The organism is Bradyrhizobium sp. Rc2d (assembly GCF_900099855.1).
GTDB lineage: Bacteria > Pseudomonadota > Alphaproteobacteria > Rhizobiales > Xanthobacteraceae > Bradyrhizobium.
Genome location: NZ_FNCU01000061.1, coordinates 1 through 48,847 on the forward strand (window position 1 = coordinate 1; position 48,847 = coordinate 48,847).

Annotated in this window: 48 protein-coding genes, 1 tRNA gene and 1 pseudogene; 20 read left to right on the forward strand and 30 right to left on the reverse strand. The window is 63.4% G+C overall.

The genetic code is table 11. The features are described from left to right. A pseudogene (locus BLV07_RS40460) lies at positions 1–229 on the reverse strand (IS110 family transposase); the annotation flags it as partial. A 1,120-nt stretch (positions 230–1,349) separates the two neighbouring features. On the opposite strand from BLV07_RS40460, the gene BLV07_RS40475 reads away from it, so the two are divergent. Together BLV07_RS40475 and BLV07_RS40480 are read left to right on the forward strand one after the other, a co-directional pair. Beyond that, positions 1,350–1,913, forward strand: a complete 564-nt coding sequence (locus BLV07_RS40475) for an SRPBCC family protein (protein WP_091897717.1) — start codon at positions 1,350–1,352, stop codon at positions 1,911–1,913. A gap of 2 nt (positions 1,914–1,915) precedes the next feature. Continuing rightward, the gene (locus tag BLV07_RS40480; RefSeq protein ID WP_091897720.1) at positions 1,916–2,884 is read left to right on the forward strand and encodes a YVTN family beta-propeller repeat protein; all 969 of its coding nucleotides are present in this window, start codon (positions 1,916–1,918) and stop codon (positions 2,882–2,884) included. 83 nt (positions 2,885–2,967) lie between these two features. Here BLV07_RS40480 and BLV07_RS40485 read toward each other — a convergent pair whose 3' ends face one another. The 5 genes from BLV07_RS40485 to BLV07_RS40505 all read right to left on the reverse strand — a co-directional run bounded on the left by BLV07_RS40485 (position 2,968) and on the right by BLV07_RS40505 (position 9,355). After that, positions 2,968–3,639, reverse strand: coding sequence for an HAD family hydrolase (locus tag BLV07_RS40485; protein ID WP_091897723.1), 672 nt, complete (start codon positions 3,637–3,639; stop codon positions 2,968–2,970). Between the two features lie 48 nt (positions 3,640–3,687). Beyond that, entirely contained in the window at positions 3,688–4,404 is a 717-nt protein-coding gene (locus tag BLV07_RS40490) for a hypothetical protein (RefSeq protein WP_091897726.1), read from the reverse strand. Between the two features lie 8 nt (positions 4,405–4,412). Beyond that, positions 4,413–7,394, reverse strand: a complete 2,982-nt coding sequence (uvrA, locus tag BLV07_RS40495; RefSeq protein WP_091897731.1) for an excinuclease ABC subunit UvrA — start codon at positions 7,392–7,394, stop codon at positions 4,413–4,415. A gap of 285 nt (positions 7,395–7,679) precedes the next feature. Next, entirely contained in the window at positions 7,680–8,351 is a 672-nt protein-coding gene (locus BLV07_RS40500; protein WP_091897853.1) for an outer membrane protein, read from the reverse strand. Positions 8,352–8,584: 233 nt separating this feature from the next. Beyond that, positions 8,585–9,355 (reverse strand): outer membrane protein, encoded by a 771-nt coding sequence (locus tag BLV07_RS40505; protein ID WP_091897734.1) that lies wholly within the window; start codon positions 9,353–9,355, stop codon positions 8,585–8,587. A gap of 450 nt (positions 9,356–9,805) precedes the next feature. Between BLV07_RS40505 and BLV07_RS40510 the strand changes: the two genes are divergently transcribed. Next, positions 9,806–10,300 (forward strand): single-stranded DNA-binding protein, encoded by a 495-nt coding sequence (locus BLV07_RS40510; protein WP_091897737.1) that lies wholly within the window; start codon positions 9,806–9,808, stop codon positions 10,298–10,300. 356 nt (positions 10,301–10,656) lie between these two features. Next, the gene (gyrA, locus tag BLV07_RS40515) at positions 10,657–13,401 is read left to right on the forward strand and encodes a DNA gyrase subunit A (RefSeq protein ID WP_091897740.1); all 2,745 of its coding nucleotides are present in this window, start codon (positions 10,657–10,659) and stop codon (positions 13,399–13,401) included. Positions 13,402–13,482: 81 nt separating this feature from the next. On the opposite strand, the gene BLV07_RS40520 is transcribed toward gyrA, so the two are convergent. The 6 genes from BLV07_RS40520 to BLV07_RS40545 form a co-directional block, all read right to left on the reverse strand. Further along, entirely contained in the window at positions 13,483–14,418 is a 936-nt protein-coding gene (locus BLV07_RS40520) for an alpha/beta hydrolase (protein WP_176946084.1), read from the reverse strand. Between the two features lie 31 nt (positions 14,419–14,449). Beyond that, the gene (locus BLV07_RS40525) at positions 14,450–15,184 is read right to left on the reverse strand and encodes an ABC transporter ATP-binding protein (RefSeq protein ID WP_091897746.1); all 735 of its coding nucleotides are present in this window, start codon (positions 15,182–15,184) and stop codon (positions 14,450–14,452) included. Continuing rightward, the gene (locus BLV07_RS40530) at positions 15,181–16,314 is read right to left on the reverse strand and encodes an ABC transporter permease (protein ID WP_091897749.1); all 1,134 of its coding nucleotides are present in this window, start codon (positions 16,312–16,314) and stop codon (positions 15,181–15,183) included. Before BLV07_RS40530 ends, BLV07_RS40525 begins: the two co-directional genes overlap by 4 nt. A 10-nt stretch (positions 16,315–16,324) precedes the next feature. Beyond that, complete coding sequence (locus BLV07_RS40535) at positions 16,325–17,674, reverse strand: acyltransferase family protein (RefSeq protein WP_091897752.1); 1,350 nt, start codon at positions 17,672–17,674, stop codon at positions 16,325–16,327. An 86-nt stretch (positions 17,675–17,760) separates the two neighbouring features. Continuing rightward, positions 17,761–19,614 (reverse strand): potassium transporter Kup, encoded by a 1,854-nt coding sequence (locus BLV07_RS40540; RefSeq protein WP_091897755.1) that lies wholly within the window; start codon positions 19,612–19,614, stop codon positions 17,761–17,763. 198 nt (positions 19,615–19,812) lie between these two features. Beyond that, positions 19,813–20,070, reverse strand: a complete 258-nt coding sequence (locus BLV07_RS40545; RefSeq protein ID WP_091897758.1) for a hypothetical protein — start codon at positions 20,068–20,070, stop codon at positions 19,813–19,815. Between the two features lie 247 nt (positions 20,071–20,317). Here BLV07_RS40545 and coaD point away from each other — a divergent pair, with 247 nt between their 5' ends. From coaD to queA, 5 genes are all read left to right on the forward strand, one after another. Beyond that, positions 20,318–20,812: a pantetheine-phosphate adenylyltransferase gene (gene coaD / locus BLV07_RS40550; protein ID WP_091897761.1), complete on the forward strand. Its 495-nt coding sequence runs from the start codon at positions 20,318–20,320 to the stop codon at positions 20,810–20,812. A 38-nt stretch (positions 20,813–20,850) separates the two neighbouring features. Next, a complete protein-coding gene (locus BLV07_RS40555) occupies positions 20,851–21,414 on the forward strand; it encodes a peptidylprolyl isomerase (RefSeq protein WP_091897764.1) in 564 nt (187 codons plus the stop codon). Between the two features lie 9 nt (positions 21,415–21,423). Further along, on the forward strand, positions 21,424–21,834 hold the full coding sequence (locus BLV07_RS40560) for a UCP034077 family protein (RefSeq protein ID WP_091897767.1): 411 nt from the start codon (positions 21,424–21,426) through the stop codon (positions 21,832–21,834). Then, positions 21,831–22,295 carry a peptidylprolyl isomerase gene (locus BLV07_RS40565; RefSeq protein WP_008563933.1) on the forward strand — a complete coding sequence of 155 codons (465 nt, stop codon included), beginning with the start codon at positions 21,831–21,833 and terminating at the stop codon, positions 22,293–22,295. Before BLV07_RS40560 ends, BLV07_RS40565 begins: the two co-directional genes overlap by 4 nt. 123 nt (positions 22,296–22,418) lie before the next feature. Beyond that, positions 22,419–23,492 carry a tRNA preQ1(34) S-adenosylmethionine ribosyltransferase-isomerase QueA gene (gene queA, locus BLV07_RS40570; RefSeq protein WP_091897770.1) on the forward strand — a complete coding sequence of 358 codons (1,074 nt, stop codon included), beginning with the start codon at positions 22,419–22,421 and terminating at the stop codon, positions 23,490–23,492. Positions 23,493–23,589: 97 nt separating this feature from the next. On the opposite strand, the gene BLV07_RS40575 is transcribed toward queA, so the two are convergent. The 4 genes from BLV07_RS40575 to BLV07_RS40590 all read right to left on the reverse strand — a co-directional run bounded on the left by BLV07_RS40575 (position 23,590) and on the right by BLV07_RS40590 (position 27,771). Then, a complete protein-coding gene (locus BLV07_RS40575) occupies positions 23,590–24,627 on the reverse strand; it encodes an aspartate-semialdehyde dehydrogenase (RefSeq protein WP_091897774.1) in 1,038 nt (345 codons plus the stop codon). A 226-nt stretch (positions 24,628–24,853) separates the two neighbouring features. Then, on the reverse strand, positions 24,854–25,456 hold the full coding sequence (locus tag BLV07_RS40580) for a PepSY domain-containing protein (protein ID WP_176946085.1): 603 nt from the start codon (positions 25,454–25,456) through the stop codon (positions 24,854–24,856). A 251-nt stretch (positions 25,457–25,707) separates the two neighbouring features. Beyond that, a complete protein-coding gene (locus BLV07_RS40585; RefSeq protein WP_091897781.1) occupies positions 25,708–26,451 on the reverse strand; it encodes a TetR/AcrR family transcriptional regulator in 744 nt (247 codons plus the stop codon). Between the two features lie 135 nt (positions 26,452–26,586). Then, positions 26,587–27,771: a patatin-like phospholipase family protein gene (locus tag BLV07_RS40590; RefSeq protein WP_091897784.1), complete on the reverse strand. Its 1,185-nt coding sequence runs from the start codon at positions 27,769–27,771 to the stop codon at positions 26,587–26,589. A gap of 217 nt (positions 27,772–27,988) precedes the next feature. Between BLV07_RS40590 and tgt the strand changes: the two genes are divergently transcribed. Then, positions 27,989–29,134, forward strand: coding sequence for a tRNA guanosine(34) transglycosylase Tgt (gene tgt, locus BLV07_RS40595; RefSeq protein WP_091897788.1), 1,146 nt, complete (start codon positions 27,989–27,991; stop codon positions 29,132–29,134). Position 29,135: 1 nt separating this feature from the next. On the opposite strand, the gene BLV07_RS40600 is transcribed toward tgt, so the two are convergent. Further along, positions 29,136–29,354 carry a hypothetical protein gene (locus BLV07_RS40600; RefSeq protein WP_091897791.1) on the reverse strand — a complete coding sequence of 73 codons (219 nt, stop codon included), beginning with the start codon at positions 29,352–29,354 and terminating at the stop codon, positions 29,136–29,138. Positions 29,355–29,574: 220 nt separating this feature from the next. On the opposite strand from BLV07_RS40600, the gene cysK reads away from it, so the two are divergent. After that, positions 29,575–30,552 carry a cysteine synthase A gene (gene cysK, locus BLV07_RS40605; protein WP_091897794.1) on the forward strand — a complete coding sequence of 326 codons (978 nt, stop codon included), beginning with the start codon at positions 29,575–29,577 and terminating at the stop codon, positions 30,550–30,552. Between the two features lie 3 nt (positions 30,553–30,555). Then, positions 30,556–30,798: a BrnA antitoxin family protein gene (locus BLV07_RS40610; protein WP_091897797.1), complete on the forward strand. Its 243-nt coding sequence runs from the start codon at positions 30,556–30,558 to the stop codon at positions 30,796–30,798. A 237-nt stretch (positions 30,799–31,035) separates the two neighbouring features. Here BLV07_RS40610 and BLV07_RS40615 read toward each other — a convergent pair whose 3' ends face one another. After that, positions 31,036–32,466 carry a caspase family protein gene (locus BLV07_RS40615; protein WP_091897800.1) on the reverse strand — a complete coding sequence of 477 codons (1,431 nt, stop codon included), beginning with the start codon at positions 32,464–32,466 and terminating at the stop codon, positions 31,036–31,038. A gap of 202 nt (positions 32,467–32,668) precedes the next feature. Further along, on the reverse strand, positions 32,669–33,544 hold the full coding sequence (locus BLV07_RS40620; protein ID WP_091897803.1) for a DMT family transporter: 876 nt from the start codon (positions 33,542–33,544) through the stop codon (positions 32,669–32,671). A 149-nt stretch (positions 33,545–33,693) separates the two neighbouring features. Between BLV07_RS40620 and BLV07_RS40625 the strand changes: the two genes are divergently transcribed. After that, positions 33,694–34,092: a RidA family protein gene (locus tag BLV07_RS40625; RefSeq protein ID WP_091897806.1), complete on the forward strand. Its 399-nt coding sequence runs from the start codon at positions 33,694–33,696 to the stop codon at positions 34,090–34,092. Positions 34,093–34,141: 49 nt separating this feature from the next. Here BLV07_RS40625 and BLV07_RS40630 read toward each other — a convergent pair whose 3' ends face one another. The 3 genes from BLV07_RS40630 to BLV07_RS40640 form a co-directional block, all read right to left on the reverse strand. Beyond that, positions 34,142–34,687, reverse strand: coding sequence for a hypothetical protein (locus BLV07_RS40630; RefSeq protein WP_176946086.1), 546 nt, complete (start codon positions 34,685–34,687; stop codon positions 34,142–34,144). Next, a complete protein-coding gene (locus tag BLV07_RS40635; RefSeq protein ID WP_091897812.1) occupies positions 34,632–34,982 on the reverse strand; it encodes a hypothetical protein in 351 nt (116 codons plus the stop codon). Before BLV07_RS40635 ends, BLV07_RS40630 begins: the two co-directional genes overlap by 56 nt. 172 nt (positions 34,983–35,154) lie before the next feature. Continuing rightward, positions 35,155–35,742, reverse strand: coding sequence for a formyltransferase family protein (locus tag BLV07_RS40640; RefSeq protein WP_091897816.1), 588 nt, complete (start codon positions 35,740–35,742; stop codon positions 35,155–35,157). Positions 35,743–35,992: 250 nt separating this feature from the next. Here BLV07_RS40640 and BLV07_RS40645 point away from each other — a divergent pair, with 250 nt between their 5' ends. Beyond that, on the forward strand, positions 35,993–36,226 hold the full coding sequence (locus BLV07_RS40645) for a hypothetical protein (protein WP_091897855.1): 234 nt from the start codon (positions 35,993–35,995) through the stop codon (positions 36,224–36,226). A 5-nt stretch (positions 36,227–36,231) separates the two neighbouring features. On the opposite strand, the gene BLV07_RS40650 is transcribed toward BLV07_RS40645, so the two are convergent. After that, positions 36,232–36,534 carry a hypothetical protein gene (locus tag BLV07_RS40650; protein WP_027575377.1) on the reverse strand — a complete coding sequence of 101 codons (303 nt, stop codon included), beginning with the start codon at positions 36,532–36,534 and terminating at the stop codon, positions 36,232–36,234. A 218-nt stretch (positions 36,535–36,752) separates the two neighbouring features. Here BLV07_RS40650 and BLV07_RS40655 point away from each other — a divergent pair, with 218 nt between their 5' ends. Continuing rightward, the gene (locus tag BLV07_RS40655) at positions 36,753–36,935 is read left to right on the forward strand and encodes a hypothetical protein (protein WP_244551390.1); all 183 of its coding nucleotides are present in this window, start codon (positions 36,753–36,755) and stop codon (positions 36,933–36,935) included. 85 nt (positions 36,936–37,020) lie between these two features. On the opposite strand, the gene BLV07_RS40660 is transcribed toward BLV07_RS40655, so the two are convergent. Next, positions 37,021–37,248: a hypothetical protein gene (locus BLV07_RS40660; RefSeq protein ID WP_091897822.1), complete on the reverse strand. Its 228-nt coding sequence runs from the start codon at positions 37,246–37,248 to the stop codon at positions 37,021–37,023. Positions 37,249–37,330: 82 nt separating this feature from the next. After that, the gene (locus tag BLV07_RS40665; protein ID WP_091897825.1) at positions 37,331–37,555 is read right to left on the reverse strand and encodes a hypothetical protein; all 225 of its coding nucleotides are present in this window, start codon (positions 37,553–37,555) and stop codon (positions 37,331–37,333) included. Positions 37,556–37,705: 150 nt separating this feature from the next. Here BLV07_RS40665 and BLV07_RS40670 point away from each other — a divergent pair, with 150 nt between their 5' ends. Together BLV07_RS40670 and BLV07_RS40675 are read left to right on the forward strand one after the other, a co-directional pair. Further along, positions 37,706–38,785, forward strand: coding sequence for an AI-2E family transporter (locus BLV07_RS40670; protein WP_091897828.1), 1,080 nt, complete (start codon positions 37,706–37,708; stop codon positions 38,783–38,785). Positions 38,786–38,931: 146 nt separating this feature from the next. Next, on the forward strand, positions 38,932–39,321 hold the full coding sequence (locus BLV07_RS40675) for an NUDIX hydrolase (protein WP_091897831.1): 390 nt from the start codon (positions 38,932–38,934) through the stop codon (positions 39,319–39,321). A gap of 1 nt (position 39,322) precedes the next feature. On the opposite strand, the gene BLV07_RS40680 is transcribed toward BLV07_RS40675, so the two are convergent. Beyond that, on the reverse strand, positions 39,323–39,607 hold the full coding sequence (locus tag BLV07_RS40680; RefSeq protein WP_091897834.1) for a hypothetical protein: 285 nt from the start codon (positions 39,605–39,607) through the stop codon (positions 39,323–39,325). A 144-nt stretch (positions 39,608–39,751) separates the two neighbouring features. Then, positions 39,752–39,991: a hypothetical protein gene (locus BLV07_RS40685; protein WP_091897837.1), complete on the reverse strand. Its 240-nt coding sequence runs from the start codon at positions 39,989–39,991 to the stop codon at positions 39,752–39,754. Between the two features lie 748 nt (positions 39,992–40,739). Here BLV07_RS40685 and BLV07_RS40690 point away from each other — a divergent pair. Then, positions 40,740–43,847: a DEAD/DEAH box helicase gene (locus tag BLV07_RS40690; RefSeq protein ID WP_176946089.1), complete on the forward strand. Its 3,108-nt coding sequence runs from the start codon at positions 40,740–40,742 to the stop codon at positions 43,845–43,847. A 921-nt stretch (positions 43,848–44,768) separates the two neighbouring features. On the opposite strand, the gene BLV07_RS48120 is transcribed toward BLV07_RS40690, so the two are convergent. Then, a tRNA-Trp gene (locus BLV07_RS48120) sits at positions 44,769–44,841 on the reverse strand. Positions 44,842–45,232: 391 nt separating this feature from the next. Between BLV07_RS48120 and BLV07_RS40700 the strand changes: the two genes are divergently transcribed. Further along, positions 45,233–45,901 (forward strand): kinetochore Spc7 family protein, encoded by a 669-nt coding sequence (locus BLV07_RS40700; RefSeq protein ID WP_176946087.1) that lies wholly within the window; start codon positions 45,233–45,235, stop codon positions 45,899–45,901. Between the two features lie 645 nt (positions 45,902–46,546). Here BLV07_RS40700 and BLV07_RS48125 read toward each other — a convergent pair. Continuing rightward, complete coding sequence (locus BLV07_RS48125; protein ID WP_176946088.1) at positions 46,547–46,705, reverse strand: hypothetical protein; 159 nt, start codon at positions 46,703–46,705, stop codon at positions 46,547–46,549. Positions 46,706–47,863: 1,158 nt separating this feature from the next. On the opposite strand from BLV07_RS48125, the gene BLV07_RS40705 reads away from it, so the two are divergent. Next, positions 47,864–48,139: a hypothetical protein gene (locus BLV07_RS40705; protein WP_091897849.1), complete on the forward strand. Its 276-nt coding sequence runs from the start codon at positions 47,864–47,866 to the stop codon at positions 48,137–48,139. Between the two features lie 156 nt (positions 48,140–48,295). Here the strand turns inward: BLV07_RS40705 and BLV07_RS40710 are convergent. After that, the coding region (locus BLV07_RS40710) for a hypothetical protein (protein ID WP_210187848.1) at positions 48,296–48,847 on the reverse strand (552 nt) is incomplete at its 5' end.

Genomic DNA, 48,847 nt, shown 5'->3' on the forward strand with positions numbered 1-48,847 from the left:
GCGGCATCAACCGCACCTCGTGGCCATACCGGCCGATCACGCGCGCCCAATGATGAGCGCTGCCGCAAGCCTCCATGCCCACCAGGCACGGCGGCAACTGTGCGAAAAACTTCTCGACCGAGGCTCGCTTGAGCTGGCGCCTCACCACCACAGCTCCCGACGCGTCAATCCCGTGGACTTGAAAAACGTTCTTCGCCAGATCAACCCCAATCGTGCTAATCTTCGTCATGGACGGCTCCCTTTGTCTGGTTCGACTCAACATCACCAGTCTGGCACACCGATGCCGTTCGGGGGCCGTCCATCCCATCATTGCGAGGAGCTCTTGCGACGAAGCAATCCAGAGTCTTTCCACGGTGGCAGACTGGATTGCTTCGCGGAGCCTGTCATCGGGCCGCGCTTCGCGCGGACCCGTTGGCTCGCAATGACGGAGTGGAAGGCAACAGCGCACCTACTCTCGTGTCCCGGACAAGCTGCAACGCGTGAGCGTTGCAGCGCAGAGCCGGGACCCAGGAGGCCGCGCGGTGCGCTGCTGCATGGGCCCCGGCTCTGCAGCGCATCGCCGAAGAGGCGCTGCGCTGCGTACGGGGCACGAGAGTCCATCTCGCATTGCTATCCAGATCGCACACACGGTTTCCCGTTCTCGCGGCACCTCGTGCCCGAGCTTTGCTTCAATCATCGCCCTCGAAGATGCCGAGGGCGCAGGGAAGGCCGGGCGCCGGCTGGCACCCGCGGTCCGCTGTGCGCAAATGCGCTGGAAACAAATGCACAGCGGCATACAGGGCAGCCTGGACATCCCGGCCTTCCCTGCGCAGTGGTTTTACGGCTTATGTCGTGATCTCCCCGGGGAGCGATGCACTATTGCCCCCGTCGCCTTGCGGATGGCTGATGTTGCGGGCCCGGTCGGGCCGCATGCATCACCGCAACACTTGGCGCACAGACCCCGGGCGCCAGGACCACACGATTTTGCCGTACGCAGGCTGCACCCGTCGTGTGCGCGCGGCGTTCGCTCACGGAGTGCCCCGCCCTGCAAACCACCTGCGCGCGGTGCTGCCCGCGTCCACCACCTCCCATCCCGCGTTCGTGACGATCGCGATCCGCCCCTCGGCCCGGGTTAGGGTAGGCGAAACATGCGACAATTCCGAATTCGAGTAAAGCGAATTGTTTTGATCTGGACGCATTGACCCTGGCCTCGTGTGTTTCGCCCGTCGGGCAACGCAAGGGATGGTGTGGATACGGGCACCGACCCTTGCCACAGCCGCGCCACGAACAGGTCTCCCCATGGTCCAAATATGCGCTACGATGATCTCAGCGCGCCTCAAGTCGCGCAGATTGATGAATGAGGAAACGGTATGAGGATGACGATGGGAACGGCGATCGCCGGGGTGGCGGCGCTGGCGGTGGTGGGGACGGCTCTGACGGCGGCTTTTGAGCCGGTCTGGGCCCATGGGCCGACCCGGCAGAAGGTGCGGGAATCGATCGAGATCAGCGCGCCGCCGGCCAAGGTCTGGGCTGCGATCGGCAATTTCCAGGACATGAGCTGGCTCCCGCCCGTCACCAAGACCGAGGGCCAGAAGGGCAACGAGATAGGCGCGACGCGGACGCTGACCCTGACGGGCGGACCGACGGTCGAGGAGGAGCTCTACAAATACGAGCCCGAGATGCTGAGCTATTCGTACCGGATCACCAAGGTCGACGTGAAGGTGTTGCCGGTGACTAATTATTCCTCGACCTTGACGGTGTCGCCCGCGCCTGATGGCAAAGCGAAGCTGGAATGGGCCGGCGCGTTCTATCGTGGTTACCCCAACAACGATCCGCCGCCGGAGCTGAGCGACGAGGCCGCGGTGAAGGCGGTGAGCGGGCTGTACAAGGCCGGGCTCGAGGCGCTCAAGAAGAAGATCGAGAGCGGTAGCTGATCGTGCGAGCGCTGGTCCTGGCGGCCTTGGCCGCCAGCCTTTGCGCTGCCAGCCTCGGTATAGCGGGGCCTGGCAGCGCGTCCGCCGAAGAGGCGTTCGTCACCAACCAGCTCAGTGACGATCTGATGGTCGTGGACCTCGCCACTGCGCGCAGCGTTGCGACCATCCCGATCGGTGGCAAGCCGGCGGGCGTCGCCGTCAGTGCGGACGGACGCTTTGCCTATGTGACGAGCCCCGACGCCAAGGCGGTGACGGTGGTGGACGCGGCCGCGCGGCAGGTTGCGGGGCGGATCGAGGTCGGTGGCGGGCCGCTCGGCATTGCCGTCGCGCCCGATGGTAAGACGGTTTATGTCGCCGACTGGTATGCCGCCGCGGTGCGGGCGATCGATACAGCCTCGCGCAGCGTCACGGCCAGCATCGCCGTCGGCGCTTCGCCATCGGGCCTTGCGGTGACGCCGGACGGCAAGCTGCTGCTCTCGGCCGACCGCGACGACGACAGCGTTTCGGTGGTGGACACCGCGACGCGTCAGCGCAAAGCAATGATCAAGGTGGGCACCCGTCCGTTCGGCGTCACCATCGATGCCGACGGCAAGCGTGCCTACACTGCCAATGTCGGCTCCGACGATATCTCCGTGATCGACATCGCTGAAGGCCGCGAGATCGGCCGCGTGCCGGTCGGGATGCGGCCCTACGCGGTGGCGCTGACGCAGGGGCGCGGCTTCGTCACCGACCAGTATGGCGGCACCGTCAGCGTGTTCGATCTGGCGACGCTGAAGCCAATCAAGCGCATCAATGTCGGCGATTATCCCGAGGGCATTGCCGCGACCGCCGACGGCAAGCGCATCATCGTCGCCTGCTGGGAGAGCAACGTGCTCGATATCATCGATGCCACTGATCTGAAAGTGATCGGCGAGGTCAAGACCGGCGATGGCCCGCGGGCGTTCGGGGCGTTCTTGCGGAGGACGGAGTAGGGCTCCTGTAGCCCGCATGGAGCGGAGCGCAATGCGGGGCCGGAAGTCCCAGATTACGCTTTCGTTCAATCCGGGCTACTAGGCTACGGCGCGCTCCCGGATATCGCTTCGCTCATTCCGGCTTCGGCATCGGGACATAGCATCGACGCAATCTCGTCCATCCGTTCGAACGTGTAATCCGGCCCCAGCGCCCGCAGCGCCGCCGGTGCCGCATAGCCCCAGCACACCGCGCCGCAGGCAATTCCCACGGCCCGCGCCGCCTCGATGTCGCGGACCTCGTCGCCGATCGCGATGACCTGGCGCGGCTCGACGCCGGCGCGTCTGACAACCCGGCGGAATTTCGCGGGCTTGCCGAACAGCGAGGCCGCACAGTCGAAATGCGAAAACAGCGCCGCGGCCTCGCCAAGCTTCTCACGCGCATTGGCCTCGCTGTCGGAGGTCACCAGTGCGAGCTGCACGCCGTTCCCGGCCAGCATCTGCAGCATCGCCTCGACGCCCTCAAACAGCGAAATCTCGCTAGCAGCCTCCGCTTTCAGCCGCCGCGCATACCGCGCGATTGCCGGCAGCTTCCACAAGGGCACCTCGAGCCGGGTGAGAATCTCGCGACTCGACGCATGGCGCAACTCTTCGATTTCCTCATCCGCGACGCGACGAAAGCCGAAGCGGTCGGCGACGTCGTTGATGGCGCGCAGGAACCACGGAAAGCTGTCGGCCAGCGTGCCGTCGAGGTCGAAGATGGCGAGGGAGTAAGGCATTCATCGGCTTGCTAAGTGAGCGGCTACCACTGAAAGAGCCGCAGGTCATCACCAATGAAAGCTGGCTGCGACAACCTTGAAAAACAGATCTGCACTCGGAATGAACAGCATGAGATATCCCACAAGAGAAAGAACCAAACAAATCGATAAGGAAATACGGCGCTTGATGTTGTTTCGGAGGAAGTTCTCCAGCAGCATTGATCTCAATAGTCCTTCATATCTTCTCTTCGCGCCAGTCCAATCTGCCGAAGCATCGTCTCGTTGGAGGCGGCCAGTTACCTTGCCAAATGCCAAGTCCAGAAATGCGTCGTACTCAGAATCGTAGTACTTCCCGTGCAGTGAATGGTGCCCTTCATGCCTGATTACACCATGAATGTCGATGTAAGCTGATGGTGTGAAGTGTTTCAGTGCATTCTCTACGTACTCAAACTGGTTTGTGCCAATCTTAAAGGTGAACGGGCGACGTACGCGATAACAGATATTGGCTGTTCCGAGCAGTATCAATCCGAAGTAAATGAGCTTTAGACGTTCCGTCGACGACAATCCAAACCGCAGAAGACTCTCACCAGCTAGTTGGTCGAACGACAGGTGCCGTGAGATGGAATCATTGAAGAGGATCAGATAGCCAACAATCGGAACAGCCATCGCACATTTTGCGACCCAGCCATCAAATAGAAATACATAGTCTGACCATCCGTAATTGTAGCGATAGATGCTCCACTTTAGTTTTGTGTAACCCGCAACTCGTCGGATCAGACGGGACATCAGGAAAGCTACTCCGCCGCCTCGCTCGCGCTCCTCCGCTTCGGCTTCCGCGCCTTCTTCAGCACCGGCTCCAGGAACTTGCCCGTGTAGCTCCGCGGCGCTTTCGCGATGTCTTCCGGTGGGCCCCAGGCGACGATCTCGCCGCCGCCGTCGCCGCCTTCGGGGCCGAGATCGATGACCCAGTCGGCGGTCTTGATGACTTCGAGATTGTGCTCGATGACGACGACCGTGTTGCCCTGCGCGACCAGTTCGTGCAGCACCTCCAGCAGCTTCTTGACGTCGTGGAAGTGCAGGCCGGTGGTCGGCTCGTCCAGGATGTAGAGCGTGCGGCCGGTGGCGCGCTTCGACAGCTCCTTTGCCAGCTTGACGCGCTGGGCTTCGCCGCCTGAGAGCGTCGTCGCCTGCTGGCCGACATGGATGTAGTCGAGGCCGACGCGGTGCAGCGTATTGAAAGTCTCGCGCACGCGCGGCACTGCCTTGAAGAACTCGGCGGCCTCCTCGACGGTCATGTCGAGCACGTCGGCGATGCTCTTGCCCTTGAACAGGACCTCCAGCGTCTCGCGGTTGTAGCGCTTGCCCTTGCAGACGTCGCAGGTGACGTAGACGTCGGGCAGGAAGTGCATTTCGATCTTGATGACGCCGTCGCCCTGGCAGGCCTCGCAGCGGCCGCCCTTGACGTTGAAGGAGAAGCGGCCGGGCTCGTAGCCGCGCGCCTTGGCCTCGGGCAGGCCGGCGAACCATTCGCGGATCGGCGTGAAGGCGCCGGTATAGGTCGCCGGATTAGAGCGCGGGGTGCGGCCGATCGGCGACTGGTCGATGTCGATGATCTTGTCGATATGCTCGAGGCCCTCGATGCGGTCGTGCGGCGCGGCGCCCTCGCTGGCATTGTTCAGCTTGCGGGCGATGGCGCGGTAGAGCGTGTCGATCAAGAGCGTCGACTTGCCACCGCCGGAGACGCCAGTGACGCAGGTGAACAGGCCGAGCGGAATCTCGGCGGTGACGTTCTTGAGATTATTGCCGCGCGCATTGACCACCTTGATGGTGCGGCGATGGTTCGGCGGGCGCCGCTCCGGCACCTCGACCTCAAGCTCGCCGGTCAGGTACTTGCCGGTCAGCGATTTCGGGTTGCGCATGATCTCGGCGGGCGTGCCTTCGGCGACGATGTAGCCGCCATGCATGCCAGCGCCGGGGCCAATGTCGAGCACGTAGTCGGCGAGGCGAATGGCGTCCTCGTCGTGCTCGACCACGACCACGGTATTACCGAGGTCGCGCAGGCGCTTCAGTGTATCGAGCAGGCGCGCATTGTCGCGCTGGTGCAGGCCGATCGAGGGCTCGTCGAGCACGTAGAGCACGCCTGTTAGCCCCGAGCCGATCTGCGAGGCCAAGCGGATGCGCTGGCTCTCGCCGCCGGACAGCGTGCCGGAGGAGCGGGACAAGGTGAGATAGTTGAGGCCGACGTCGAGCAGGAAGGTGAGGCGCTCGCGGATTTCTTTCAGGATGCGGCCGGCGATCTCGTTCTGCTGCGCGTTGAGCGCATCAGGCACGGTCTCAAACCACTCGCCCGCCTTCTTGACCGACAGCTCCGAGATCTCGCCGATATGCTTGCCGCCGATCTTGACGCAAAGCGCCTCGGGCTTGAGCCGAAACCCGCGGCAGCCCTCGCAGGGTACGTCGTGGAAATATTTCGCCAGCTCCTCGCGCGCCCATTCGCTCTCGGTCTCGCGGTAGCGGCGGTTGATGTTGGTGATGACGCCCTCGAACGGCTTCTTGGTGTCGTAGGAGCGCACGCCGTCCTGGTAGGAGAACTTGATCTCGTCCTCGCCGGAGCCGTAGAGGATCGCGTCCTTGGTCTTCTTGGCGAGGTCCTTCCACTTGGTGTCGAGCGTGAACTTGTAGTGCTTGCCGAGCGCGGTCAGCGTCTGCTCGTAATAGGGCGACGACGATTTGGCCCAGGGCGCGATCGCGCCCTTGCGCAAGGACAGCTCCTTGTCGGGGATGACGAGATCCTCGTCGACATGCTGCTCGACGCCGAGGCCGCCGCAGGCGGGACAGGCACCGTAGGGATTGTTGAACGAAAACAGTCTGGGCTCGATCTCGGGGATGGTGAAGCCGGAGACCGGGCAGGCGAACTTTTCCGAGAACAGGATGCGCTCGGGCCCGCTCTTGTCGTGGATTTTCGCGGTCTTCTTTTTCTCTTTCTCTTCCGCAGGCGCAGCTGCCGGCGCATCGGCGAACTCGACGACAGCAAGGCCTTCGGCGAGCTTCAGCGCGGTCTCAAAGCTCTCCGCAAGGCGCTGGCCAATGTCGGGGCGCACCACGATGCGGTCGACCACGACGTCGATATCGTGCGGGAATTTCTTGTCGAGCGTCGGCGTCTCCGCCAGCTCGTAGAAGGTGCCGTCGATCTTGACGCGCTGAAAGCCCTTCTTGAGCCATTCGGCGAGCTCTTTGCGGTACTCGCCCTTGCGGCCGCGCACGACCGGGGCGAGCAGATAGAGGCGGGTGCCTTCCGGCAGCGCCAGCACGCGGTCGACCATCTGCGAGACCGTCTGGCTCTCGATCGGCAGGCCCGTGGCCGGTGAATAGGGTACGCCGACGCGCGCCCAGAGCAGGCGCATATAGTCGTAGATCTCGGTGACGGTGCCGACGGTGGAGCGCGGGTTCTTCGAGGTCGTCTTCTGCTCGATCGAGATGGCCGGCGATAGCCCGTCGATCTGATCGACGTCGGGCTTCTGCATCATCTCCAGGAATTGGCGCGCATAGGCCGACAGCGATTCGACGTAGCGGCGCTGGCCCTCGGCGTAGATGGTGTCGAAGGCGAGTGAGGATTTGCCCGAGCCTGACAGGCCCGTGAACACCACCAGCTTGTCGCGGGGAATCTCGACGTCGATGTTCTTGAGGTTGTGCTCGCGCGCGCCACGGATCGTAATTGCGCGCAGGCTTGAGCCCGCGTTCTGTTGTTGGCGCTTGGCCTTGATCACTTCGTCCATCCCGGTGGTCCTCAAGGAATCCCAAAGACGCGCGATCGCGCCAATGCAAAAGGCGCGCTTCGCCCGGAACCGGGATCGGCGCCGATGGGTATGGCAGCGAACGTAGGAAGAACGGGCGCGGATTTCCAGTGGCCTTTGCGAATCGTCAACGGATTGTTGGCGCGCTGGCGGCATCTGGCAGCAGGAGCGGCGGAACTGCGGAAAGGGCCCTCAAAACAAAAAGGCCGGCGCGAGGCCGGCCTTTCGTGACGATGTGACGTCGGTCGCGAAGATCAGTACTTCAGATCAGTACTTGGCAACGACCGGGCCGCCGAAGTGATAGTTCACGCCAACCTGCACGGTGTGGAAGTTGATCGTGCCGGACGCCAGCGGAGTGCCGAGGTTGGAGAAGTAGTTCTCGCTGCCGAGGCTGCGATAGAGGTACTCGCCCTTGACCGACCACTGCGGAGCGAAGAACGCTTCGACGCCCGCACCGACGGTCCAGCCGGAGTGCCACTTGCTGTCGGAGACGCTCACGCCCAGCGCGCTGAGGGTGATCTTGTTGTCGATCCAGGCGTAACCACCGGTCCCGTAGAACAGGAAGTTATTGACGGCCCAGCCGATACGGCCACGCACGGTGCCGAGCGCATCGGTCTTGGAAGCCACGGTGATGCCAAGCGCGGTCGCCGAAGCGTTGACATCAGCCCAGGCGCCATCCGCCTCGATGCCGAACACGACGTTGCCGGTCTGCCAGTTGTAGCCGGCGGTGCCGCCGACGAAGCCACCCTGCATCTTCGGGTCGGTCGAAGTAGCTTCCCAAGCGCCGCCGCCGACGACACCGAGATAGAAGCCGGTCCAGTTGTAGACAGCAACCGGAGCGATCGGCGCCTTGGTGTAGGGGCGGGCTGCGAGATCAGCGGCCGAAGCCGGAGCAGCGAGAGCGAACAAACAGGCCGAAGCCAACAAAACCTTCTTCATCTTCAATCTAATCCCAGTCCCAGTTTCTGTTGTTGCCTTCCATGCCGGAAGGGCAGCGGACTCAACGGCCCAACTAATGCCGTGCTTACACCACTAAAGCCGCAAGTTGTGTCTCCGAAAAGCCACAACAGCCCCCAAAACGTGGCAAGTGCCAACCTATTGTTCCGAAGAGCAAGCAAGCAAAAGGCCGGCGCGAGGCCGGCCTTCAATCTCTCAGTGATATCAGGTAGATATCAGTATTTTGCGATGAGCGGACCGCCCCAACGGTAGTTCACGCGGATCAAGCCGATATCGACATCCTGGCTGATGCGCTCGGAGCGTGTGACGACACCGAGCGGGGCAGTGACAAAATTGCCAGACCCGGTGAAGTTGATCGTGCGGTTGCCGAGGAAGATATGATCGTATTCGAAGCCGACCGACCAGTTCGGCGCGAATCCGAACTCGATGCCCGCACCCACCGTGCCGCCCCAACGGGTCTCGTTGGCGCGGTCGAACTCGAGGCCTGTCGCCACATCGAAGGTCCGATAGCGATCACCGACGACGGCGCCGCCACCCTTCACGTAGAGCAGCACGTTGTTCCAGGCGTAGCCGACCTGGCCGGTGATCAAACCGAATGAGTCGATCTTCGAGCGATCGCGTAGGCCGGTCAGGCCGCTGATGTTGTCGCCGGAAAAGTCAGCCCAGTTGCCCTGACCTTCGATGCCGAACACCCAATTGGCCGACTGCCAGCGATAGCCAACCTGGCCACCGACCGTACCGCCGGTCGCGTTGTGGCAGCCTTCGCCGACCAGAGTGCCGGTCACAGGCGTCACGAAGTCCCAGCACTTGTGGCTGGTGCCGCCGCCGCCGTTGATACCGATGTAGAAGCCGCTCCAGTCGTAGATGGCGGCGACCATCGGCGGCGGAGCTTTGGTGTAGGGGCGCGCAGCGAGATCCGCCGCACTTGCAGGAGCCGACAGGCCCAACGCGATTACACCGATTGCACCAAACAGAAGCTTATTCATTGCAGTCTCCCCAGTTTCGTCCGCCTCTCGAAGTCCCCGAAGCGGTTGATCAGGCGCGACGCCCATATGAACTAAGTCCGACTCAACCGTAGCCTAAGGGGTGGGCAAAGTCCGTCTCCGAAATGCCACACTCGCAAACCGATTGAACCAAGTGCAACTTGATGAATGTTAAGTAGTTTTTACCGTTTCTCGGGAACCCAAAAAGTTCCATCCGGAAGCCTGCCTTTTTCATCGCCAATCGTAGCCGGACTGAGCCGACGTTCGCCCGATCGCCACAAGGAACAAATCTGGAACGGAGCGGATGGCAATGCTATATATGGGGATAACCTTGGGGGTGATGGGCTGAGCGGCGTCCGCAAGCGTATAGGGTCGCCTCAACGGGGCGGCGGAGGAACGCGAAGAGCGGACTTTCGCCTTTGAAATTCAGTGGCATTGGAGTGGAGAGCGGCGATGGCGGGAAGCGTCAACAAGGTCATTCTGGTTGGAAATCTCGGCAAGGATCCCGAGATCCGCCGCACCCAGGACGGGCGGCCGATCGCGAATTTGAGCATCGCCACCTCGGATACCTGGCGCGACAAGAATACCGGTGAACGCAAGGAAAAGACCGAGTGGCATCGCGTCGTGATCTTCAATGAAGGGCTATGCAAGGTCGCCGAGCAGTACCTGAAGAAGGGCGCCAAGGTTTACATCGAGGGCGCGCTCCAGACTCGCAAATGGACCGATCAGAGCGGCGTCGAGAAGTACTCGACCGAGGTCGTGCTCCAGGGCTTCAACTCGACGCTGACGATGCTCGACGGCCGCGGCGGCGGCGGAGGAGGCGGCAGCTTCGGCGATGAGCCGGGCGGCGATTTCGGCTCCTCCGGTCCCGTCAGCAGCGCACCGCGCCGTCCTGTTGCCGCCGGCGGCGGTCGCAACAGCGACATGGATGACGATATCCCGTTCTGAGAGCACGGATCGCGCGGCCAAGGCGCATTACCGATCGGGTTGCGCCGGGCGTGTCGTGTCAGCAATTTCTACTAATCGGCGGGGCAGGCTCGGATTTTCCGGGCCCGCTTCATGTTCGACGTGAGCTCGGGCTGCCCATGGGCAAACCGTCTGACAGGGCCCGCTCGCTGCGCGGTTTTCCAGGCGCGTGAAGTCATCTTGGAGGGGGATTCCGGGCCTCTCGGAAGCAGTGCTCGGAAGGGCTTAAGTTATTGGAAAAATAGGCGGAAAAATCGCTTGCCAGGGCCTTCGCGAGGGTGGTTATCCGGCCCCTGATGCGCTATATGATTCCCAGATAAACCTCACCGGATTTCCCCTTGGCTGACGACGACAACAAGCCCGGCGACCAGCCGGCGCAACCCTCGGACATTCGCCCCGTCTCCATCCTCGACGAGATGAAGAAGTCCTATCTCGATTACGCCATGAGCGTGATCGTGTCGCGCGCGCTGCCCGATGCGCGCGACGGCCTGAAGCCGGTGCATCGCCGCATCCTGTTCTCGATGAACGAGGAAGGCTATACGCCGGACAAGAAGCACAAGAAGTCGGCCGGTATCGTCGGCGACGTCATGGGCCAATACCATCCGCATGGCGACCAGGCGATCTACGACGCGCTGGTGCGCATGGCGCAGCCGTTCTCGATGCGCGAACTGCTGGTGGACGGGCAGGGCAATTTCGGCTCGGTCGACGGCGATCCGCCGGCGGCGATGCGCTACACCGAGTCGCGCCTGACCAAGATCGCACTGAAGCTGCTCGACGACATCGACAACGAGACCGTCGACTTCCAGGACAATTACGACGGCTCGACCAAGGAGCCGGTGGTCCTGCCGGCGCGGTTCCCGAACCTGCTGGTCAACGGCGCCGGCGGCATCGCGGTCGGCATGGCCACCAACATCCCGCCGCACAATCTGGGCGAGGTCATCGATGCCTGCCTGGCGTTGATCGACAATCCGTCGCTGACCATCGACGAGCTCAACAACATCATCCCGGGCCCGGATTTCCCGACCGGCGGCATCATCTTGGGCCGCCAGGGCATCCGCAGCGCCTACCATCTCGGCCGCGGCTCCATCGTGATGCGCGGCAAGGTCACGTTCGAGACGATCCGCAAGGAGCGCGAGGCGATCGTCATCACCGAGATACCGTATCAGGTGAACAAGGCGACGATGGTCGAGCGCATCGCCGAGCTCTACAAGGAAAAGAAGATCGAGGGCATCTCCGATCTGCGCGACGAGTCCGACCGCGAGGGCTATCGCGTCGTCGTCGAGCTCAAGCGCGATGCCGTGCCCGACGTGGTGCTGAATCAGCTCTACAAGTTCACGCCGCTGCAGACGAGTTTCGGCGTCAACGCCGTCGCGCTCGATTCCGGCCGTCCGCAGACGATGAACCTGAAGGATATGCTGACGATCTTCGTCGGCTTCCGCGAGCAGGTCGTCACGCGCCGGACCAAGTACAAGCTGCGCAAGGCGCGCGAGCGCGCGCATGAGCAGGTCGGCCTCGCCATCGCGGTCGCCAACATCGACGAGATCATCAAGGTGATCCGCACCTCGCCGACGCCGGCGGCTGCGCGCGACACCCTGATGACGCGCGACTGGCCGGCGCGCGACGTCGAGGACATCATCACGTTGATCGACGATCCGCGCCACCGCATCAACGCGGACGGCACCATCCGCCTGTCACTGGATCAGGCCAAGGCCATCCTGGAACTGCGCCTGGCACGTCTCACTGCGCTCGGCCGCGACGAGATCGGCGACGAGCTGTCAAAACTCGCCGGCGAGATCGGCGACTATCTCGAGATCCTGCGCTCGCGCGCCCGCATTCTCGAGATCATCAAGACCGAGCTTGCCGAGGTGAAGGCCGAGTTCGCCACGCCGCGCCGCACCGTGATCATGGAGCAGGAAGGCGAGGTCGAGGACGAGGACCTGATCCAGCGCGAGGACATGGTCGTCACCGTCTCGCACGCCGGCTACGTCAAGCGCGTGCCGCTGTCGGCCTACCGGGCGCAGCGCCGCGGCGGCAAGGGCCGCGCCGGCATGCAGACCCGTGACGAGGATTTCGTCAGCCGCCTGTTCGTGGCCTCCACGCACACGCCGGTGCTGTTCTTCTCCTCGCGCGGTCAGGTCTATAAGGAAAAGGTCTGGCGCCTGCCGATGGCCGCGCCGAACGCGCGCGGCAAGGCGCTGATCAACATCCTGCCGCTGGAGCAGGGCGAGCGCATCACCACCATCATGCCGCTGCCCGAGGATGAATCGACCTGGGCCAACCTCGACGTGATGTTCGCCACCACAGGCGGTAACGTGCGGCGCAACAAGCTGTCCGACTTCGTCGACGTCCGCCGTTCCGGCATCATCGCGATGAAGCTCGACGACAACGAGGCGATCGTCGACGTGCAGATCTGCACCGAGCGCGACGACGTGTTGCTGACCGCGGCCGGCGGCCAGTGCATTCGCTTCCCCGTCACCGACGTGCGCGTGTTCACCGGGCGCACCTCGATGGGCGTGCGCGGCATCGCGCTTGGCGAGGGCGACAAGGTGATTTCGCTGGCGATCCTGCGCCATGTCGAGACCACCTCGGACGAGCGCTCGGCCTATCTGAAGATGCGCCGTGCGGTCGCCGGCGAAGCTGCGACTGAGGAGACCGCCGTGGACGGCGAGGCCGAGGAGGCCTCCGGCAGCTTCCAGCTGGCCCAGGAGCGTTACGCCGAGATGTCGGCGCAGGAGCAGGTCGTGCTCACCGTGTCGGTCAACGGCTACGGCAAGCGCACCTCGTCCTACGAGTACCGCACCACGGGCCGCGGCGGCAAAGGGATCGTCGCCATGAGCGTCAACAACCGCAACGGCAACCTCGTGGCCTCATTCCCGGTGGAAGATGCCGACCAGATCATGCTGGTCACCGACAAGGGCCAGCTGATCCGCTGCCCGGTCGAAGGCATCCGCATCGCCGGCCGCTCGACGCAGGGCGTGATCGTGTTCGACACGGCCGAGGACGAGCACGTCGTCTCGGTCGAGCACATCACGGAAGAGGCCGAGAGCGGGAATGGAGAGAACGGCAACGGCGGTGGAGCCTAGCGCATGATCCGGAAAAGCGCGCAGCGGTTTTCCGAAAAGATCATGCTCAAACAGTAAGCGCGATGACGATTCATCCTGATCTCATCGCGCTTCGGCTGGCCCGGGCGCCGACGAAGCTGTATCGCAACGCAGGTTGGAGATGAATTCTCCGATCTGAGCGATGGCCGCATGGGCTTCCGGCAGCACCGGAACGAAGAGCTGGAAGACGTGCGGCATGCGCGGCCAGACCTCCAGGCGGCTCCGCGGATTACCTTGTTTCAGCTTGTCGGCCATGCGGACCGCGTCATCCCGCAGGATCTCGTCGCTGCCGACATGGATCAACACCGGGGGAAGGCCGAACGCATCGCCATAGAGCGGCGAGGCATGGGGGTTATACGGGTCGGCGCCTGCCAGATAGCAACGCACGAATTCCGGAACATCGTGCACGTTCAACATCGGATCTGATGCGGCATTCTCGATCAACGAGGGCGCGGTGAGCGCGAGATCGGTCCAGGGCGACATGGCAACGGCGGCGGCAGGAAGCGGCTTGCGTTCGTCACGCAGCCTCATGAGAAGGCACAGGGCCAATCCTCCACCGACTGAATCACCCATCACGAAGAGTTCGCCTGGATCGCCCGTCTCGCCGGCGAGCCAGAGAAAACCCGCCACGGCGTCGTCCAGTGCGGCCGGAAACGGATGTTCGGGTGCGAGGCGATATTCAAGGGCCCAGACCGTCGATTTGGTCACATTGGCGATGCGCCAGGTGAAATGCCGGTAGTAGATCGGCGCGCCCGAGACATAGGCGCCGCCATGAAGATATAGCACGTTGCGTCCCGGGTGCGACGCCGGGGTGGCGATCCGGTGTAGTCTGAGGTGACTGGCCTGCACGACGCTTGTCTTTGTGCTGCGTGGCGGACGAGGCACCCATCGCTCCATGCGATGCATGTTGGCCCGCCACGTCCCGACATCGAATGGATGACGGTGCCGTTTCAGGAACATGCGGATGCCGAGACGCAGCATTTCCGCGCGCAAGCTCATGGTGCGTCCTCTTGCTTCATTCGCTTGGGTCTTACGGCCTGAATGCGGCCGCCTTTGGCAGGTGCAGCCGCTCGGGTTCGCCGGATCCGGTGTCGACCAGCAGGCCATCCTCGATCTCGACGATGCGATCCGCAAAGGGAATGACCCGCGGATCATGCGTCACGACGAGCACGGCGCGCTCGCGCTGATGGGCTGCATCGGCGAGAATCCGCATGATGCTTCGCCCGTTATTGCCGTCGAGCGCGGCAGTTGGCTCGTCGGCGAGAATGACCGAGGGATTGGCGACAAAGGCTCGCGCGATCGCGACCCTCTGCTGCTCACCGCCGCTGAGCTCGCCCGGCAAGGTATCGGCCTTCTGCTCCAGACCAACCAGGTTCAGTGCTTCCCGCGCCAGTTTCCTGGCCTTGCGTCCACTCTCATGACGGATGTCGAGGGCGAGTTGCACGTTCTGTGCAGCGGTGAGCGTCGGAAACAGATGATAGGACTGGAACACAAAGCCGATATGGTCGCGCCTGATTCTGGCCAGTCCCTCCTTGTCGACGCCCGACGTGGGCGTGCCGCACACGGTGAGCGCGCCCGAACTTGGTGCCAGCATGCATCCGAGCACGAGCAGCAGCGTCGTCTTGCCGCTGCCCGACGGTCCCATCAGCAGTGTGAACTCGCCGCGTCGCAGCGTGAGGTCGATCCCGCGCAGCGCCTTCACCTCGCCAGCGCCACGCCCAAGCGTTTTCTTGATCGCGGTGGCCTCAATGATGATTTCGTTCATCGCATGAATACCGTTGCTGGATCGATCCGCACTACACGCACGATTGCGCCGATCGCCGACGCTACGCACATCACGACCGTCAGCACGAACAGGGCTGCAATTAGCCACGGCGTGATGACGATGGGCAACGCGCTCTTGGCAGTCATCTCCACAACGACAGCGCCGATCGCAGTCGCAATGATGAAGCCGATGATCGCGTTGATGAGCGCCTGATAGATGATGACCCTGTAAATATATGCATTCGACGAACCCATTGCCCGCAGGGTGGCGAATTCACTGAGGTGATCCTTGGTGCTCGAATAGAGTGTTTGCGCGACGATGACGGTGCCGACGATTACTCCCAGCAATGCGCCGGCAAACAGCGCAGCGCCGGCGCCGGTCCCGAACAGCCAGAACGAGCGGCTACGGCTGCGGAATTCATCCGTCGTAAGCACCTCGTGTTCACCAACCTGAACTCGAACGGCCTTAAGAACCGTGTCGCGGTCGGCGTCGGGCTTGAGGCGAACCAGGAGGTTGCTGGCGCGATCGGGAAAGGCTCCGGTGTAGGTGCGAGCGTTTTTCAGGTCGACGAAGACATAGGGCGTCGTGGTGAATGAGCGGATGCCGTCGGTCAAGGCCACGACCTTCACGCGGCGGCCGCGGATCTCGGCCGTTGATCCGATTTTTGAGACGCCGAGGCGATCGTAGTAGGTGCGGTCGACGACCACGGCTCCATTTTGCGACAGCGCGCGAACGTCACCCTCGACCACGTTCCATGGCCTCAGGCTTCCATCACGCAAATCGGCGCCGACAACAAAGATGGGTGTCATCTCGCCGCTCTCGAGGCGCCAGTCCGAGAAGCCGATGACCAGCGGGACCACGGAGGCGACGCCATCGACGGATGCGACCTTGTCGCGCAGCTTCGCATCCAGCAGCGAAGGATCCTCAAAGCATTTCGCTCCCTTCGGCAGCACCCAGAGATCGGCTGACGCATGGTCGATCATCGTTGTCACCATGCGACCGAAGCCCAGGAACAGGCCCATCTGGATCATCACCAGGACGACCGAAAATACGATGCCTACGAGTGTCGCGACAAAACGCAGGCGATCGTGGAAGAGGTTGCGGGACGCGAGCGTCGGGACCAGTGACATGGACGTTCCGTCATCGAGGTTGATCTGAGATAGCGCCCTTGCCCGGGAGTCCGGAATGCCGGTGCACCAGCAGTCTGACGCCTGCGGCGAGGAATCCGCTCGCGGCCCAGCTCAGAGCCAGTGCCACGATGAGGACGAACGCGGCTTTGGCGACGGCATTCAGTCTCGTGCCGAGCAGCGCATATTGCAGCCACAGCACGAACGGGTAATGCGTGAGGTAGATGCCGTAGGCATTGGTCGAAAGACTATCGGCGAGCGCCGAGCGGCGACGCAACAATGCCAGCGAACTGGCCACGAAAGCGATCACGCCTGTTGCGCATGCAGGGGGAAAGGCGAAAGCCGCGGCGAGACGGTATGCGGGCGGGCTGGCATTCCAATCCGGCATCGTCAGCGAGGTCAGCCCGCCCCATAGTGCAAAGCAGGCACATGCTGCGGCAACCCAGGTGGGCCAGTGGCGCGCGAGTGGGCCGTCGATGCGGAAGATACTGCGATCACAGCCGTAGCTGCCGATGGCAAATCCCGCGGAGAAATAGAGGAGATAGTGCAGCGGGCGGCTTAGCTGGAAAGACAATGGGCCGAAAAAGGTCCATTCCCAGGGCGTAAAGATCATCGCAAGCGGGACATAGGCCAGTGCCGACAGAATTGTGAGGCCTGCAAAGAACAGCAGCGGACGATCGTCGCACCGGGCGACGATCAGGCTCGCAGCCCGTAGCCATGATGGCATCAGTTCATGCAGTGCAGCAGCCAGGCCGCTGAGCAACAGAAGCTGCCACAAGAACCATTGCGGGCCCGCGGGCCACATCGGCAAAGCGCGCCAGTGCTGCCAAAACGCCGCAGGCGATGGGTCGGTCGCGGTCGTCAGATATGAGGCGTAGTACGCCACCGGACTGAGAAGGGCGACCGCCAGGACGAAGGGCAATCCAATTCGCCACCAGCGCTCGGCGAGATAGGCGGGGCCACCCTTGCGGATGAGGCCGTGCGGGGTGAACAGGCCCGCCAAAAGGAACATCAGGGACATCAAGCTGACGTCCTGCCATGCGCAGAACAGGTCCAGCCCGAACCAGCGCTCGCGGTCGATGATCGGAAACGCGATCCACCGATAGGGCGGCGCGTCGAAGGCGAACGGATGCGGCGGCTGAGAGGCGAGGTAGGGAAGGGCCGAATGGAAGGCGACCACGATCAGGATGACGACAGCGCGCAAGTTGCTGAATGTGACGTTGGCGCCAGAGTTCATGGGGAGCACCGGCCCAGGATTGATCTCGCCGGAACCAACCGAAGGCGATCCACCTGGTTCCAATTCGCCGGGCAGCGGACGCTGTTTTGCTGAAGCCAACGCCTCCAGCGCCCGGCGCGCCGGCATGCTCGTCAGCGCGGGTCTTGTCGCAGCCAGTGCCGGTGGGGCATCGCTGCGCGCATTCTCGCCACGCGATGCGCGCAGCGCGTCGGCTAAATCTCGAGCTCCGTGCCGAACTCGACGACCTGCTTGGTCGGCACGCCGAAGAACGCGGCGGAGCGTTCAGCGTTGCGCTGGAGGAAGGCGAACACGCCTTCGCGCCAGACCCACATGCCCGGAATGTCCTCGCTCGGGATGATGGTCTCGCGGCCGACGTAATAGGTGATGTCGGAGAGGTCGATGCCGGGCAGCTTGCCCTGGCGGCAAGTAAGCTTCAGTCCCTCATAGATCGTGGGGTTCTGCATGAAGCCATAATGCAGGATCACGCGGGTGATGCCGGGGATGATGTCGATGATCTCGGCGCGTTCGTCGTCGGGAATGTGCGGAGATTCCTCGATCAGCACGGTGACCAGCAGCACGCGTTCGTGCAACACGCGGTTGTGCTTGACGAACTGGGTCAACGCCAGCGGCACGCCGCGCTGCGCGGAGGCCAGGAACACGGCGGTCCCGGGCAGCCTGGCGCGGCATTTGTTGATGGCCGTCTCGATCAGGTCCTCCTCGGGCTGGCGCAGCCGCGCGCGGGCCGCCTCGACCAGCTTCACGCCGGCGCGCCAAGTCAGCATCAGGAACGCGACGAGACCGGCGAGCAGCAGCGGAAACCAGCCACCCTCGAACAACTTGATCGAATTGGCCGAGAAGAAGATCACATCGATCACGAAGAAGGCGCCGTTCACGGCAACCACGAGCCAGGGCGAATAGCCCCATTGGATCGCCACAAGAGCTGCGAGCAGCGTGGTGATCGCCATCAGCAGCGACACCGCGATGCCGTAGGCGCCGGCGAGCGCGTCGGACGTGCCGAAGCTCAGGACCGCTCCCAGCGTCGCGGCGGCGAGCAGCCAATTCACCAGCGGCACATAGATCTGTCCGATCGCAGCGCTCGTGGTGTGACGGATCAGCATGCGCGGCAGGAAGCCGAGCTGGATCGATTGCTGGGTCAGCGAGAACACGCCGGAGATGATCGCCTGCGAAGCGATCACGGTCGCGACCGCCGAGAAGGCGACCAGCGGATAGTGCATCGCGTCGGGACAGAGCTGGAAGAACGGATTCTCGATCATGGCGGGATCGGTGATCAGGAGCGCGGCCTGGCCGAAATAGTTCAGCACCAGCGCGGGCAGGCACACCGCGAACCAGGCGAGCCGGATCGGGAAACGGCCGAAATGCCCCATGTCGGCATACATGGCTTCGCCCCCGGTCACCGCCAGGAAGGCCGCGCCGAGAATTCCGAAGGAGACATGGAAATCCTGGTGGATCAGGAAGTCGAAGGCATAGAACGGGCTCAGCGCCGCCAGCACCGCCGGAGCCTTGACGATGCCGTGGATGCCAAGCGCGGCAAGCACGACGAACCAGGTCAGCATCACCGGGCCGAAGATGCGGCCGATGAAGCCGGTGCCCTGCTTCTGCATCATGAACAGGCCGATCAGGATGGCGATGGTCACGGGCACGACGACGGGCGCAAGCGAGGGGGCGTCGACCTTGAGGCCTTCGATGGCGCTGAGCACGGAGATTGCGGGCGTGATCGCGCCGTCACCGTAGAGCAGGGCGGCGCCGACGAGGCCGACGACCAGCAGATGCGCCCGCCAGGTGCCGGGCTGGGCGTTGCGGGCATGCAGCAGCGCCAGCAGCGCGACGATGCCGCCTTCGCCGCGGTTGTCCGCGCGCAGGATCAGCAGCGCGTATTTCAGCGAGATGATCAGCAGCAGCGCCCAGAGGATCAGCGAGGCAACCCCCAGGACAGCATCGTGACTTAATGTGCCGCCATGGGCAGCCGCCTTGGCGGCTTCCTTCAGGGCATAGAGAGGGCTGGTGCCGATATCGCCATAGACCACCCCGAGGGCGCCCATGGTCATGGCAAGCGGCAGCGGATCGGGATGGTGGCCGGAAGCGACTGCGGGCGTACTGGACAATGGCGACCCCGATGGAAACGCGCCCGGCGGGCCATTCCGACGGGCGCGAGCGTCATGCAGTCTGCGACGAGACGTCGCAAATATCCATGGGGTTGTGTTGGGTCTATAGAGGACTAGCTGACGCGAAGCTGACAGATCCGACTACGGGGTCCGATCGGCGGTCACGAGGCGTGCCTCACGGACATTGGCCTTGGTGCCGGCGCGGCGCAGGCACGAGGTTTCGAAATTCGGCCAGGCCTGCTGCGAGCAGTCCTTGCCGATGCTGCGGATGTCGAGCCGGTCGCTCTTGGCCAGCGGCTGCGGCACGCTGGCTTCGACCGTCGGGGTGAAGCCGGGCAGGAGGGTGAGGGCGGCAGCAACACATGCAGAGATGGCGATCGCCGAAAGAGCCTTGATCATTGACAGTCCCCTGTGATGCGGCCGCTGCGCCTTGTGTGCGGCCCGTCATTCGTTGGCCGGATAAGTAACCATGGCCAGTTTCCAGATGTCTTCGCCGGAGCGGGAAATGGTTTCGTTGCTGCGCCGTTTGTTTCGTGGCCGCCCTCAGGACGAAACAATTCGGGGGATTCCGACATGGTTTTGCGGAAAAACCGGCAGGGAACCCGCCCGGCTTGCCGGCCCGGGCCGGGCGCGGTAGGAGGAGGTCATGCCGCGCATCGCCTTCTATCCCGGTTCCTTCGACCCCATCACCAACGGCCATCTGGACGTGGTCCGGCACAGCGTGTCGCTGTGCGACAGGCTGGTTGTCGCGATCGGGGTCCACCCCGGCAAGAAGCCGCTGTTCTCGACCGAGGAGCGGCTGAAGATGCTGCACGACGTCTGCGGGCCGGTGGCGGCCCAGGCCGGCTGCGTGTTCGAAGCGGTGACCTTTGACGATCTGTCGGTCACCTCGGCGCGCAAGCACGGCGCGACCATCATGATCCGGGGCCTGCGCGACGGCAGCGACCTCGATTACGAGATGCAGCTTGCCGGCATGAACGAGGCCATGGCGCCGGAGGTGCATACGGTCTTCCTGCCGGCCTCTCCCATGGTTCGCCCGATCACCGCCACTTTGGTGCGCCAGATCGCCGGCATGGGCGGAGACGTCTCGGCCTTCGTCCCGCCGCTGGTTGCGGCACAGCTCAAGGCAAAATTCGCCTGATACCGGCGCGCTTCCTCTCTCATCTGACCGGAGTTGTCATGATCCGAATTCTCGCAGTTCTTGCCGCGCTCGTGTTCGCGGTGCCGGCGGTGGCGCAGCAATTGCCGGCGAACCTCGACAAGGCCAACGCCATCGTCATCGACAGCACCAAGGGCCGTATCGTCATCAAGCTCCGGACCGACATCGCGCCCCAGCACGCCGAGCGCATCAAGCAGCTTGCGCGTGAGGGCTTCTACAACAACGTGCCGTTTCACCGCGTGATGGACGGCTTCATGGCGCAGACCGGCGACGGCCAGAACGGCAACGGCACCGGCGGCTCGAAATATCCGAACCTGAAGCAGGAATTCTCCAAGGTGCACTTTGCACGCGGCATCGTCGGGATGGCGCGGCGCGGTGACAGCGTCGACAGTGCCAACTCGCAGTTCTTCATCATGTTCGCCGACGGCGGCAGCCTCGATAACCAGTACACGGTGATCGGCGAGGTCGTGCAGGGCATGGACGTCGTCGACAAGCTGAAGAAGGCACCGCCCGGCTCGGCCGGCGGCACCGTCACCGATCCCGACAAGATGGTGAAGGTGCAGGTCGCATCCGACGTCAAGTAGGAGAGGACGATGGTGCGCCGCGGTGGCAAGCTCGTGCTGGTTGCCGCGATGCTGCTGCTCGGCATCTCCAGTGCGGCCGCCGAAAACGCGCAGGTCAACACCATCCAGGACATTTTCCGGCATTTGCGCACCTGCTGGAAGCCGCCGCCGCCGGCCAAGGCGCGCCCACTCGACATTACCGTCGTCGTGAGCTTTAACCGGGCCGGAAACATTCTGGGCCATCCGAGGATTACCTATGAATCCGCGGAGGCCTCCGACAATGACCGGCTGCAATACCGGATCGCGGTGATGGAAGCGTTGCAACGCTGCACGCCGGTGCCATTTACCGATGCAATGGCTGGCGCTGCTGCGGGGCGTCCATTCGCGATCCAGTTCCGCACCCGGAAGACTTCACCCCCAACGCAAGAGAGACGAGCATGAGCGTCACCGAAAACACCCTGATCCTCGAGACCACGCAGGGCCCCGTCACCATCGAGATGCGGCCTGATCTGGCGCCCGGCCATGTCGCGCGCATCAAGGAGCTGGTCCGCGAGGGCTTTTACGACGGCATCGTATTCCATCGTGTGATCGACGGCTTCATGGCGCAGACCGGCTGCCCGCAGGGCACCGGCACCGGCGGCTCCGGCAAGAAGCTGAAGGCCGAGTTCAACAAGGAGCCGCATGTGCGCGGGACCGCCTCGATGGCGCGCGCCGCCAACCCCGACTCCGGTGACAGCCAGTTCTTCATCTGCTTCGACGACGCCCGCTTCCTCGACAACCAGTACACGGTGTGGGGCAAGGTCACCGAGGGCATGGAGAACGTCGACAAGATCAAGCGCGGCGAGCCCGTGCAGAACCCCGACAAGATCGTCAAGGCGCGGATGGCGGCGGATAAGGAATAAAAGCGGATTTGTCGGTGTCATGCGCCGCGCAGGCGGGGCATCCAGTAATCACCAGCGGCGATTACGGCTACGATCGGGAGTACTGGATCGCCCGCCTGCGCGGGCGATGACAAGTTCTGAGACATGCGCACCGACCTCTTCGATTTCGACCTGCCGCCCGAGCGCATCGCGTTGCGCCCGGCGAGCCCGCGCGACTCCGCGAAGATGCTGGTCGTCGAGAATGGCGCGTTGCGCGACCAGACCGTCGTCGACCTGCCGCAATGGTTGAAGCCGGGCGACCAGCTCGTCGTCAACGACACCAAGGTGATCGCGGCGCAGCTGAGGGGCCGTCGCATCGGGCGTGAGACCGAGCCGAGGATCGAGGCGACGCTGATCAAGCGCCTCGACGGCTCGCGCTGGCAGGCGTTGGTGAAGCCGGCGAAGAAGCTCACAGCCGGCGACCGCATCCGCTTCGGCAATGAAGGCAAGGTCTGCCTGCTCGGCCATCTCGACGCCGAAGTTGAAGCCAAGGGCAGTGAAGGCGAGGTGACGCTATCGTTCTCGTTCCACGGGCCCGCGCTCGATCAGGCCATCGCCGATCTCGGCAGCCCGCCGCTGCCGCCCTACATCGCCTCCAAGCGCACGCCCGACGACCAGGATCTCGCCGACTACCAGACCATGTTCGCGGCGAACGAAGGCGCCGTCGCCGCGCCGACGGCTGGGCTGCATTTCACCCCGGCGCTGGAGCAGGCGCTGCGCGACCGCGGCGTCGGCATCAACCGCCTCACGCTGCATGTCGGGGCGGGGACCTTCCTGCCGGTCAAGGTGGACGACACCGAAGGCCACAAGATGCACCCCGAGTGGGGCACGATCTCGGCCGAGGCCGCAGAGCGGCTCAACACCGCGCGCAAGAACGGCGGCCGCATCATCGCCGTCGGCACCACGTCACTGCGGCTGCTGGAAAGCGCCGCCGCGGAGGACGGCAGCATCCAGCCGTTCGCCGCGGAGACGTCGATCTTCATCACCCCCGGCTATCGCTTCCGCGCCGTCGATATCCTGCTGACCAATTTCCATTTGCCGAAGTCGACGCTGTTCATGCTGGTGTCGGCATTCTCTGGCCTGGAGACGATGAAGCGAGCGTATGCGCACGCCATCTCGGCTGGTTATCGGTTTTATTCGTACGGGGATGCGTGCTTGTTGTTTCGGGCAGAGCCGTAGGGTGGGCAAAGCGAAGCGTGCCCACCATCTTTCCTGATTGCGCGAGGGAAGTGGTGGGCACGGCGCTTGCGCGCCTTTGCCCGCCCTACGATACCGGTTATGCCGTCACCCGCTGCGGCAAGAGCTCGGCGATCTGCACCGCGTTGAGCGCGGCGCCCTTGAGCAGCTGATCCGCCGCCACGAACATCGAGATCGAATGGCCGCTGGCGTCGCTGAGATCCTTGCGGATGCGGCCGACCAGGACGTCGTTCTGGCCCGAGGCGTCGATCGGCATCGGGAAGTAGTTCTTGGCGCGATCGTCGACCACCTTGACGCCGGGCGCCTGCGCCATGATGGCGCGGACCTGATCCTCGGTGATCGGCTTCTCGCATTCGAAAGTGATGGCCTCGCAATGGGCGCGCAGCACCGGCACGCGCACGCAGGTGACGCCGACTGCAATGGTTTCGTCCTCGAAGATCTTGCGGGTCTCCTTGATGACCTTGGTCTCTTCGTCGTTGTAGCCGGTGTCAGGATCGACCGCCGTGTTGTGGTTGAAGAGGTTGAAGGCGTAGGGGTGCGGCATCACCTTGGGCGTATAGACCTGCCCGTTGAGATTGGCGCGGGTGGACTCGACGAGCTCCTCCATCGCGGCGGCCCCGGCGCCGCTGGCCGCCTGATAGGTTGCGATGATGACGCGCTTGATGCGATTCTTCTGGTGGATCGGCCACAGCGGCACCAGTGCGGTGATCGCGGCGCAGTTCGGGTTGGCGATGATGCCCTTGTGATCGCGGATGCGGTTCGCGTTGATCTCGGGGATCACCAGCGGCACGTTCGGGTCCATGCGGAAGGCGGAGGAGTTGTCGACCACGACCGCGCCGGCCTTGACCGCGATCGGCGCGAACTTCTTCGAGATGCTGCCGCCGGCGGAGAACAGGGCGATGTCGACGCCCTCGAAGGAACGCTCGGTCAATTCCTCGATGACGACCTGTTGCCCGCGGAACGACACCGTCTTGCCGGCCGAGCGGGCGCTGGCCAGCGCCTTGAGCTTACCGACGCGAAAGCCGCGCTTGTCCATGGTGGCGGTGAATTCGGCGCCCACCGCACCGGTGACGCCGACAATCGCGACGACGGGATCGTTACTCACTTTGTCCTCCATTGCATTGAGAATTTAGACAACAAAAAAGCCCCGGACCATCGAGGGCGGGGCTTCGGTAGAGCTGATGCGTTTAAGTCGACGACCTACGCGCGCACGCCTCCCCGGGCCCCTGAGGCCGTGGTGGTTTTGGTCGTGCGTTTGGTGGTCGTGAACATGGCGGCGACTTATGCGGGAGAGTCTTGCAGCCGTCAATGGCTTTTCCCCCCGGTTGGTGCCGGGGCTGCCGCTATTTGGCCCGTGCGCCCGGCGGCTCCAGGATGACCTCCTTGAGGTCGTCGCCGCTGATCACGACGATCGCGAAATTGAGCCGGCCGCGTTCGCGCACCAGACCGCCGCTGATCGCCTTGCCCGAAGCCGCGCGTTCGGCGACGCGCACGGCATCCGCGAGGCGATGCCTGATCGCACCGAGCGCTGCGAGGTTGCTGCGGTCTTCAAGGTCGAGCTCGGCGAGCGGGAGGGCGGCTTCGCCGCCGACGAGCTCGCCGGTCGAAGCATTGATGGTGTGGCGCCAGATCCGGTCGTTGTGCAGGGTCTTCACCCGGTAGACCGGCACACCGGACGCTCCGTCAAAACTCACATCCGCCGTCGTGGCGCCGGCGTGCCGGCCTTCCGCGATCGCCATGGCCTGGCTGATCGAGATCGACGAGCTGCGAAAGCGCTCGATCTCGCGGCTGACTGCCTGGCGGTCCGCTTCGGCATCACTATCTGTGTCGCTGTGAAGCGCGGTCGGCGTGCTCGCGGTCACGATCGCCTGTGCCGGTGCGGCGAGGAGCAGCGCGGGCAAGGCGATCGCAAGCAGTTGCGAGGTCCATCGTTTGGCTGTCGTCATGCTCGAAACCCTCGGCCAGCGAGTGTGCCGGATGATCGTAAAGAATTCGCGGCCGACCTTGGGCATCGGTCGGCCGCGGAACGCCGCATCGGGCTGTACCCGGCACGACGATCGAAGCGGGACGGACCTCTTTGGGGCTGGTGAAAAAGCGGTCCGTCTCGCCTTGTAACTAAACCATACCGTATCGTTTTATTTTGATCAATGGCGAGGCCATGGTTCCCTGGGGGATACATCGCGCGCTCACGGAATTGTCAGCGGGACGGGCGCCGCTGCGGGCTCTTTGCGGCGCTCTGGATGCGGTCGGCGGGTCCCAGCGCGCCAGCCAGGAACAGCTTGATCGCCGCCCGCATCCGCTTTTCCGCGGCCTTCATCTCCAGCGCCGTTCCGAACGTCGCCATGCGGTGGGTGTGACCGACGACGACGTCGAGAAACACCTCGGCGGCAATGGTGGTGTCTTCGACATCGAGTGCGCCTTGCGCCACCAGACGGTCGAAGAAGCGTGCCGTGGTGGCGACGGCCTTGAGCCAGCCTTCCTCCTTGCCGAGCTTGGCGACGTCAGGGAAGTTGATGGCCTGTGACGTCATCATGCGGCTGAAGGCGACGGCGTCGGGGCCGCAAGTGAACGTCAGCATTTCGCGCCCGATCTCGACCAGCCGCTGCTCCACCGAGATGTTCGCGGCGCTGGAGAGCTGCGTCTCCGCGGCCGCCGACAGCGGTGCAAGCCAGCGCGCGATCTCGCGCCTCAGCACGGCCGCAAACAGGCCGCGCTTGTCGCCATAGCGGGAATAAACGGTGGGCTTGCTGACCCGGGCCGCTTCCGCGACCGCGTCGAGCGAGGTTGCGTCGAAGCCGCGATCCAGGAACAGGCGCGTGGCGACCTCGATCAGCCGCTGATCGCGCTCGATGGCGGCGGTCTTCGTCGGCCGGCCGCCGCGCGATTTCGGCACCTCGCGCCGTGGCGCGGCGGTTCTTGTCTTGGTCGCAGTCAATCCCATGCCCAATGATTCCTGCGCAGTCGTGATATCAGTCATTCGCTCTATATCGCGCAGGAGCGGGGGCGTCATCGCGAATCTGGCCGAATTGGCCGTATCCTCAACGGTTTCCGTATGGCCTCGTTCCGTCACGCGGGATCACGGAAGCGTCGATGTCCAGGCCTGGCCGGAAGCCGCCTTGTCATATCCGTACTGATACAGCGCCCGCATATAGGCAGTGTCGAACCCTTCCGAGGGCGCCGCCGGATAGTCGCGCGCGATATAGGAGAGATGGAAGCCCAGGCGATTGCGCTTGGCGAAATCATAGGTCGAGAAGATGATCGAGCGCGTCTGCGACTGGGTGATCGACGACAGGCTGCGCGAGGCGACGTCGATGGTGCTGTTGGAGACGAGCTCGAAATTGCGTTCGATCTTCTTGTTGACGAGGATGTAGATGTCCATCTTCGCGTTGCCCGGCAGGCGGCTGCCCTGGAAGAGCAGCGCTTCCGGCAGCGTCAGCACCGGCGCCGTCACGCCGCCATCGACGTGCATCTCCTGAAACCTGCGGCCCTGGCCTTCGGCGTCGATCATGATCGGCGGAAACACCAGGGGAATGCTGGCAGAAGCCGCCATCACGTCGCGAAACAGGTTTAGCGCCTCGGGTGTTCCGACCGCGGCGATCTTGCCCATGTCCCAGATCGCGGTCCGCTGAGTGTCGAGATCGGTCGTCACGATCAGCAGCTTCCGGCCCCTGGCATTCTCGCGCGCGACTTGCGCCATGATCTCGGGCCCGACATAGCGGGCGACGAGCTCGCGCAGCCGCGTGTTGCCGAACAGGCCGGATCCGAATAGCACCCGCATGATGCTGGGATCGTTCAGCAGACTCTCCGCGATGCCGCTGGTGTAGACCTCCTTCAGCGTGTCGTCATATTGCGAGCCGAGGAACGCAAACGGCGCGATCAGGCCCCCGGTGCTGACACCCGAGACGACCGAGAAGGTGGGACGGGTTCTGGCCGCGGTCCAGCCGTTCAGCACGCCGACGCCATAGGCGCCGTCGGCACCACCGCCTGACAAGGCCAGATAGGATTTCGTCGCGGTGCTGTTGTCCTTCTCGAAGCTGAATTTCGTCACGGGCTCGTCGGCGTAGCGCCGGAGGCCGTCGATATCGAGCACACGCGATGTGCTGGCTTCAGCGGCCGTATAGGGCGTGCGGGGCAGGGACGTGCAGGCACCAAGCGCCAGGCTGCACGTCAGGACCAGGACTCCGCCCAGGCGGGCGCCTATCCGCCCAATCCAGCCCTGCGAGAGGCCGGGAATATCGGTCGAACTTAAAGGGAGGGGCATCGTCGGTGGCTGGCGATCACGCTTGTACCGCCGCCGGCAAATTCGCCGCGGCAATCTCGTCCAGCCCCCAAGATAAAACTACACTGTATCGTTTTGTTTAACAAGAGCAGCGGGCACCAATATCCGCTCCAATTGTGTCCCAGTCTGAGGCACAAGCCAGCCTTGGCGTGGTTCGCGCGGGTTGATCGGCCTTCTCCGACAGGCAATAAGCACCGCCATGAATCCCGACAATGATCTTCCCAATCACTTTGAATTGCTCGCCACCGATGGCGCCGCGCGCACCGGGCGTCTGACCACGCCACACGGCACGGTCAGAACGCCGGCCTTCATGCCGGTCGGCACCGCGGGCGCCATGAAGGGCATGAACTGGCGTGAGGTGCGCGACGCTGGCGCCGACATCGTGCTCGGCAACACCTATCATCTGATGCTGCGGCCCGGCGCCGAGCGGATTGCGGCGCTTGGCGGCTTGCAGACATTCACCGGTTGGAACGGGCCGATGCTGACGGATTCCGGCGGCTTCCAGGTGATGTCGCTGGCGGATCTGCGCAAGGTCAGCGAGCACGCCGTCACCTTCCGCTCGCATATCGACGGCGCCAAGGTCGAACTGTCGCCGGAGCGCTCGATCGAGGTGCAGCGCTTCCTCGGCTCCGATATCGCCATGCAGATGGACGAATGCGTCCGGCTGCCGGCTGAGCGCGACGACATCGAGCGGGCGATGCACCTGTCGCTGCGTTGGGCCGAGCGCAGCAAGCGGGCCTTCGCGAGCGCGCCCGCCGGTTACATGCTGTTCGGCATCGTGCAGGGTGGCGACGTACCGCAGCTTCGCCATGCCAGCGCGCAAGGCCTGGTCGAGATCGGCTTCCACGGCTATGCGATCGGCGGCCTTGCCGTCGGCGAGCCGCAGGCGGTGATGCTGGCGATGATTGAGGAGACCGCACCATTGCTGCCGAGAGAGCGGCCGCGTTACCTCATGGGTGTCGGCACGCCCGACGACATCCTCGAGGCAGTCAAGCGCGGCGTCGACATGTTCGATTGCGTGATGCCAACCCGCAATGGCCGTCACGGCGTCGCCTTCACGCGCTTCGGCCAGGTCAATTTGCGCAACGCGCGCCACGCCGACGATCCGCGTCCGCTCGATGAAGAGAGCTCATGGCCGTCGACGCGGAGCTGCGCGCGCGCCTATCTGCATCATCTCGTCAAGGCGGGCGAGACGCTGGGGGCGATGCTGCTGTCCGAGATCAATGTCGCCTATTACCAATCCCTGATGCAGGGCATCAGGGACGCGGTCGCACAGGGAAGGTTCGAGGAGTTCTATCAGCGTACGCGCGAGGACTGGACGAGGGGCGACATCGCCCCGCGCTAGATTAATTGCAGACGAAGCGCTGCTTGACGGCATGCTTGGTCACGAAGCCATAGCCGCAATTGTCACAGGTCCAGAGATAGCTGATCACGTGGTCGGAGATGTAGGCAGATGCTTCGGCGGCGACCATGGAGTCGGCGCAGACCGGACAGGTAGGCAACTCGCTGCAACGCGGATAGCGGTTCAGCGCGACGGTCGACAACACTTCAGCAATTGCTGACATCGTGGTGACCTCCCTGCTTTAAGACCTAAGTCTAACATAAGCAGAATCAGTTGACGAGGTCGCAACACAAATGCGTAGGTTTTCTGATATTTGCAGCTCACGCGATTTTGCGATGCAGCGTATTTAACATGTGCCGCATTGTCGCTTGCGTGTCGCTGCAAGCTGTCCGTAACTGCGCGAGAGCCGTGAAAGCGCAGATTGTTGCCACAGGGAGTTCATCATGGACGCGTCGTCCAAGACGGGTGCAGCGCACCAACCCGGCCGCGGCCGGATCTATGACTCGATCGTCGAGGCTTTTGGCGACACGCCGATCGTGCGGTTGCAACGACTGCCCGGCATGCACGGCGTGAACGCGACCATTTTGGCGAAACTTGAATATTTCAATCCGGCCGCGAGCGTGAAGGACCGCATCGGTGCGGCCATGATCATCGCCATGGAGAAGGCGGGCATCATCAAGCCCGACACTGTGCTGATCGAGCCGACCTCCGGCAATACCGGAATCGCGCTTGCCTTCGTCGCGGCCTCGCGCGGCTACCGGCTCAAACTGGTGATGCCGGAGTCGATGTCGATCGAGCGGCGCAAGATGCTGGCCTTTCTCGGTGCGGAACTGGTGCTGACGCCGGCAGCCCAAGGCATGAACGGCGCCATTGCCGCCGCGGAAGAACTGTTGAAGACGACGCCGAACTCGGTGATGCCGCAGCAGTTCAAGAATCTCGCCAACCCCGAGGTGCACCGCCGCACCACGGCGGAAGAGATCTGGAACGACACGGCCGGCAACATCGATGTCTTCGTCGCCGGTGTCGGCACCGGAGGCACCATCACAGGCGTCGGCCAGGTACTGAAGCCGCGCAAACCTTCCTTGCGGGTGGTGGCGGTCGAGCCGGAGGAGAGCCCGGTGCTCTCAGGCGGCCAGCACACCCCGCACAAGATCCAGGGCATCGGCGCCGGCTTCGTTCCCGACATCCTCGATCGCTCCGTGATCGACGAGATCGTGAAGATTAATTCGACGACGGCAATCGAGGCCTCGCGCGCGCTGGCGCGGCATGAGGGCATTCCGGGCGGCATCTCTTCGGGCGCCGCGATCGCGGCCGCGCTTCAGATCGGCAAGCGCCCCGAAGCTGCGGGTAAAACCATCCTGGCGGTGGTGCCGTCCTTCTCCGAGCGGTATCTTTCCACGGCTCTATTTGAGGGAATCTAGGACATGGCGGATCAACCGAGGCGGCCGCGTACGCTGGGCGATGCCAGAACGGAAGCCGAGGCGGCATTCAAGAAGGTGACGGCCAAGGTCGCCGTGGCGCCGCCCAAGCAAACCGCCGTTCCCGGCATCAAGGAGCAGGTCACGCTGCGTATCGACCAGGACGTGCTGGAGTTCTTCCAGGAGGGCGGGCCGGGTTGGCAGGACCGCATCAACGAAGCGCTGCGGAAGGCTGCGGGGAAGTCGTAGCCAACGTCGTCATTGCGAGCCAACGGGTCCGCGCGAAGCGCGGCCCGATGGCAGGCTCCGCGAAGCAATCCAGAATCTTTCCACGGTGACAGCCTGGATTGCTTCGTCGCATCAGCGCAAAATTGCTCTGCAATTTTGTCGCGAGCTCCTCGCAATGACGGAGCATGCTGCGACACCGTTGTACCAAAGAAAAAGCCCGGCGCGAGCCGGGCTTTGTTTTGATGCTGCAGTCCTGCCTCAGCGGCGGAACATGCCGCCCATCATACCGCCGACGACGCCACCCACGAAGGCCGCGCCGGCAGCATCGCCGGGGTTGCTACGCTGGGGAGCCGGTGCCGGCGCGCTGCTGGGGGGCGGGGCACTGGCGCGCCGAGCCGCCTTCTGGCTGTTATCGCTGGCGGTCGGCGGTGCGGCCACGATCTCCGAGAGCAGGGCCTTGTGCTGGTGCTTATTGAGGTAGCCGGACGAAGGATAGCCGCGCGCTGCTTGCCAGCGCTTGAGCACGGCGCGGGTCTCGTCGCTGAACACGCCGGTCTGCTTGGTGTCGAAGCCGAGGCCGGTGAGGCGACGCTGCACGTCGCGGCGCTGGTTCTTGTCGAGGCCGATCTGGTCTTCGGTGAGCTGGGTGGCCTCGTCGGTAAAGGTCGCGGGATCGATACCAGCGTTGAGCGTGCGGGTCGCGGTCGAGGGGCCGCTCTTGATCGCGGCAAGGCGTGCCAGCGCCAGCGACTTGAACTGACCGTTCGGATAGGCGGCGAGATAGGCGTTGAGCTCTTCCGGCTTGTTGGACTCCTTCACCGAGCGCCAATATTCGAGCTCGACACCGTCCGAGCCGCCGCCGGTTGCCGCCGGCACGGTGCCGGCCGCGGTCGGCGCCGCGTTGGCGACTTGCGTTGCCGGGGCCTGGTTGAGATAGACGGAGCCGGTCAGGTTGGTGTGGCCCCAGGGCAGTTGGCCCTTGCGGGTCTCTTCATTGACCTGGGCGCGCACCGACGTCATCGCCTGCTGAATCTCGACGCCGGGCTTGGTGATGTTGTCGATCAGCGCACGGGTGAACGGGCTGTTGTTGCCCTCCTGGCCGTCGAGCGCGGTCTGGCCAGGGCCGGTGGCGAATGCGATCAGCGTGCCTTCGCCGGACTTCATCTCGGCGAGACCGCTTTGGACGTTGACGCTGCGCGTCGCCGAGTTCGACTTGATCTTGGCGGCGAACGGATTGTCGCGGCAGGCATCGAGGAAGACGAGCTTGACCTTGGCGTCACCCATGGTCTGCTCGAGCGTCAGGTCGATGTTGATGGCGGCCCCTAGCTTGACGTCCATCTCCGACTTGATGTCGGCGTCGACAGGCAGGAGATAGTTGGTGCCGCTGACGGCAATGCCGTGGCCGGCATAATAGAACAGCGCGATGTCAGAGCCCTGCGCCTTGCGGCCGAAATCGAGCAGCTTCTCCGTCATCTGGTCGCGGCTGAGATTGGACCCTTCGATCACCTCGAAGCCGACATTGCGCAGCGTCGCCGCCATCGCCTTGGCGTCGATCGGCGGGTTCGGCAATTGCGCGACGTTCTTGTAGGAGCCGTTGCCGACGACGAAGGCGACGCGGCGGTCAGCCTTCGCAGCACTGATCGACAGTGCCATGCACATCAGCGAAGCGAGGAGGGTGAGATAGCGCATTCTGAAATCCCCCAGAATCGAATTGCAGGCAGCAACAAATTGGCAACGAACCTACACGAAGTCCCCGACTTCGCGCCACCAAAACGGCGGTCCGCTGCGTTCAACCCGTTGCTGTGTGGCCGAATGTGCACGATGGAATGCTTCCCCAACGTGATCCAAATCACACGGCCACTTCGTTTTGTCGCGCGAGGCGGCGCGAGGTTCACCGCGCGCGAGCTGGAACCACTGATGGCGGCCTTAAATTGAGGAGATTACCGCACAGGATCAGCGCCGCGCCCAGTACGGTCAAGGTGTCGAGGCGCTCCGAATACAACAGCCAGCCGACGGTTGCCGTGAGCGGTACCCGCAGGAAGTCCATCGGCACCACGATGGTCGCATCCGCGTACCGGAGCGCGCTGGCGAGGCAGTAGTGCGAAAATGTGCCGCAGACCCCGATGACGAAGAGCCAACCCCACATGGAGGCCGACGGCCAAGTCCAGACGTAGAGCGTGGGTAGCAGGCCGACGACCATCTGTACGACGATCATCCAGAACAGGATCGACAATGCGCTTTCGGTCCGGGTCAGCGACTTCGCCAATATCATGGAGATGCTGAAGCCAATCGCGGCCCCAAGCGCGATCAGCTGGCCCGGATTGATCTCGCCGGTGGCGGGCCGCACGATCATGACGACGCCGACGATGCCGAGTACGACGGCGGCGATCTTCCAGACGGTCATGCGCTCGGACAGGAAAGTTGCGGCCAGCAGTGCCGTCCAGATCGGCATGGTGAATTCGATCGCGACGACCTGGCCGATCCCGATCAGCGCCAGTGCGTAGAACCAGCCGAGCTGCGCGAAATAGTGGACCCCGTTGCGCGCGAGGTGCTGCGGCAGGCGTTTGGTCGCGACCGCCTTGAAGCCGCCGGCGCGGTAGATGATGGGCAGAAGCAGGAACAACCCGATCACAGATCGCACTTCCATGATTTGGAAGACGTTGAGCTCGCTCGTGGTCTCGCGGCCGGCAACCGCCATGACCAGCATCAGCGCGAGCCAGCCGGCCATCCAAAGTGCAGCCATCGATTTGGACGCTGTCGCGGTCATAGGTGTGAGTGCGGGAAATCGTGCCTGAGGGGAAAGCCGGTATCAGCGACATCGCTGCGGTTTGCAACGGTCAAATCTGCGGATGCAGCGATGCAGCTCGGTGTGCTAAGGCGTCAGCGAACAACGAGAAAATCGGGAGGTCTTCGCTCATGCGCATCTTGCAGCCGGCCGATTGGAAAAAACCGCGCGGCTTTTCCCATGGCGTGGTGGTCGACGGGCCGGGGCGTTGGGTGGTGCTGGCCGGGCAGACCGGCGGCGACGAGAGCGGCAACTACGCGCCCGACATGGCGGCGCAAGTTGCGACCGCGCTGAAGCGGATCATCAAGCTTCTGGGCGAGGCCGGCGCGGGCCCGGAGCACATCGTTCGCCTGACTTGGTACCTGACCAGCCGCAGCGAGTATGAGGCCGCCGGGGCCGGCATCGGCGCGGCCTGGAAGGAAACGCTGGGACGCAATTTCCCGCCCTCGACGCTGCTCTACATCGGCGGTCTCGTGGACGAGCGGGCCAAGGTCGAGATCGAGGTCACGGCGTTCGTGCCGAATGCATAAAAAAGACCCGGCGAGGTCGCCGGGTCGATGGCCTTGAATGTGATCTGGCTCAGCGCGTCATCGAGATGTTGGCGCCGCGGAATTGGCTGTCGGCGCGCAGCGTGACGGTCTGCTTGTTGCCGCTCGTCCTCAGCGCGATATTGGCGTTGAAGCCGGCGGCGGAGGCGACCACCTCGAAGTTTCCGCCGCCACCACGGCCCTGAAGTGAGCCGGAGATGTTCCGGCTGGCCTCGGCCCAGCTGCCGGTGATGGCGCTGCCTTCGGCGCGGACACTGGCGGAGAGGTGGAATTTGTAGGCGTCGCTGGCGCAGGTCAGCGACATTTCCATGGTCGGGCCGATCGGGGCGTATTTGGCCCGGCAGCGGATCCGTTCGGTCGAGCCGTCGTCGAGGACGGCAGTACCGCCGCCGCTCCAGCTGCCTGCCATCGGGGCAAACGGGCCGGCCTGGGCCTTGCTTTCAGTGTGGGCGATACCCGCCACAAACAAAACGGCGGCCGCGATCAGCAGCCGCCGGCCTCGAGCGCGAGCCTCAGTTGGTTTATTGGCGCGATGCTTCCCACCGCCCGCTGCATGGTATGCCTGCAGATGCTCCATTCCACTTCCCCGATCCGGCGTTGCCGTTGAGTTGACCGTTGGCATATGCACCATTGATCGAAACTTTCACAAGTCCCTCACGGCCGATGGTGCCGGAAACGTTAGCGCCGGGCGCGGTGATCTTGCCGTCGGCAACCGTCAGCATGGAGCTTGCGGTCGGTTCGCAGGAGCCGCTCTTGGTCACGATCGTGACCTGCCAATTGCCGTCATAGGGACCTTGGGCGAAGGCGGGAGCGGCGAGGGTGCCGGCGAAAACTGAGGCGGCACAGAACACCGCAATGCGACCAAAACGCATGAATTCCGTCCTTGAACTTGTCTGATATGCTGACGTTTATTCGGACGAAATGTGACGGAAATTTGTTGCAATGCCAAATCGAAAATTGTTCCTGTGGGAACAATGGTTTATTTGGGTTCTTGGCTCCGATTTTCGAAGCAGAATCAACGCGGGTTCACGTTAAGGGTAAACGTCAGTAGAGACTCGGCGCCGAGGTCGCGAACTGCTCGTCCTGAACTTTGGCCGGCAGCGCCTTGTGAACCTTGATGTAGTCAATCACGTCGGCCAGCAGCTTGAGGCCGAGAGGCGCCAGCGCGCGCTCCCAGAGCTCCCGCGCAGTCTCGCCCTTTTTGACGAAGCACCAGTCCTGGGCGGCGATGGCGCCCGCGTCCATGCGGTCGGCGAGGTGGTAGATCGTGCCGCCGGCGACCGGATCGCCTTCCTTGATGGTCCATTCCACGGCCGCCTTGCCGCGGTGACGCGGCAATAGCGAAGGGTGATAGCCGATCCCGCCATACGTGGCGGCGGCGAGCGCGTCCTTGCCGATCCGGGCGTGGCTGTGCGCCGTGATGATCAGATCCGTATCGGAGCCAATCTCGGAGGCCACCACCAGCTTCGGATTGGCCTGGACCGCCACCTCGATGCCGGCCGCCCTGGCGGCAGCGGCGAGGCGATCCTCTGCATCGGCCACCACGACCCGCACGATCGAGACACTGTGCTCCCGGAGCATGTTCAGGGTGGTCACGCCGAAATGGCGGGAGCCGACGAGGGTAATGCGCATGGGTGTCCGATCTGTCTCGCAGCTGCGTCATCCCCCGATAACACGTCCGGACGTCCTGTCACCACCCGCGCTGCGTTTGCGCGGGTTATCAACAATGCACAGCGCATCACGAAATCATCTGATGGTAATACGTTCTCAACCAGCCTGGCGTATCGACGAATCCGTCGCGGATTTGTATTGCGTACCGCGACCTGAGAATGTCTCGCCGGCGTGGGTGCGCCGCGCGGGCCTTTTGGCCGGGACCAATTTCATGCCCAGCGCGATTGAGCAGATCGTCGACACCTATGTCCGACTGAAGAACCGGCGTGGCCTCGACGAGTTGATGATGCACCGGCAGCGGCTCGCCGTCGATCTGAAGAGCAGGTCGGGCTATGATTTCAGCCTGCTAATTGGCCAGATCGACGAGGAGATCGCAATCATCGAGGCAGGCCTCAGCCGGCTGAAGGCCGAAAGCGCGGGTCTCGGTCCATCGTCTCCTGTCTGAACCGTTCAGTCGCGCCTGCCACCGTCAATGACCGTGAACAGCGGCCGCGCCGGGGTCGGCTCGACCAGGAGCTCTTCCACCAGTGCGGTTGCCGCATCGACATATTTGCGCGTCGGCTTGTCGAGCGGACGCTTGGCCTCGTCGTCGAGCGCGACTTTCGCTGCCTCGACCAGCTTGCGCATGCGCGCCGCGTGATCATCGCCTGCCGTCAGCGTTGCGCGTGCCAGCGAGCGCAGCACGAACAGCTCGCCCTCGAGACGGAGCAGACGGTCGTTGAGCCTGGTGAGGACGGCGTTGAGGTCGGCCATGGCTGATGTTCGGCGCGGAGGATCCGCCCTGATCTAGCGGCGATCGGTGAACGGAGTCCAAACGCCTACGGCGCAATTGGGCAGATTTTCCGGCGATCTCGCCGATGTGACCGGTTGTGACGCGCAGATGAATGGTGCGAGCAGGTTCTGCTGACCACATGATGGGCGGGACGTCAGGAGCCCGTGCGATGCGCTCTGTCTTGGCTTTGATTGTTCTGATGTCAGCGTGCACCTCGGCTGCCGCAGCGCCGAGGCATTACGCGCATCCGCGGCACCATGTCGTGGTCCGCCCCGACACGCGCGCGGTCGTGCCGCCCGGCTGGTACAGGTTTCCCGGTCATCCGCCGATCCCGCCGTCGGAGAACAGGAATCTCGATCCCTCCAATTTCGGCGGCGGCTGATCGCGGCTCACAATGCGGTCGATGGGCGAGGGGATACCCGGCTTTCGCTGGGCAACGACGGCGAGCGCGAACCGATGCCTCGGGCCTACCGTCCAACGCCCGCCCAGCGCCGTCCGAACACGGGCGGCTTGGTCTTCACCGCTTCCCAGCCGAAGAAGTGATGCTTGCCGGACCAGCTATGCACCACACTGCTACAGATGCTGCACTTGAAGCTGCCGGAATGCGCTTCGGCATGTTCTTCCCTTGTCGCGGTGTAGCTCATGCTGCAACCCGCACAGGTGAATTCTTCGATCGTCCAGATGCTGTTGGCCATTGCACAGAATGTTTTTTGGGGACCTCAACCCACGGTAACCACGGGCCTTTGCAGCGGCGTAAACTGGCCCGGAGAAATCCACTTAACGGGCGTTAGCCAAGCCAGGCCGCAAGTCCCGGTCAATGCGCATCTGCACGCGCCTGATGGCGAGCAGCGGGAGCTTGCCTTGCACCCGCCCGGAGCGGACCCTGTCGCCGATCGCATAGGCATAGCGCCAGTAGCCCGGCGCGGCATTCCGCTTCAGCGAATAGTGGACGCCGCGGTAAATCCCCGCATGTGCATCAAGCTCTCTGGGTTCGGCCGTCATCGTCCTCAGAATGCCGATTCGTCCGATGCGTTCCTAGTCGGCGGATCTTGCGGGAACCGGTCGCCTTGACGCCCGGCTTGTTGCTGGCAATAACGGCTAGGCCTCGCAAGCGCCGGAAGTTGCGTTCATGTCGCAGGGAAAGCAGTAGCCGTGAAAAGTCTCCGTCAGCTCCTGACGGGTGAGGATATCATCCAGCTCGTGATCCGGCTCGGCCTGCTCGCCCTGCTGATCATCTGGACCTTCCTGATCATCCGCCCGTTCGTGCCGATCCTGGCCTGGAGCGGCGTGCTCGCGGTCGCGTTCTATCCGGCCTTCAGCTGGGTCGCCAAGATCCTCGGCGGCCGGCCGAAGACCGCGGCAGCGATCCTGACCCTGATCACGCTTGGCATCGTCATCGGCCCTGCGACCTGGCTCGGCCTCAGCGCCGTCGACGGTGTGCGGGAGCTGGCGCACCAGCTTAGCACCGGCGACCTCGCGCTGCAGTCGGCGCCGGAGCAGCTCAAATCGTGGCCAGTGGTCGGCCCCTGGCTCTATGATCTCTGGGACCAGGCCTACACCAATATCCGCGCGGTGCTGCGCGAGGTGGCGCCGTATCTTCAGCCGCTGGCGGGACCGCTGCTGTCGCTCGCGGGCGATGCCGGTCTCGGAACGGTCCAGTTCCTGCTGTCCGTGTTCGTCGCCGGCTTCCTGTTTCCGCACGGGCCGCGGCTGGTTGCGGCCGGCCGCAGCTTCCTGTTCCGGATCGTGCCCGAGCAGAGCGAGCATTTCCTGGAGCTTGCGGGCGCGACCATCCGCGCCGTGGCGCAAGGCGTGATCGGCGTCGCGGTGGTGCAGGCGCTGCTCGCCGGCTTCGGCTTCAAGCTCGCGGCCGTGCCGAGCGCCGGCCTTCTCGCCTTCATCGTGCTGCTGCTCTCGATCGTGCAAATCGGCGCCTTCCTCGTGCTGCTGCCGGTGATCATCTGGATCTGGACCGCCAAGGACGTCACCACGGCGCTGTTGCTCACCGTGTTTCTCGTCCTGGTCGGCTTCATCGACACCATGCTGAAGCCGCTCGTCATGGGGCGCGGCCTGACCACGCCGACCATCGTGATCTTCGTCGGCGTGATCGGCGGCACCCTCGCCCATGGCATCGTCGGCCTGTTCATCGGGCCGATCATCCTGTCGGTGGCCTGGGAGATGATGATGGCCTGGATCAGGACGGAGGACCGTCCGAAGGTGAGCGAGGGCTGATCTCGCGCCGCGACGGCGCGCTCGGTCCGCCATGTCGCACCAGGAGCGCACGGCTCCGTGGCCTGCGATCAAAATGCGCCCCGAACTTGTCTGTTCGACTAGACAAGTTACGATCTGGACGATTCTGGTCTCGATCTACGGCAGTAATGGCGAAGTCTTCCAAGCTGGTTGCCGCAAGGCGCGGCAAGGTGTTGTTGGTCCGACGCCGGTCGGACGGCCTCTGGATGTTCCCAGGCGGCCGCAAGCGTGCGCGTGAGTCCGCGAAGGACTGCCTGCGGCGGGAGATCAAGGAAGAGCTGCCCGAGCTGAAGCTCGGCCGGATCAGTCTTTGGAAGGAAGTGAAGGCGAGAAACAAGCGCTCCGGCCGCAAGATGAGCGATGCGATCTTCATCGCCAAGGGCGCCAAGGGCAGGCTAGCGATCGGCGACAAGAAGGAGATCGACCGCGCCGCCTGGCAGAAGCCCCGCGGCATCCGCCTGACGCCGACCTCGCGCTACATCCGCGACCGCCTGTTTCCGCGAAAGCCGCGGCGGTGAGCTAATCCTCTCGCCCCGCCGATCGCGTCCGCCCGGCAAATGACCTCGACCGGGCCATGCGCGGTTCCGGCGCCGCGAATCTGACGACCTCGACCTCGTGCTGCTCCTTGCGGGCCGTGCGCGCATTGCGCATCGCGCGCTTGATGAAGGGGTATTGGGAATCCTCTGCGAAGAACAGCACCACTTCGCAGCTCGGACATTGCCTGGAATAGCCGTCCTGCAACCGGCCGGCGCGATCGCGAAACACGCCCTTGCAGCGCGTGCACTGAATCTGGACGAAACTCATGCGCGATCGACAATGACTGTTGAAGTGGGGTGTTCAGGTGATCCCAAATGGAAGAAAGCCTGAATGTCTTCCCGGCTTGTCGGACAGGCTTGGTGACAGCCAATGCGGGTAAGTGGGCCGCTGTTCGCAGAATGCGCGCAGCCGCTATTGCTTGGCGGCCATGGTGTCCAGACAGTGGTTGAGATAGGCGGTGCGATCCCTGGGCAGCACCTTCTCGAGATCCGCCTTCATCGCGCATTCGCGCTGCCGCAGCTGCTCGGCCCGGCGCTTCTCGGCCGCCTCCCGATATTCGGGGGCAACCTTGCTTGGGTCGACCAGCGCCTGTGAGCGTGCGGGAGCCGTTGCAAGCAGTGCGATGGCCGCGATGAAAATGAATGGTTTCAAATGAACCTCCGTAAAAGAGAGATTCTAGCGCGCGGCGTGTGCATGCTCAAACCGGAAGGATGCGGTACCCAGTTCCGGCAGGTCGGATCATCAGTGCGCCGACCGCGCCGGCAGACATCTGGCCGACTTTCTTGGAACGACTTCGCTCGGCGCGCGTAGATTCTAGGCTCACGGCCCATCCCCAACCCCAAAAGCCCCCGGGCCGCGAGAAAACCTTCCCCACAAAGGTTGGCGACCTCAGCGCCTTCGCACTGAGGTCGTTTTGGTGCAAATCGTGTGAACCAGTTCACAAACGCTCGGCAAGATCGCTGCTATGAAGACGTCATTGCTTAACCGCTTCATTTTGAACGAACGCCCCAGCGTGGCTCCAAGCGCTGGGGCTTTTTCGTGCCTGCCAGTGAGTAGAGCGTCTCGATTGTATTGACTTTCGCGTCGAGAGCATGGACCGCATTTCACGCGTCGGAACGGAGCCAGTTCCGATCTGCTGGGGGATCAACGGCCAAGCTGCCGGGATCGCGGATGACGTCCCGGACGTTGCCCACGAGCGTGCGTTCGCCGGGCAAATCCCATATGCATGGCGCCGAGCAGCCGAATCAGGATGAGAGCGGCTCGCGTTCAGTTGCCGGCGGTTTACGACCAGAGACGGATTCAAGTGAGGCTTTCCAAAAACGCGCGGGCGACCAAGAAGTCGCCCAAGAAGAGCAAGGGGTCGCAGCGCGCAACGATCTCGTCTTCGTCGCCCCTCGGGATGATGGCCCTCCATCTGCTTGCACAATGGAAGCAGTCCGGACGCAGCGGTCTCGTTTTTCTTGCCGAGAGCGAGAACAGGGCCGAGCGGCTGGGCAGTGTCATTCACGCGCTCGACCCTTCCTGCGAGGTTCTGGTGTTTCCGCGTTTGAACACCTTGCCGTTCGATCAGTTGGAGCCATCCCACGAACTCGCGGGGCGCCGAGCCTCGGTCCTGCGACGTCTCGCAAAATCCAAGAAGCCGCTGTTTCTGGTTTCGACGGCGGAAGCCGTGATGGAGCGCCTGCCGCCGCCTGCGAGCCTGTCGCGCCTGAGCGTGAGCTTGAAGGTGGGCGGCGCGTTTTCCGAGCGGGACCTCGAGGCGCGCCTTGAAGCTCTCGGATATGATCTCGACGACGAGCCGGACTATCCGGGCGGGGCGCTGTTTCATGGCCAGACCTTCGAGATATTTCCCGCAGGCGCGCTGGGGCCGTTCCGGATCGAGCATTCGGATCGCGCGATAAGACGGATCGTGGCGTTCGATCCGAAAGAGCACGACATCATTTTCGAGACCAGTGAGCTTCTGGTCGATCCCATGTCGGAGCGGCTTGCCTTCGCCGGCAAACGCGGCAAGCGCGCGAGCCTGTTCGATTATTGCGGGCGCGCCAAATGGATCGCCGATGCAGGCGTGCCGTTGCACGCCGACGCCTGGCTCAGCACGATCGAGGAAGCCGCGCCCCGCGCGGAGCGGGAGCGCGAATATCTCGGGCGGGCTGACTGGAAACGGCTCGCCAAGGGCATGAAGGCATTGCCGCGGACGGCGCCGTTCCAGACCACGCCGGAATTTTCGAAGCTGACATCTGCAAGGAAGGCGCTGCGGACGTTCGTCGAGGAGATGCGGCGGGCGGGTTCGCGCCTGATTCTCGTCGCGGCGCAGGAGGATGATCTGCGCGTGATGGAGCGGATGAGCGGCGTCAAGGCGCAGCGCTGCGAAGACTGGGACGAGGTGACGAGCGGGCGGAACGGCGAGACGGCGCTGCTGGCCGATCTCGATGCGGGCTTCGTCCTGCCGGGGAAAAAGCCTCTTGCCATCGTGACGGCGTCCGACGTGCTCGGCAGTCGGGCGCATCATCCCCAGCCGATGGCGCGCGCCTGGAGTGCGGCTTTCGATCATGCCGATGTGCCCGAGCAGGGCACGGTGGTCGTCCATCTCCAGCGCGGCCTTGGCGTGCTCGACGGCTTGCAAACGGTGAACACCGGCGGCGGCGCGCTGCGGGAGATGATCCGCCTGAAGTTCGCAGGCGACAATGCGGTGCTGGTGCCGCCGCCCGATCTCGCTTTGATGTGGCCTTACTCAGCCGAGCTCGGCAAGCTCGCGCTCGACAAGGCGGACGGCAGCACATGGTGGGCACGCCGCACCTCAGCCGAACGCGAAATCCAGATCGCGGGCAAGCTTCTGGCCAAGCACATCAGCCAGCGCCGGCGGCGGCGCGCCGAAAAGCTGGTTCCGCCGGGATCGGCCTACGAGAAGTTCGTGGCGCGCTTCCCTTATTTCACGACGAGCGACCAGGCCAAGGCGATCGCCGACGTGCTGGATGATCTTGCCTCCGGTCACCCCATGGACCGGGTGATTTGCGGCGACGTCGGCTTTGGCAAGACCGAGGTGGCGCTGCGGGCGGCCGCCGCCGTGGTGCTGTCCGGCAAGCAGGTGGCGGTCGCGGTGCCGACGACGGTCTTGGCACGGCAGCATGTCGCAACGTTCCAGAAGCGCTTCGCTCCGTTCGGCATCGAGGTCGGCAACCTGTCGCGGGCGACATCAGGCGCGGAGCTGCGCGAGACCAAGGAGGGACTGCGCAGCGGCCGGATCAAGGTCGTGATCGGCACGCAGGCGCTCACCGGCAAGGACGTCAAGTTCGATGATATCGGCCTCGTCATCATCGACGAGGAGCAGCATTTTGGAGCGGCCGAAAAGGCCAAGCTCGCCGGGCTCGCCAAGAACGTTCACGTGCTCATGATGAGCGCGACGCCGATCCCGCGGACGCTCGCCGCCGGCCTTGCCGGCTTCCGCGACCTTAGCGTGATCGCTTCGCCGCCGGTGCACCGGCTTCCGGTCGCAACCCGGATCGCACCGCTCTCGGATGCTGCAATCGCTTCCGCGCTGTTGCGCGAGCAGCGGCGTCACGGCCAGAGTTTTCTGATCTGTCCGCGCATCCAGGATCTCGATCCCATGCTGGCGCGGGTGCAGGCGGTGGCTCCCGACCTGCGCATCGTTTGTCTGCACGGCAGACTGGCGGCCGACGAGATCGACGACCGCATGATGAGCTTCGTCGAGGGCAGGGCCGATGTCCTGCTCGCGACCAACATCGTGGAGAGCGGCCTCGACATTCCCCGCGCCAACACCATCGTGGTGTGCTGGCCCGAAAAGTTCGGCCTTGCCCAGCTGCACCAGCTCCGTGGCCGCGTCGGCCGTGGCGGCATCCGCTCCTTCGCCCATCTGCTGACCGAGACGGAGTCCGGGCAGTCCGAGAAGCGGCTGGCAGTGCTCGAGGAGTTCAGCCGACCCGGCGCCGGCTTTGCCATCAGCGAGCGCGACCTCGATCTCAGAGGTGCGGGAGACCTGTTCTCGGAGCAGCAATCCGGCCATGTCCAGGTGTTCGGGCCCGTGCTCTACAGCCACCTCTTGAAAATGGCCTCGGAGAAGGTCGATGAGGGCCGGGCCGCAGTGTGGGTGCCAGACCTCAATCTGCCGGTCGGGGACATGCTGCCCGACACCTATGTGCAGTCCGAGCCCGTGCGGCTGGAACTCTATGCGCGTGCCGCGCGATGCAATGACGAGGACGACCTCGACGACCTCGAGGAAGAAACCTCCCGCCGCTTCGGCCCGCTGCCGAAAGTGGCGCGCGACTTCTTCGCCGCAGCCTGGCTCAGGATCGAATGCAAACGCAGAGGCATCATCCGCCTCGACGTCGGTCCCGGAGCGGTCGCCGCGACGTTCCTGCCGGGGCGCTTGCGGAAGTTGCGGGGCAAGTCACTGCAACGCGACGGCGATCGCGTCGTCTATCACAGCCCGATGCGGGACGCGCCGCTCGAGCGGGTGGAGGAGTTGTTCGAGCTGCTGGATGAGGGGTAGGGCGCTCGCGCCTTCGTCAGCAGCTTGACGTCATCTCCAGCGCGGATCACGTGTCCGCGTCGTTGTCGTATTTGATTTCGTGGTCCAGTCGGGCCGGACGGCACGGCTTTGGCCTGCTTCGGTTGGCAGAACTAGAACTATCTCAGCGACCGCTTCTTCAACTGCGAATTCGTAGCGGGAACCCTGTGCCACAATTATAGTTAATTGGCTTGGCGATGGAGATTGTCCGATGTCCCATGCCATCCCTCCGGTCATTGTCGCGATTGTCGTAAGCTCATGTCTGTTGGTCCTGGCACAAGCAGGCGGCGGAAATGCAGGGTCCGCCGGAGCGGGCATGGGGACGGGGGCGGGTAGCGCCAGCGCTGGCGGGTCGGCACCTTCTGGAATGGGGACGAGTGCAGGCAATGCGGCTGCCTCAGCGCCCCCAGGGCTGGGGACGAAAGACACCGCCACTGGCGGAAATCTGGGCGCCAACCGCCAACCGACGAATCCGAACATTCAGCCCGCCACGCCTGCGAAGTCGCGCTCGGCAGCCCAGGCCGCGAGAAATGCCGGGGTTGGTCATGCCCAAAACGGTCTGCCGATCGGCGCGATTGGGAGCGGCACGAGCAATGAGGATCAAATGACCACTGGCCTGGCGTCCTCCCGAAACAGGTCGGCAACACAGGCTCAAGGTGGTTCAGAAGGTCAGCCAGGGAGGGGCACGAGCATTTCGGACCAGATCAGCCGGCCGCGAGCCGCACGAGCTGGCGACAAGGTGCTGGACGCCAACGCGCAGGTCAAGCGACGAACAACTGTGTCGCCCAGACGCGTTCCCAGCCCGACAGGGCCAGGTTTGTAGTCTGCGAGCGAAGGGGCGAAGAGACAGGATGGGCGCAATGGATCATCGCGCCCCGTTCCCATTTTACCGTGGGACCAAATTGGCTGCGCATAAGAGTTGAACCTGTCTGAGCGGAGTCTGGAATCCGCCGCCTAACCGATCGGCCACTGCGCATTGATTGGTGAAGGAGTTGGTACCCGAGCTCATCTATCGATTGAGCGACTAGCCAAAAACGTAAAAACAACCCCATGCACAGTAGCTAAGTGCTGCTGTTACAATGCCTTCTGCATCCGTCGCGAAATCCGGTTGACGCGTCGGGCAAAACAGTGGCATGCTGCCATTCTTCGGAAAATCCGCTGCGAAGAAATCTGCTGCTGGCCATGGGGTGAGGGGCTTAACCCCGTAATTGGCCGGGGTCGCAGAGCCCGTCAGCCGGCCAGGCCGCTAACGTGGAATTAATCCAAAAAGCCCACAATTTTAGACAGTTGTGTATGGGTGCTGCGTAAAGGAGTCGTCGTGAGGACGCTCCAGGGGGCGGCTTCCTTTTGCTCGCTCATTGGGGTCAATGCACGTGACCACGACTTTCGAAACGGAAGGCTTCGCTGAAGAGCTCGACCCTGCAGCACTTGCAGCCGCCGCAGCAGCACACGAACCCGCAGCCGCGGAAGCTCCAGTGCCGATCAAGCGGTCCAGCCGGAAATCGGTCCTGGCCCTGTCCGTGTGTGCCTTGGCCATCAATGGCTCGGCGGCGATCTATACGTTGCCGTCTGGTTTTCCGTCGTTGAATGTCAGCAGCCTGGCTGAACTTCTTCCGCGCCAAAAGGCTTCCGCGGCAAAACCGGATCCGGTCGTCGCTGCCTTGAAGGACATTCAGTCGGCCCAGCAGCGACAGACTGCCTTGCTGAAGGAGAACAATGATTCAGCGCAGCAGAATGCAGCTCTGCTGCAGCAGGATTCATTGGTGCTGCTTTCCCTGCGACAGAGCATTACGGAGGAACGGGTCGACGTGAGGAAGATATCGTCGCAGCTGTCGACGCTGATCGCCAAGGTCGACACGCTGCAAAGTGCATTGATGTCGGACGTCACGTCCTCCATTCGAAGGGCGCATGCTCGCTATGGACTGTCCGCAGCGATGCGCAAACGGATGGTGCGGGAAGCGAAGCCTGTCGGGCCCGTTTCGGTTGGCGGAGCTCCGCTGAGTATGCCAGCCACAGCTTCAGCCCCGGAAAGCTGAAGAGGCGTCCAGCAAATCACTTGGGGCCATATCGGCGCGACCCAGTATCGCGAAGGGGACTGCATCTTTCCGGAGTTTCTCGAACTGGGCCAGAGAGTCCTTCATTTGCAATGACTCCGTTCCCCGTAATGGAACGGTCCAGGCAATGTTCGAAAGCGAACAGATGTGGTTGCCGTTTTTTCCTAGTCTGGGCTTTGGCCTTCCCCAAAGGTCCAAGCACCTCCAGCGGCCCCGGCCTCGACCCACCTAAAAGCCCCCACGGCCGGGGCCGTCACCACAGTGCAGCACTTTCAATAGGAACCGTCGCCTCGACACCGCATTTGTTGATTGCATAATTGTCCCGGTTGTCCGGTCGGGTCTTTGGGTGTCGTGGGGGCGTTTAATGGGCGCTTGTGATCGCACCGCTGTTCTGAAGCAGCGTGTCGACGAGCTTGTTTCCGGGCTTTCCGAGTTAGAAAATTTGCGATCCCGCGTCATCGCAGCCGAGCACATGCAACAGGGGCATAGCGTCGACCGCAAACCGGCCGCAGCAACTCGCCGGACTGCTAAACCCAAATTATCATCGGCAAAACCCGATCGCCCAAAGAAGCACTTGGCGCGGCCGCCCGAGCAATGACTGATCTGAGGCCTGATTTCCACGTCCCGTCACACGGGGCCAAAGGCGCTCACGAGCCCGATGGTGATCGGGACCAGCGCAACGATTGTCCATAAGGCAGGCGAACTGGAGGACAGGCCGGCGAAAAAGATCAAGACACCGAAGCCGACGAGGGCCACCGAGATGGCGTATGCGAGCGCTTTTTCCATCGTTTGATCCACAGGGAACACTGGATGGATTGCGCTTGTAGGATTCCCTGCCGGTCGAAACGTTCCTATGCCGAATATCCGGCTCAAGCGGTGGATTGGCACCTTTGAGCCTTTGACCCGCCGCGATCCACGCGCCGCCTCGACACGCGCAATTCTGCGCCAAGCGGAGTGGGCCATGTCTGTCTCTGGAGCATCACGGACGAGCGGGTCGACGTGAAGAATTTGGCTCGCCTGTTGGGCGATTAAGGGAAGCCTCCTGCTGGCCAAGCTCTATGGCTACTGATGCCGGAAGAGCTGCGCTCAGGGCAGTGGAGGCTCGCTGGTTCACGCCGGCGGGCCCCTGTGCTACGATCCACGAGCGATCGGGAGCCGCCACCATCGCGTCGATCGCCGACAATTGAGCTGGCTATCGACAAACGTAAGTACCCTGGCGCCGTGGTGCCGAGCGTCCGCCACTTTTGCATTACTGGCTCCGGCGCGAAGCATCCCGATCTTTTCCTTGCAATGATTAGATCATCCTTCATGTAGGGAGTTGTTTAATGATTAGGCTGATTTCAATTGCTTCCCTCACTCTGGCTCTGACCACCGGCGCTGGACAGGCGCAGCAGAGCACGCCTCGCGGAGGCTCCCCCCAAAGTTTGGAAAGATGCAGGCAGCTCGCTAGCGAACGTGGCTTCTCAAGTGCGGGTGGGATTATGAAAGGACAAGGTCGCGCAAAGCGAGAGTTTGTGATCAATTGCATGCGCGGAAAGCAAATCTAGGCAAATCGAACGGGACATCTTCGGACGGGTTCGCCGGTTCACGCTGGCGGCTGTCCCACTCGTCCTAAAACAAGACGCTGCCGGGCTCGAAATACATGTCCCGGCAGCGTTTCATTCTCAAACTGAGCACTGAAATCCCAGTTGGTTTCGACTGTGCAACGGCCATGCCACAGGTGTGTGACACGGCCCGCCAGCTACGGGCGGGCCTTGTTCTGGTCCATCGTATAGTTCTCATGCGCGGTCGGCTGCCGTCCGTATCTAACCCTCAGTGTCCTAACTTGATTTTGGGAGTGTCCTAATTCATTCTCAGTACTGACAACATTCAACAAGCTCTGTTCACGCACGACGATTGGGGAGGGGCGCTCCAGGACCGTGACCCTTCGCCCCCGATGATGTCATGAAAGGCATGCAAGCCCACTTAGAACTACTTCGCGGGCAAATCGCAGAATGCGAGCGCATGCAGAAGGCCGCAAAGAGTCAGCTCCAGCGCAACGTGTTCGCAAGGCTGCTCGCGCGCTACAGGGCTATCGCGGTCGAACTGGAAGAAGCGATAGCAAAGATGCCTCCTCCAAACACTTTCCGAGATCGCACCAAGCAAGCGCGGCAAGCTGCCAAAGAGTACGGCGACGACCAAAGGAAGCTAGCCAAGAAGCTCCGCCGCAAGATGAATTAAGGCCGCCTCAGTTGGCGGCCTCACTCTTTATCCTCGGTCCAAGATCCTCGGTCCAAGTCTGTTCGCCGCACTCGCACTTGAACATGCGAACCGCTCCAAATTACGGTGACGGGTGCTCACCGTAATATGGTCGCACGTGCTTCCACAGCATCGCGCTCATTGGGCATCGCGGATCCGGATGCCTGGCTCGCCGCGGACATAGAACTGAATACGCGAGATCCTACGCTGGAGCCATTGCGCAAGCTGCTTGTGCCGGCTTTCGGTGTACGTGGCAACGACTGCAGCGACAACGTTCGCTACCAAGACGGCTGGGATAAAGATCAGCCATCCGCCATCTTTCCAGAGCAGGAAGGCCGGATACATCAGGGTGTGATGAATGAGATAGAGGGTGAAGGAATACCCGGCGAAAAACCGGACGATCTTTGCAGGCCACGGAGAGGCGACAATCCGTCCTGGCTGCGTCGCCACGACGACTCCTAGAACAAAGAGCACGAGGAGGGGGTAGGTTATGGGCTTGTATTCGAGATATGCGCGGGTCGTCGCCACATAGGCGACGATCGAGCCGACGGCGAGCAGGGCGCCCAGCGTCCTGCCTTGCAAGGCAACGGACCTCAGAGCCTGACTCAAAAAGGGCGGCGAGCTTTTTAGGGTGCAGCGAGGCGTCTTGTCAGCAGCCTGAGATGGGCAACATGAAGCCAGGCAAGCTCT

What these genes read in the sequence shown, in the direction of transcription:
- BLV07_RS40475 (WP_091897717.1), top strand. Translation starts at nt 1,350, where the DNA reads ATGAGGATGACGATGGGAACGGCGATCGCCGGGGTGGCGGCGCTGGCG.
- BLV07_RS40485 (WP_091897723.1), bottom strand. Translation starts at nt 3,639, where the DNA reads ATGCCTTACTCCCTCGCCATCTTCGACCTCGACGGCACGCTGGCCGAC.
- BLV07_RS40490 (WP_091897726.1), bottom strand. Translation starts at nt 4,404, where the DNA reads ATGTCCCGTCTGATCCGACGAGTTGCGGGTTACACAAAACTAAAGTGG.
- uvrA (WP_091897731.1), bottom strand. Translation starts at nt 7,394, where the DNA reads ATGGACGAAGTGATCAAGGCCAAGCGCCAACAACAGAACGCGGGCTCA.
- BLV07_RS40500 (WP_091897853.1), bottom strand. Translation starts at nt 8,351, where the DNA reads ATGAAGAAGGTTTTGTTGGCTTCGGCCTGTTTGTTCGCTCTCGCTGCT.
- BLV07_RS40505 (WP_091897734.1), bottom strand. Translation starts at nt 9,355, where the DNA reads ATGAATAAGCTTCTGTTTGGTGCAATCGGTGTAATCGCGTTGGGCCTG.
- BLV07_RS40510 (WP_091897737.1), top strand. Translation starts at nt 9,806, where the DNA reads ATGGCGGGAAGCGTCAACAAGGTCATTCTGGTTGGAAATCTCGGCAAG.
- BLV07_RS40520 (WP_176946084.1), bottom strand. Translation starts at nt 14,418, where the DNA reads ATGAGCTTGCGCGCGGAAATGCTGCGTCTCGGCATCCGCATGTTCCTG.
- BLV07_RS40525 (WP_091897746.1), bottom strand. Translation starts at nt 15,184, where the DNA reads ATGAACGAAATCATCATTGAGGCCACCGCGATCAAGAAAACGCTTGGG.
- BLV07_RS40530 (WP_091897749.1), bottom strand. Translation starts at nt 16,314, where the DNA reads ATGTCACTGGTCCCGACGCTCGCGTCCCGCAACCTCTTCCACGATCGC.
- BLV07_RS40535 (WP_091897752.1), bottom strand. Translation starts at nt 17,674, where the DNA reads ATGCCGGCGCGCCGGGCGCTGGAGGCGTTGGCTTCAGCAAAACAGCGT.
- BLV07_RS40540 (WP_091897755.1), bottom strand. Translation starts at nt 19,614, where the DNA reads ATGACCATGGGCGCCCTCGGGGTGGTCTATGGCGATATCGGCACCAGC.
- BLV07_RS40545 (WP_091897758.1), bottom strand. Translation starts at nt 20,070, where the DNA reads ATGATCAAGGCTCTTTCGGCGATCGCCATCTCTGCATGTGTTGCTGCC.
- coaD (WP_091897761.1), top strand. Translation starts at nt 20,318, where the DNA reads ATGCCGCGCATCGCCTTCTATCCCGGTTCCTTCGACCCCATCACCAAC.
- BLV07_RS40555 (WP_091897764.1), top strand. Translation starts at nt 20,851, where the DNA reads ATGATCCGAATTCTCGCAGTTCTTGCCGCGCTCGTGTTCGCGGTGCCG.
- BLV07_RS40560 (WP_091897767.1), top strand. Translation starts at nt 21,424, where the DNA reads ATGGTGCGCCGCGGTGGCAAGCTCGTGCTGGTTGCCGCGATGCTGCTG.
- BLV07_RS40565 (WP_008563933.1), top strand. Translation starts at nt 21,831, where the DNA reads ATGAGCGTCACCGAAAACACCCTGATCCTCGAGACCACGCAGGGCCCC.
- queA (WP_091897770.1), top strand. Translation starts at nt 22,419, where the DNA reads ATGCGCACCGACCTCTTCGATTTCGACCTGCCGCCCGAGCGCATCGCG.
- BLV07_RS40575 (WP_091897774.1), bottom strand. Translation starts at nt 24,627, where the DNA reads ATGGAGGACAAAGTGAGTAACGATCCCGTCGTCGCGATTGTCGGCGTC.
- BLV07_RS40580 (WP_176946085.1), bottom strand. Translation starts at nt 25,456, where the DNA reads ATGACGACAGCCAAACGATGGACCTCGCAACTGCTTGCGATCGCCTTG.
- BLV07_RS40585 (WP_091897781.1), bottom strand. Translation starts at nt 26,451, where the DNA reads ATGGGATTGACTGCGACCAAGACAAGAACCGCCGCGCCACGGCGCGAG.
- BLV07_RS40590 (WP_091897784.1), bottom strand. Translation starts at nt 27,771, where the DNA reads ATGCCCCTCCCTTTAAGTTCGACCGATATTCCCGGCCTCTCGCAGGGC.
- tgt (WP_091897788.1), top strand. Translation starts at nt 27,989, where the DNA reads ATGAATCCCGACAATGATCTTCCCAATCACTTTGAATTGCTCGCCACC.
- BLV07_RS40600 (WP_091897791.1), bottom strand. Translation starts at nt 29,354, where the DNA reads ATGTCAGCAATTGCTGAAGTGTTGTCGACCGTCGCGCTGAACCGCTAT.
- cysK (WP_091897794.1), top strand. Translation starts at nt 29,575, where the DNA reads ATGGACGCGTCGTCCAAGACGGGTGCAGCGCACCAACCCGGCCGCGGC.
- BLV07_RS40610 (WP_091897797.1), top strand. Translation starts at nt 30,556, where the DNA reads ATGGCGGATCAACCGAGGCGGCCGCGTACGCTGGGCGATGCCAGAACG.
- BLV07_RS40615 (WP_091897800.1), bottom strand. Translation starts at nt 32,466, where the DNA reads ATGCGCTATCTCACCCTCCTCGCTTCGCTGATGTGCATGGCACTGTCG.
- BLV07_RS40620 (WP_091897803.1), bottom strand. Translation starts at nt 33,544, where the DNA reads ATGACCGCGACAGCGTCCAAATCGATGGCTGCACTTTGGATGGCCGGC.
- BLV07_RS40625 (WP_091897806.1), top strand. Translation starts at nt 33,694, where the DNA reads ATGCGCATCTTGCAGCCGGCCGATTGGAAAAAACCGCGCGGCTTTTCC.
- BLV07_RS40630 (WP_176946086.1), bottom strand. Translation starts at nt 34,687, where the DNA reads ATGGAGCATCTGCAGGCATACCATGCAGCGGGCGGTGGGAAGCATCGC.
- BLV07_RS40635 (WP_091897812.1), bottom strand. Translation starts at nt 34,982, where the DNA reads ATGCGTTTTGGTCGCATTGCGGTGTTCTGTGCCGCCTCAGTTTTCGCC.
- BLV07_RS40640 (WP_091897816.1), bottom strand. Translation starts at nt 35,742, where the DNA reads ATGCGCATTACCCTCGTCGGCTCCCGCCATTTCGGCGTGACCACCCTG.
- BLV07_RS40645 (WP_091897855.1), top strand. Translation starts at nt 35,993, where the DNA reads ATGCCCAGCGCGATTGAGCAGATCGTCGACACCTATGTCCGACTGAAG.
- BLV07_RS40650 (WP_027575377.1), bottom strand. Translation starts at nt 36,534, where the DNA reads ATGGCCGACCTCAACGCCGTCCTCACCAGGCTCAACGACCGTCTGCTC.
- BLV07_RS40655 (WP_244551390.1), top strand. Translation starts at nt 36,753, where the DNA reads ATGTCAGCGTGCACCTCGGCTGCCGCAGCGCCGAGGCATTACGCGCAT.
- BLV07_RS40660 (WP_091897822.1), bottom strand. Translation starts at nt 37,248, where the DNA reads ATGGCCAACAGCATCTGGACGATCGAAGAATTCACCTGTGCGGGTTGC.
- BLV07_RS40665 (WP_091897825.1), bottom strand. Translation starts at nt 37,555, where the DNA reads ATGACGGCCGAACCCAGAGAGCTTGATGCACATGCGGGGATTTACCGC.
- BLV07_RS40675 (WP_091897831.1), top strand. Translation starts at nt 38,932, where the DNA reads ATGGCGAAGTCTTCCAAGCTGGTTGCCGCAAGGCGCGGCAAGGTGTTG.
- BLV07_RS40680 (WP_091897834.1), bottom strand. Translation starts at nt 39,607, where the DNA reads ATGAGTTTCGTCCAGATTCAGTGCACGCGCTGCAAGGGCGTGTTTCGC.
- BLV07_RS40690 (WP_176946089.1), top strand. Translation starts at nt 40,740, where the DNA reads ATGATGGCCCTCCATCTGCTTGCACAATGGAAGCAGTCCGGACGCAGC.
- BLV07_RS40700 (WP_176946087.1), top strand. Translation starts at nt 45,233, where the DNA reads ATGCACGTGACCACGACTTTCGAAACGGAAGGCTTCGCTGAAGAGCTC.
- BLV07_RS48125 (WP_176946088.1), bottom strand. Translation starts at nt 46,705, where the DNA reads ATGGAAAAAGCGCTCGCATACGCCATCTCGGTGGCCCTCGTCGGCTTC.
- BLV07_RS40705 (WP_091897849.1), top strand. Translation starts at nt 47,864, where the DNA reads ATGAAAGGCATGCAAGCCCACTTAGAACTACTTCGCGGGCAAATCGCA.